The following is a 57,671-nucleotide window of genomic DNA, read 5'->3' on the forward strand; positions in this document are numbered from 1 at the left end:
GCAGTACCAGGGCCACCATCAGGCCGGGGCCGGTTCCCGCCAGATGACCGGAGTAATGCATCACCGCCGAGCCCGCAAAGGCCAGGCCGGACAACGCCAGCAGGAAAATCGACAAACGACGCGGCATAATCAGGTTCGGTTTATAAGGGTGTCCGGAAGCGGTTTCAAGGCCGCTGAACGGGGTTAGGAATTACGCGTTAAGAAGTTCGACGGGGGCCGCCGGATACTCATGACAGAGGAAATACTTTCGGGGTTCGTCCTCTTCAATTTCCGGAAACCGAATGCCGTAATCAACCAGAAAGACGTTGTCGTTCAGGTCATCGCAAACACTGGAAATTTCCGCGCTGAGCGTGTACCCCACTCCGTCGACTCGCCAGCCGGTGCCCTCTTCGCCCCAGAACTGGTGAATCGTGCGCGGGTGAATGGTGAGGCTTTCGCCCGGTCGTAAACGGACAATTTCGCCCGGGCCCAACCGCCGGGTGCAGCCATCCACCTGCGTCAGAAACGTTTCGTTGGACGGGTTGCCTTCCGGGTCAGCCTTGGTCAACTGGACCAGCACGTTGCCGCCCGCCCGGCAGATAATGTCTTCGCGTTTCGACCGGTGAAAGTGGGCCGGAGCACGTTGGTTTTCGGGATCAATCAGCCATTTTTCGGCGTACTGCTTGGGATAATTCGGATGGTTGGTCCGCCCGTTGCGAACCGTAAACAGCGTTCGACCAATGGTATAGAAGTCCTTGCTGCCGAAATCGGTAACATCCCAGCCCAGCATACAATCGCGGATTTCGTTGAATTCCGGACCGGCGGCCCGCCATTGGTCAACCGTCCAGTGGGCAAAAGGAGGGAGGAACATACCGAAATGCGAGATAACTTCCTGGGCCGTGGCAATGCTGGCGTTCACGATGGAGCGTTTGAGGTTCATGCGATTAGTTAGGGGTAAATTTTTGAAAAAAGAAGGCCATTCCTCCCGGTTTGGGAGTTGATGAATGGCTTAAAAAATGACGAATAAGGGGTGTTTACGGCATTTTCTTCCGGGCGTTGAAGTTTCCGACGGCTTCCGACACGCTCAGAGCCCGGTTGTAGATCGCCAATTCGCTGACCCGCCCGGTGATCGGTGCGCCAATGCGGATTTGCGAGGCCCCCGTCACCGATTTCAGGTACGGATTGAACCGGCCCCAGCCAAACTGCCGGGTATCCCCGCCGTCGTTCAGAACGCCATCGACCACAAAGGCGATGATGTGCGGTCCGCCGTCGACAATCAGGCTGACGTGGTGGTTCTGGTTGGGTTTCAGCACCCCTTCATCACACGCCCAGGCCGACTGCGTCCGGCCGTCGTTCATCGTGAGTTCAATCGTTTTCCGGTCTGTCGTACGAACCATCCAGCCTTTTCCGGTCGAGTCGCGGCCGTCGAGCAGGATCTGGTTTTCGGCCAGACTGGCGAGCGTAAAATCGAAATCGACCGTGAAGCCGTTGGGAACGTTCATGCCCGGCTGTTCCAGCTTCTTGGTGTCGCGTTTGTAGAATTCGGGCAGGGCCGGGGCCGGCACCGTTTGCGGAAAGTTGCCCGACCGGTACGACCAGCTTGTCACCAGCCCGTCGTCCGTTTTCTTCCGGTTGTCAAACTGGTTCCACAGATGGGTCAGCAGCTTTTCGTCGATTTTATGGACGCGGGCGATGTCTTTCTGGGTTTCCGTAATGAAATAGGCGCCTTTGTCTTCCACCAGGTCGGGGTAGCTCATCCGGATCAGCGGGTCTTCGTCGTAAAGCAGAATTTCGGGCTGCGTCCACTGGATGATTTTTCCTTTGGGCGAATCCACTTCCAGCCCGCCCAGTACCCAGGCCGGATTACGGTCTTCGTAGGCGATGTTCCGGCGCCGGGGATGCTCCCGGATAAACCGCCCGCCGTGGTTGTGAAACCAGTAGAGGTACTTTCCGTTTTCGCACTTCCAGACGAAATTGGCCGCCCGCGGGTGCTTGACCAACTGCCCGTTGGCGTAGCGCATGTACTGGGGCGGCTCCCAGGTACGCCCGGCATCCCGGCTGTAGGTGTAGGCGGGGTAGCCGTCGATGGTCCGGTAAACACAGTAAAAAGAACCGTCACTGAGCACGACCAGATTCTGTTCTTCGGCGATGGGGCCGCCGTTGCTGGCGGGCGTTCGCAGACCGATTTCGCCATCGGGCAGCGTATTCCATTTGGCGTTGGCCGGATCGGTTGCAGTCAGCAAATCCGGACTCTGGAGCAAAGCGCCCTCGCTGGAAGTGAAAAAACCGTCGCCGAAACCGCCGACCTTATGAACGGGCACGTAAGCGGATCCCTTGTGGGCAAACGCCCGGCCCACGTTCCAGAAGTACTGAATTTTACCCTGATACGGGTTTTTCTTATCGATCTGGAAGTTCCGCATCGGAATGGTGACGCGGTTGGCCGACCAGGTTTTACCGTGGTCGTCGGAGTATTTGAACACAAAATAGCCCTGGCTATCCACCCGTTTGACCAACCCATCTTTGTACGGCGGATCGTCGCCTTTGACTGCCCGGGTGTTATCGGTGTTGTGGTTATAGAAAACAAAAATCCGGCCCGACGGCGCTTTCAGCAGCACGGCATACGACGCTTCCGGGCCGTCGCCGGGTTCCACGTCGCGCTTGTCGATCCAGGTTTTGCCCTGATCAAGACTGCGTTGGGTAATGATGTGCTGCCCCGACGCGCCCTCGTGGCCGGTGCCAGTGGTTAGAACGCACAACCAGGCTCCGTCGTTGGTTTTGACGATGTAAGGCTGATCGCTGTACGTTTCGTCGGGGATCACCGTTCCGTTTCGGATGTCCCGCCCGTCTGACTGCGCCAACAGCGAACCGGTGACAAGCAGAAGTCCACTCACAAACAGGACCGTCTTTTTGATAGCTAAACGCATAAGGTTAACGGTTTAAAGTAAAAGCCAGCCACTCCGCCGGACTACCGATTTACGGCGGGTGCGGGTGGTCAATAGCCCGGATTCTGGGGCAACAGGTTCGGGTTCAGCATGATTTCGGTAACCGGCACCGGCAGCAGGGCTTTTTTGTCCATACCCAGCACGGCTTTGGCCCGTCCGGTCCGGAGGAGGTCATACCAGCGGTGGCCTTCAAAACACAGTTCCACAAAACGTTCCTGTTCGATGGCCAGCAGCAGGGCTTCCGGGGTGGCTGCGGAGGTGTTGGCGAGTCCGGCCCGGTTACGAATTTGGTTGACCAGCGCAGCGGCTTCGGCAGTTTTGCCCAAATGTGTCAGGGCTTCAGCCTGCATCAGAATCACGTCGGCCAGGCGCAGAAAGAGGTAGTTACTGTCGCCAAAACGCGCATTACCAACCACCGTTCCCTGGTATTTGGCCACCGTGGGCAGGTTCGGAAACTGATCGGTTTGCGGGTTGCTCAGGTAAAAGCTGGCGGCTTTGCGCAAATCACCGGGTTCAAAGGCATTAACGAGCTTCGGCGACGGAATCAGGGTCTGGTTTCCGCCGGTCTGTACCTTGCTGCTGCGGGGCAGGAAGTAAGCCGAAAGACCGTTGGTTTCCTGGTTGGCGTTGCTGTACTGAAGTTCAAAGATGGATTCGGTGGTGTTTTTGGCGGTAAAGAGGGTGCCGTAGTTCGCGCCGGACACCAGGCCGTAGGTTGGATTGGCCACAACTTTCGCGGCATAATCGGCGGCCAGTTGCCATTCGTTGGTCTGGTTGTATGAACTCCGCCAGAGGTACACTTTGCTGAGCAGGGCCTGGGCGGCTCCCTGCGTTGCGCGGCCCCGGGTTTCGATGGCCGATGCGTAGGTGACCGGCAGTAGCTTTTCGGCTTCCTTCAGGTCGGCCAGAATCTGCTCCTGGATTTTATCGGCGGGCGTTCGGGGCAATTGAAAATCCTTGTCCAGGGAGTTGGTCGGTTCCAGAACGAGCGGAACGGCGCCCCAAAGCCGAACCAGAAAGAAATAGTTGAAGGCCCGCAGGAAGTAGGCTTCCCCCAGAATCCGGTCGCGAACGCTGGCAATGGTGGGACTTTTGATGGCGGGAACCTGAGCCAGGACGTTATTGACCCGGTTGATGCCCGAATAAAAGCTCGCCCAGGTGGCAAAACCGCTGCTGTTGCTGATGTTATCATTCTGAAAATCGAGCACACCGGGGTCCGTCACCCCAATGGTTTCGACGGGCACGATGAGGTTATCGGCGCGGGCGTCGCCCCAGACCACCCGTCGGGTGTCGTCGCCCTGCAGGGCATCATACCCGGCAAGAATGGCCGCTTCGGCATCCGCGGCACTCTGGAAAAATGACCCCTGCGTCAGGGCGCTGGGCGGCACCTGATCCAGTACGTCGGTGCACCCGCTGCCTAGGTACAGCAGCGCGGTGATTGAGAAATAAACAATTCTTTTCATGGTTGAGAATCGGTTAGAAGCCCAGATTGATACCAAAAGTGAAGGTGCGGACCTGCGGATAAGTGCCCAGGTCGATGCCCTGCAGCAAAGGCAGGCTGCTCCGGAAGTTGACTTCGGGGTCCAGGCCGAGGTACTTCGTGAAGGTGAACAGATTCTGGCCGGAGACGTAAACCCGTAGGCTTTCGGCTTTGATGCGTTTCAGAACCGTTGCCGGAAACGTGTAACCCAGCGTTGCGGTTTTGATGCGCAGGTACGAACCGTCTTCAATCCAGCGGCTGGACGGAACCCCGTTGCGGGCAATGGTGCTGGGCGTTCCGCGCGGAACGTCGGTGATGTCGCCCGGTTTGCGCCAGCTCCGCAGTACCTCCGTCGTAGCTGCGTTGTAGACGAAACTCCGGTTTGATGCCTGCCGCGTCTGGTTGTAAATGTCGTTGCCATACGACCACTGCATGAACACCGACAGGTCAAAGCCCCTGAAGGAGAAGTTGTTGGTCAATCCACCGGTGAAGGTTGGGTTTGAGTTACCGATGATGGTGCGGTCGTCGGCATTGATGACGCCATCGCCGTTCAGGTCCACGTAAATCATGTCACCGGCTTCGTAAAGCGGACCGGTTTTGCTGCCGTCCCGCAGGTTGGCCGCCTTGGCTTCTTCCGCCGTGGCAAACACCCGCCCGGTATAAAGCAGACCGTAGAAAATTCCAATGGGCTGGCCCACGCGACCAATACCGACGGGCCGTTCGCTGAAATAAACCGCATCCGCACTGGCCTGGATGATGTCGGCGTTGTCGTTGGAAAGTTTGATGATTCGGTTGCGGTTGAACGAAAGATTGAAATTGGTGCTCCATTTGAAACCACCCGTTGCGCCTGAACCCGTAATGTTCTGGCTGTAAATACTGAATTCCAATCCTTTGTTCTGCGTGTTTCCCACGTTTTGCAGCGCAGAACTGAACCCCGAGGTGGTGGGCAGGTTCACGGACAGGAGCAGGTCATTCGTCTTTTTCAGGTACGCGTCGGCGGTAAAGGCAATCCGGTCGTTCAGGAACGAGATGTCGACGCCCACATCCGACTGCGTGGTGGACTCCCAGCTCAGCGACGGATTCGGAACCGCCGACAGGGCAATCCCGGATTTGCCGATGTAGTTGCGGCCGGTGCTGTATAACCCCTGCGCGCCGTAGTCGCTGATGGACTGGTTGCCGACAACCCCGATGCTGGCCCGCAGTTTCAGGTCGTTAATAAAGGGAAGCCCCTGCATGAACGGTTCCTGCGAAAGCCGCCAGCCCACGGAAGCCGCAGGAAACCAGCCCCACTGGTTGTCGGCGCCGAAGCGCGAGGAACCGTCCCGGCGCAGGGTGGCCGACAGCAGGTACTTATCGTTGTAGCTGTAATTAAGCCGGGCATAATACGAAACCAGTCCCCAGGCCGATTTGCTGCTGGACGCGCCCGTGGCGGTGGCGGCTGCGTTCAGCGTCGGAATGTTGTCGGTAGCCCCCTGGTTGGCGGCCGCCGACAGATTGAACAAACGCGTTTCCTGCACGCTATAGCCCAGCAGGCCCGACAGGTTGTGCGCCCCAAACACCCGGTCGTAATTCAGGGTGTTTTCGCTGATCCAGCTGGAAACGTCGGCGTAGGAAGCCGTTGCAGGACGGGCCGCTCCGCCCTGGATCGAGCTGGGAATGAAGTTTTCGTCCCGGGTGCCGGAGTAATCCAGGTTCAGGGTGGAGCGAAGGCTGAGGTTTTTCAGGATTTGGTACTCGCCGTACACGTTGCCGAGCAGCCGGTTGATGACCGCAAACGAAACGCTCTGCGTCGCCAGGGCCACTGGATTCGGGCGCTGGATCTGATCGACGAAGGTGTAGGAGCCGTCCGGGTTGTAGACCGGTGAAAACGGCAGCATCCGGAGCGCGTTGGTCAGCACGGCATTGTTGTCGTCACCCTCGGGAACGCGGTCGCGTTTGGCCGTGGAGAGCAGAATATTAGCGCCGGTTTTAAAGCGGGAGGAAGCCTGATGATCGATGCTGAACCGCCCGCGGTAAGTCCGGTAACCGGAGCTGATCACAACGCCTTTCTGGTCAAAAAGCCCCAGGCTGGCCGCGTAGGAGGTTTTGTCATTACCGCCCCGCAGGGACAGCTCGTAATTGGAAACCGGGGCAGTGCGGAACAGTTCGTTTTGCCAGTTGGTGTCGTACACCGGGGTGTCGCCGTTGAACAGGGTGTCGAGGCCGAGCCGAACTTCCGCCACCCCCGCGTTTTGCACGGCATTCAGGATGTAATCCCGTTCCTGCACGGCATCGAGCATCGGAATCTGCTTGCGAACTTCCGCAAAACCGGTGTAGGCGCTGAAATTAACCGAGGTTTTCCCCGCCCTGCCGCGTTTGGTGGTGATGATGATCACGCCGTTGGCACCCCGGGCGCCGTAGATGGCCGATGCCGAAGCATCCTTCAGCACTTCCATCGACTGAATATCGTTGGGATTGACAACGTTGATGTTGCCCGTAATCGGAACGCCATCAACAATGTAGAGGGGACTGTTGCCCGCGTTGAGCGAGGTGATGCCCCGCACCTTGACGGTCGGGCTGCCCCCCGGTGAGCCGCTGTTCTGAACAATATCGACCCCGGCCACCCGACCCTGCAGGGCCTCTACGGGTCCGGGAACGGGCAGGTTTTCGAGTTCTTTGCCTTTTACGGACGCCACGGAGCCGGTCACGTCCCGGCGCTGCTGGGTGCCGTACCCAATTACCACCACTTCGCCCAGCGCTTTGGTGTCGGCTTTCAGCGTTACGTTGATGGTGGTGCGGTTGCCAACCGGCATTTCCTGTTTTTCGTAGCCGACCGAGCTAAAGACCAGAACGGAGCTGCCGTCGGGAACGCTGATGCTATACTGGCCGGATTCGCTGGTGGTGCTGCCGACCGTCGTGCCTTTCACGGCGATGGTGACGCCCGGCAGCGTTTCGCCCGTTTCAGCGGTTACAGTTCCGCGGATGGACAGGGCGATGGGTTTCTCCGAAAGTTTGCTGAAGGATAGAGTCGGATGACGAGCCAGCAGTGGACGGCTAATCGGGCTGACGACCAACAGCAGGAGCGGTAGCCATCTTGCCTTGCTTACAGGTATTTTCATATTGGTAAAGGGTTGGAATAGTTCAATTAATGGATCATGCAGTAAGCCTGCGTCTGAACAGAAGATTTAACCAGAGCGGCCCTGCTAGTACGGCTTTTGTTGAATTATTTCTGAATTTATATGAATAAATCCGAGAGATGGAAGAAGCAAAAAGGCTTTGATCCAAAAAAACGTTTCCGGAAACGTTTCCGGAACGAAAATAACCGCCCAACTTTCGATGCTCGGTCAGGAATGGCCAAAAGTCGGTTTTAGGTAGCCAGGCTGAGAAAAATTATAAACCGCTGGCGACACCGGGCCAAGGCATACGTAGGGCGGTTAAAGAATTAACGGGAGGCAGGCATAAAAACCGGCCAAACCGGCGTGAGTAACTTGTGGGAGGTTTATCTTTAAAGTAAAGAGAAGAAGCCCGAAACCTATGCGAAGTAAACAACCAACCATCTGGGACATCGCCATCAAACTGAACGTTTCCATTTCGACCGTCTCCCGGGCGCTGCGAAACGCGCCGGACATCAACCCGGACACGAAAAAAGCCGTGCTGGATTTGGCCCACGAATTGGATTATCAGCCCAATACCATTGCCGCCAGTTTGCGGAAAAATAAAACCGACATCATCGGGGTGCTGGTGCCGGAGTTTGTGCATGCGTACTTTCCGAGCGTGATTCTGGGGGTGCAGGAAGTGGCTAATGCCGCCGGTTACAAGGTCATGATTGGGCAGTCGAACGAGTCGCTGGAAATTGAGAAACACAATTTGCAGGCCATGCTATCAAGCCGGGTAGACGGTGTGATCATGGCCATTACGCGGGAGACGAATGAATACGACCACATTCTGGCGGCTCAGCGGAAAGGCTTGCCGGTGGTGTTTTTCAACCGGATTGTCGATGAACTGCCCGGCTCCAAAGTGCTGGTCGACGATTATCGGGGGGCATTCCGGGCGGTCGAACACCTGATTCAGACGGGATGCCGGCGGATTGCCCACCTGGCGGGCCCCGAAAACCTGACGATGAGCCGCAACCGGCTGAATGGCTACATGGATGCGCTGAAAGCCCACCAGTTTCCGGTCGATGAAACGATTATTATGCCCTGCGATTTTGTGGAGGGCAAAGCGCGGGCCTGTACGCAGCAGTTGCTGGACGGGCCGAACCGTCCCGATGCATTATTTGCCGTCAACGACCCGACGGCCATCGAAGCCCTGGTTTGCATCCAGGAAAACGGGCTGGCCATTCCGGCTGACATTTCGCTGGCCGGGTTTTCCAACGCGCCCCACAGTGCTTTCGTGACGCCCCCGATGACGGCCGTGGTGCAGCCGACCCATGAAATTGGCCGGGTGGCCGCCCGGCTGCTGCTCCGGCAGATCGAGGAAGGAGCCACCTTTGTGCCCGAAACCCAGACGTTGGATACCACGCTGGTCATTCGCAAATCAACGCATCCGGTTCTGAATACCGTCTGACCGGAAACGGTTTTGCCGGGAAGCCAGAAGCCATTCCGGATTTGTCGCAGTCGCCCCCCATCAAAGGCATACCGGCAACCCATTCCCGAAGACCGTATCTACTACTTTTGTCAAAACCAAAGCACCGATGAGAAAGCTAAAACTTCAGGTACAGATAACCGTTGATGGATTTATAGCCGGTCCTAATGGCGAAATGGATTGGCTGGTTTACAACTGGGATGACGAACTGAAAGCGTACGTAACGGAACTAACCGAACCGGTTGACTGCATTGTTTTGGGCCGAAAACTGGCACAGGGGTTTATCCCTCACTGGGCCGCCCACCCGGAGCTGGAAGGGGCCGATAAATTCAATGGTTCAAAAAAAGTTGTTTTCACCAAAACCCTCGACCAGTCGGAATGGGAAAACACCGTGCTGGCCCAGGGCGATCTGGTGGAAGAAATTACGAAGCTGAAAGAACAGGAGGGGCAGGACATCATCGTGTACGGCGGGGCGACGTTTGTATCAGCCCTCATCACCCACAACCTCATTGACGAATACCATTTATTCGTCAACCCAGCCGCAATCGGAAATGGGATGCCCATTTTTCGGGAGCTTGACGGCCAGAAACCGCTAACACTGGTGAAATCAAAAGCCTTCGATTGCGGAATTGTCGTTCTGCATTATGAGCCGAAAAATCCTGATGAAGCGACTCCCGCATCATAATTAAACAGCCTGATCATACCTCAGGCTGTTTGGTCGGTCAAATGGGTAGCTTTACTGGCGAAGCACCTTGAGCGTTAGCTGGTTGAGGCCGCTGGTGGTGCGAAGAAACAGCAGGCCGGGGGCGGCCTTGCCCACCGGCAGCGTCTGCTGCTCGACCCGCCCCGCCCGTTCAATCTGGCGCTGACTGACCAACCGGCCCTGACTATCCGTCAGTTGCAACTGGATCGGCTGACCTTCCGCACCCCGAATCTCCACCTGCACCTGATCGTTGACCGGATTGCCCAGAAGCCGTACCTGAAGCCCGGCGGGTTGATCCGCCGACCGGCGTTCGTATGAACAGGATAGGTCGGCAAAATGCGGAGACCTTTTGAGGAGGTAGTTGCTGCCCAGCACCCGCACCCGTAGCTCATCCGTTGGCAGGCCATTGATCGGCAAAGAAAAGGCGTGAGCACCGTTTCCTTTGCCGGCTTCCTCCAAATCGTGCCGGTAGGCATTGGCAACGGTACTGCGCCATTCTAGCAGCGCACCCGAACTTTTTTCCGTGAGGAGTTCTACCGTCAGGGGCGTGTTTGGCTGATCGCGGTTCCAGACCCAACCCCGCAGCATAGAGCATTCCACGCGATCCAGGTAGCCTTCAAAGTTGCCGGTTACTGACGTGGTGGACTCCGGATACACCGTTAGCGCAAAGCTGACGCTGTTGTTGGCGCCATTGGGGTCGGTTGCGGAGTAAGTTAACAGAAACGTACCCACCTGATAGGCCGAACCCGTGATGGTTCGATTTGGCGCATTAAACTCGAGCGTTTGGGGCAAGCCGTGGAGCGCGTAGGTGAGCGATTCGCCTTCCGGATCGGTAAATGCTGGCAGGATCGCCGAAAACCGTTGCGATACCCGAGCCGTCATTGGGGCAAGCGTTGGTGCAGTAGGGGGCTGATTGGTGCCAGACGTAGGATTCGGCTGACAGATCACGGCTCTGGGAGAACCTTTCAGGATAAAACTGCTGCCGGCAACCCGGGCCGAAAGAATATGCCGAAAACCGTCCTTCAGCCCGTCGGGAAGGGTGTAACGAAAAGCGTGATAACCGTTTCCTTTTCCGTTGTCGAGTAAATCCTGCCGAAAATCACCCGCAGACAGGGTGGCAATGACGTTCGGGCCATCCAGGATTTCAACGGAAAGGGCCGTGTTGACCCGGTTGTAATCCCAGGCCCAGCCCCGGAAACTTTCGCAATCGCCCCCGTAGATGTACCCGTCCAGGGCCGCCTTAGCCACGGGCGGGGCAACGTGGACCATAGCCGTGCTGGTTGCGGTACCACAACTGCCCTGGGTGCAGGTGGCCGAGTAAACCAGCGTACCGATTGCGGAAGTGGGCACGGCTATGTCTCTGGTAGTTCCGGTGGAACCGTCGGAACCCGTCCAGTTGATCGTTCCTCCCGTACATCCGCTGACCGTCACGCTGACGAAAGGCGTATTCTGCGTTACTGTTGTGCTGCCGGGGGCGCTGCTGGCCGGGTTCAATGCCAGCGTCAGGGAGAGCTGGGCACTTACGCGAAAAACCACGTAGGATGTTGCGCTGCGTTGGCCATCGGTACCCGTAGCAATCAAGGTAAACAAAGTCGGATCGTTTATCGAGGGGGCGACGAAAGTGGGCGTAGCTCCGGTCGCCGTCCAGGTGCCCGGCTGACTAACTTTGGTAGTTTCATTATACGTCTCGCTGCGCCAAGTGTAGGAAGTGGGAACGAAGCCCCAGGCTGTCGTTGCCGTTAAACTGATGGGCTGGTCCGGACATACTGGGTTAACGATCGCTGAGGGCGATACCGCAACGGGCGTCATTCGGCGGATGCGGTAATTGTAGCTATCGGCAATAAAGATGTTACCGCGGTTATCCAGGGCTATTCCCAGAGGATCCCGAAAAGCAGATATGTCAATAGACGCACCGTCGCCACTGAAGCCGTAGTAATCATTGCCCCCCAGCAGGATTACATTGCCCGCCGGATCAACTTTATAGATATAACCGCGCGTGGAGATAACAATAAAGTTACCCAGTCTATCCGCGGCAATGCCATAGGGCGAATTCAGGTAGTTCAGCTCCGGTACTGTATACGATGTAATAGTCCCGGTCGTATCTATTTTTCGAATGCGATTTTCATTAATAAAAAATAGATTCTCCTTATCGTCCAGCACCATACCGGTTAATCCGCTGATTGCTGCCTGCGTGGCCGGGCCGTTATCGCCACTAAGACCCGCGGTGCCGTTGCCCGCAACCGTGGTGATAAGGCCGTCGGGAGTCACCTTGCGGATGCGGGAATTGGCATTGTCGGCAATGTAAAGATTATCCCGGCGATCTACTGCCAGCGCAATGGGGGTGTTTAGCGTAGCCTGACTGGCGGCACCGTTATCGCCACTGAAGCCCGCTGTGCCCGTGCCGGCTGCCGTCGTGATGGTGCCCGCGGGCGTCACTTTACGAACGCAATGGTTGCGTGAATCAGCCACAAAGAGATTCCCCTGGCGATCCACCGCGACACTCACGGGCTTGCCCACCGCGGCCTGTGTGGCTGGTCCTCCATCACCGCTGTACCCGTCTGTACCGTTGCCCGCTACCGTGGTGATGATACCGGCAGCATTGACCTTACGGACGCGGTGATTTTCGGTATCGGCAATGTAGAGATTTCCCAGCGTATCCACCGCCACGGCGTGCGGAATATTTAACCCGGCCTCAGTCGCTAAAATGTTATCACCATTGTAGCCACGGTAATCGGTACCGGCCACCGTACTGAGCATTTGCGCCCGACCCGTCAGGGAAAAGAAGAGCAAAATCAGCAACGCACCCGCTCGGGTTGTCAATTGCTCTTTTCTATTTTTGAAAAAATACCGGCTCTCTTGCCAGCAAGCCCGAAAGCAACTGAGTAGCGATTCCATGTCAAATAATCAAGAAGTAAGGGTGTAGGATTAGTATACGCTAAGGTAACCAATCCGGTGTTGCGAATAGAAATATTTTTAGGCCGTATAGTAGTTTAGGATGTACCGGTAGTAAGAAAACCTATCGGGCTGCTTTAAGATGACGTACACTCCTAAACCATGCATAAGACTGCTCCGCTTCTCCTACTGGCTGGCCTGTGGCTGCTGGTGATTAATTCGTTTGCCCAGACGATTTACGTGGCTCCGTCGGGTAACGACCAAAACCCCGGAACAATCCGGAAACCGCTGGCGACGCTGGCCGGTGCCCGTAACCGCGCCCGGTTGCTGCGTCGGCAGAAGCCGCCCGTCGGCCCCATCGAAATTGTGGTTCGAAAGGGGGAGTACGTGCTGGACGAACCGCTCTTGCTGACGGCCGAGGACGCGGGGACGGAAAAAGCCCCGCTGGTGTTCAGGGGCGAACCAGGCGACATGCCGGTGCTCTACGGCGGCATCCGGCTGAAAGGCTTCGAGAAAGTGTCGGATAGCCTCTGGAAAACCGAGGTGCCGGACGTAGGGCGGTACGGCTGGCGATTTGAACAGCTTTACGTCAACGGCCAGCGGGCCACCCGCGCCAAAACGCCCAACGATGGCTTTTACCAACCGAAAGCGGTCACCGAAACGGTATTGAACAAAGGAACAGGGGAGGCCGCCAAGTTGGCCGCCCAGAAAATTACCGTTCCGCTGGAAAGCCTGTCCTGGCTGACCGGCCTGCCCGACGCCGAGTTAAACCGCGCCGTGGTGACGTTTTACCATCACTGGGACAATACCCGCAAACCGATCCTGTCCGTCAGTCGGGCCGACACTGCGATTTACATGACCGGCGGTGGCATGAAACCCTGGAATCCGATTACCCGCCATTCGCTGTTTGTTCTGGAAAATCTGAAAGCCGCGCTGGATGCACCGGGGGAGTGGTTTCTCGAACCGACCGGTACGCTCTATTACCGCCCCCGGCCCGGCGAAACCATCGGTAAAACAACCTGTTTTGCGCCGGTTCACGAAAAGTTTATAATCGTCAAAGGCGACGAAAAAAGTGGCCAGCGCGCCCGAAACATCCGTTTTGAAAACCTGTCGTTTCAGGTGGCGGGGTATCAGATGCCGGTTTTGGGAGTGGAACCGGAGCAGGCAGCCGCATCGACCGAAGCCACGGTGCAACTGGATTTTGCCGATCAGATTAGCTTCATCAACTGCGAAATCGCCCACACCGGTGGCAGTGCCATCTGGTTCCGGCGGGCCTGCGCCAACGGGCGGGTCGAACGGTGTTATCTATACGATCTGGGAGCCAGTGGCGTCAAGATCGGCGAAACCGTCATCCGGCCCGATTCGTCGGAAGTGACTCACCACATTGTTGTCGATAATAATATCCTGCACTCGGGCGGCCATGTGTTTCCCTGCGCCGTGGCGCTGGTGATTTTTCACGGCCGGGACAACGTGCTGTCGCACAACGAGGTGGCCGATTTTCGGTATTCCGGCGTGTCGGTCGGCTGGGTTTGGGGGTACGCGTTTAGTCCGTCCAAACGGAACCGGGTCGAGTACAACCACATTCATCACCTGGGCTGGGGCGTTTTGAGCGACATGGGCGGGGTGTATACGCTCGGAGCATCGGAGGGAACGGTGGTGGCCAATAATGTCATTCACCACATTTACGCGTTCGATTACGGCGGCTGGGGGCTCTATACCGATGAAGGCTCGACGGGAATTGTGATGGAAAACAACTTGGTGTATGCCTGCAAGAGTTCGGGATTTCACCAGCATTATGGCCGGGATAACATCATCCGCAACAACATTTTTGCCGACAACATCAAGGCGCAGCTTCAGGGCACGCGTGTTGAACCGCACCGGTCGTTTTTGTTTACCAACAACATTATCTACTTCGACAAAGGCACCCTGTTAAGCAGCCGCTGGGGGGAATTTAACTTCCTGTCGGACCAGAATTGTTACTGGGATGCCCGGACCAAAGAGCCGACGTTTGGCAAACTGACCGTGCAGGAGTGGCAGCAGACCGGTAAGGACCAGCATTCGATTGTGGCCGATCCGGGTTTTGCCAATCCGGCGGCCCATGATTTCCGGCTGACCCGCACGGACGTGATCCAGAAGATTGGCTTCAAACCGTTTGACTACAGCCAGGCGGGGGTTTACGGCTCCATTGCCTGGAAAAACAAGGCCGTGATGGATTCGGGGGTCGCCCAGGAATTTGACGAAATGGTGGCCCGTCGCGAAAAATAACTTGTCCCTATGAAACGGATTGCGGTCTTTTTCCTGCTTGTCTGTGTTTCCATCGGAAGTGTTCGGGCCCAAACCGACACGCTGTCGGAAAGCCGGGAATTTCTGGTGCGGGCCGGGTTGCCCAATTTTTTCCAGAAGCTCCGGAAAAGCGCGCCCGTTTCCATCGCCTATTTCGGGGGCAGCATTACCGAGGCCAAAAACGGTTGGCGCGAGCAATCGCTGAAGTGGTTTCAGGAACACTACCCGAAAGCGAATCTGACGCACATCAACGCGGCCATTGGCGGAACCGGCTCCGATCTGGGCGTTTTCCGGCTTCAGCAGCACGTACTGGAGCATAAGCCGGATCTGGTATTTGTGGAGTTTGCGGTGAACGACAGCAGCCAGCAGCCGGACAAAATTCACAAGGCGATGGAAGGGATTGTGCGGCAAATCTGGCGTCAGAACCGGAACACCGATATCTGTTTTGTGTACACCCTCAATGCGGCTATGGCCCCGACGTTGCTGGCGCACCGGATGCCCAATTCCGTGCGGGCGATGGAGCAGATTGCCAATCATTACAGGATTCCGTCCGTACACATGGGGCTGGAGGTCATTCGGTTAGACCGGCAGGGTAAGCTGGTCTGGAGCGGCAAAAAAGAAGAGTTTCCGGATAAGGTAGTTTTTTCGCCCGACAAAACACATCCCTATTCCGACACGGGCCACCGGCTGTACACTCAAGCACTAACCAACGCCATCCAGTCGCTGGCTACCGTCGGGCGGCCCGGTGCGCATCCCGTTCCCGAACCGTTTGTGGCCGACAATTGGGAACACGCGCAGATGATTTCGGTCCAGTCGCTGACCAAACAGGGCAACTGGCAGGAGTTGAAACCGGACAACGACACCGTCGCCCGGAAGCTGCGAAACCGCTTCCCGTATCTGGTCAAGTCAAACCAGCCGGGCGCGTCGATTCGGGTAAAATTCAAGGGGACGGTTGCGGGGCTATACGATGTCATCGGGCCCGGCTGCGGACAATACGCGGTTACCGTCGATGATGCCCCGGCTGCGCTTTTCCCCCGCTTCGACAGCTACGCGACGTATTATCGGTCGAACTACTTTTTCCTGCCGACCCTAGCCGATCAGACGCATACCGTCACCCTGACGGTTTCGCCCGAACCGCTGGACAAAGCCGCCATCCTCCAGAAACGCAACCAGACTATCACCGATCCGCGTCGGTACGCCGAAAACGCCGTCTACGCCAGCCAACTCCTCATCATCGGTCAACTGGAAAACTAACGAACCGCTCAATCCCCACCAACCCCGTCAGGGGTTGACGCTGGATAACCCCGGGTGTAGCCCGGGGCGGCCCGGAAGAGAGGACGCCTAGTGCGCCCGTCCGCATCGCAAACTCTAACCCTAGTCACCTGGATGCCCTGGATTGCAATCCAGGGATAGTTAAGGTCAAGCCTTGCAGGTTTGTTGGATGGTTTCGGTAAAACAGGAGGTGTTTGGCTGCTGAGGCATTTTCAGGACTTTTGGAAAGGCGATAGTGTAGATTGGCAGATAAATGTCTGTTTTTTGCGGAAAACGCAGTTCAAATCCAAAGGCTTTCCTAACTTTCGGTTTTACTAAATCCATCAACACAATGAGACGAAGGGATTTTATCCAGCTCTCCGGCCTGGGCCTGGGGGCGCTCGTGGGGGCCTCCGTTCCCGTGCTGGGCAATGCCGTTCCGGTGGAGCGGCTGCTGGAACCCCGCGCCGATGCGGCCCAGAAAAAGAAGCTGGCCGATGTTGCCCTGAATGCCGCCAGGAGCCAGGGGGCCACCTACGCCGATGTGCGAATCGGGCGGTATTTGCAGCAATTCCTGTTTACGCGGGAAATGAAGTTGCAGAACATCACCAACGCGGAATCTTACGGGGTGGGAATCCGGGTGATTGCCGACGGGACCTGGGGATTTGCTGCCACGAGCGACGTTCGGCCCGAAGCCATCGCCAAATGCGCCGAAACAGCCGTGGCCATTGCCCGGGCCAACGCCAAAATTCAGAAAGAACCCGTTGAGCTGGCCCCGCAGAAAGGTGTCGGGGAAGTGAGCTGGCAAACGCCTTTGAAAAAGAATGCCTTCGAAGTGCCGGTGCAGGAAAAAATCGATCTGCTGATGAAGGTAAACGATGCCGCACTGAAAAACGGCGCCGGGTTTGTTACGTCCAACCTGTTCTTTATCAACGAGCAAAAATACTTCGCTTCAACTGACGGCTCCTACATCGACCAGGACGTTCACCGCATCTGGCCCACCTTTACCGTTACGGCGGTGGACCGGCAGGCCGGAAAATTCAAAACCCGCGACGCGCTCAGCTCGCCAATGGGCATGGGCTTCGAATACCTGGATAGCTTGGCGACCGACAAAATTGCCGGGCCGAACGGTCTGATCGGTTACCGCAACTCCTACGATATGGTGGAGGATGCCACGGCCGCGGCCCGGCAAGCCAAGGAAAAGCTCACCGCCAAGTCCGTAACACCGGGCAAATACGACCTCGTGCTGGACCCCAACCACCTGGGGCTGACCATCCACGAATCGATCGGTCACGCTACCGAGCTGGACCGGGTGCTGGGCTACGAAGCCAATTACGCCGGAACCAGTTTTGCGACGCTCGACAAATGGAAGTCGAAAAACTTTCGATATGGTAGCAAACTGGTCAACATCGTCGCCGACAAAACACAACCGTATACGCTCGGCACCGTGGGCTACGACGATGAAGGCGTACCGAGTAAGGAGTGGGATTTGATCAAAGACGGTATTCTGGTCAACTACCAGGCCATTCGCGATCAGGTCAAAATTCTGGGCGGCACCGAGTCGAACGGGTGTTGCTACGCCGACAACTGGGATTCGATTCAATTCCAGCGGATGCCGAATGTGTCGCTCAAACCCGCCACCGAAAAACGCTCCGTGTCCGACATGATCAAGGGCGTAGAAAAAGGGATTTATATTCTCGGCCGGGGTTCGTATTCCATTGATCAACAACGGTATAATTTTCAGTTTGGGGGACAACTATTCTACGAAATCAAAAACGGACAGATCGCCGGAATGCTCGACGACGTCGCCTACCAGTCCAACACGCAGGAATTCTGGAACTCGTGCGCGCAGCTCTGCGACAAAGACGACTACCGCACGTTCGGTTCGTTTTTCGACGGCAAAGGCCAGCCTTCGCAGATCAGCGCCGTGTCGCACGGTTGCCCCACGACGCGCTTCAACGGCGTAAACGTCATCAACACCGGACGGAAGATTTAAACCCGTAAAGCAACAAACTGATCATGGCGATTCTGACGAAAGAAGAAGCAAAAAAGATACTGGACAAAGTGCTGGGGTACGCTAAAGCCGACGAAACGAGCGTGAGTCTGAGCGGCAACCGCACCGGTAACATCCGTTACGCCCGCAACACCGTGTCCACCAGTGGCGAAACCGAAAACCTGGCGCTGGCCGTTACGGCGGTGTTCGGCAAGAAAGTCGGTTCGGCCACCATCAACGAATTCGATGACGACTCGCTGGAAAAAACCGTCCGGCGGGCGGAGGAAATTGCGCGGCTGGCTCCCGAAAACCCGGAATACGTGCCGATGCTGGGGCCGCAGAAATACATCGAAACCACCGCATACGCCGAAAGTACGGCCAAAATAGACCCGGCCTTCCGGGCGCAGGCGGCTTTCGACAGCATTGACCCGTGCAGCAAAAGGAACCTGACAGCGGCCGGTTACATGGAAGATACGACCGGTTTTTCGGCCATTGCCAACAACAAGGGCTTATTCGGCTATAATCCGTATACATCCGTCGATTTCTCGGTAACGACCCGGACGGTCGATGGTACGGGTTCGGGGTACGCTACCCGCGATTACAACGACGTGTCGAAATTAAGCACGAAGGAAACCACCCAGATTGCCATGCAGAAAGCCCTGGCATCGACCAAGGCGCGGGCGCTGGAACCGGGAAAATACACCGTCATTCTGGAGCCAACGGCCGCCGGTGACCTTATTGGCTTGATGATGAACAACCTGGATGCCCGAAACGCCGAAGAAGGCCGGAGCTTTTTGAGCCGCAAGGGCGGAGGTACCCGGCTGGGCGAGAAGTTTTTTGACGAACGAATTACGATTTATTCCGATCCGGCCAATGTCGAGATTCCGGGTTCGCCGTTTGTCGGCGGGGTGGATGGCCGTCCGCAGGAAAAAACGCTCTGGGTGGAAAACGGCATTGTCAAAAACATGAGCTATTCGCGGTACTGGGCGCAGAAAGCGGGCGTGAAAGCCACGCCACCCCCGAGCGGATTCATCATGCAGGGCGGCAGTCAGTCGCTGGCGGAGTTAATTAAAAGCACCCGGAAAGGAATTCTGGTAACCCGATTCTGGTATATCCGCGCCGTCGATCCGCAAACGCTGCTGTACACCGGCCTGACCCGCGACGGCACATTTTACGTGGAAAACGGCCAGATCAAATACCCGGTGAAAAACTTCCGGTTCAACGAGAGCCCGGTCATCATGCTCAACAACGTTGAAGCCCTGGGCAAACCGGTTCGGGCAGGGGGCGCGCTGATTCCGCCCATGAAAATCCGGGATTTTACGTTCAGCAGCCTGTCAGACGCCGTGTAATACAGATGCCTTTATGATTGATAGTCAGAACGAACGCCGGTTGTGGGAGGCCTTTCAGGAGGGCGATGAAGAAGCTTACACGCGACTTTACCGCCTGCACGTGAAGGCCATGTATCGCTACGGCATGAGCCTGGTGCCCGTCTCCGAAGCGTTCGTTTTTGACTGCATTCACGATGTTTTTACCGAAATCTGGGCCAGGAAAACCCGGTTGTCGGTTCCGGAAAACGTTCGGTATTATCTGCTGAAGTCGTTGAAAGTCCGCATTCTGCACCTGCTCAAACGCGGTGACCGGCCGCATCAGTCGCTCACGGCGGACGAGTTTGACGACCTCTGGGCCGAACCGTCGGCGGAAGAGGTAATGGCACGCACGGAAGACGCCGTTAATCAGCAGGAACTGGTCAAAAAGCTCATCAGTCAACTGCCGCACCGGCAGCAGGAGGCCATTCGGTTGCGGTTTGTGGAAAATATGGACTACGGCGAAATTGCCGAGATGATGCTGGTGAACCGGCAGTCGGCGCAGAACCTGGTGTTTCGGGCCGTTGAAAAACTGCGCGGCTGGCTGCTTTTTTAAAATTTCCCCGAAATTTTTCGACCCGCTGAGTATGAAGGGACGGCTTGTGTTATCTACTGCAAATGACCGGCTATTTCCGTGCAGAACCCTTACGAGCATTACGGCATTACCGATTTTGTAACCGACGACGCCTTTCTGCGGCATCAGTTGCATCCGACTGCCCAATCAACCCAATTCTGGAACGACTGGCTGGCTGCTAACCCCCGGCAGCAGGAAGATTGGACGCAGGCCCTGCGGTTGTTCGAAGCCGTTCAACGAGGACTTTCCGATTATACCCGCACCTTTTTATCCGAAGAAGCTGAATCCCGTTTGTTGGTCCGTATTCGGGAAACCAATGCCGGGTATACCGATCCTGCGTCCGTTACTCCGCTTTGGCGAAAAAGCTGGATACCCTACGCGGCTGCGGCCAGTTTTCTGCTGCTGTCCGGCGCTTTTTTATGGACCCAGTCCCGAAAGCATTCGACAGTAACGCAGTATGAACAGCAACTGGCCGCAGTGCAGGCGCCGGTGCTGGAAAAAGTCAATTCCGGTACCGGCGTCCAAACCGTCCGTCTGCCCGACCAGACCACCGTTCTGTTGTATCCGAACAGCCGGTTGAGCTACGCCGAAGATTTTGGTAAAGCCGACCGAACGGTGTATTTGTCGGGAAAGGCCGTGTTCGATGTGGTCCGCCAACCGCAGAAACCTTTTCTGGTGTACGCCCACGACGTTGTCACCCGCGTGTTGGGTACGCGCTTCGAAGTCAACGCTTTCGCCCAAAACAAAGCGGTGACGGTTCGGGTGCAAAACGGGCGGGTAACGGTGTATCGCTACAAGGCCCACGAAAAGCCGTCGGGCGATCAACGGGCGGGGGTGCTGCTCCTGCCCAACCAGCAGGTGGTTTTCACCCGGCAAACCGAGCAGTTCAAGAAAGACCTTGTGGAAAACCCGGCTATCATTCTACCCTCGCAGGAGCCGCAACCCAGCTTTGTGTACGACGAAACACCCGTGGTGGAGGTTTTTCAGCAACTTGAAAAAGCGTACGGAGTGGAGATTGTGGTTGATAAAGAAGCCATTGAAGGCTGCCAGCTCACGGCATCGCTGACGGACGAAACGTTGTCGGAGAAGCTGAATGTCATCTGCCAGTCCATTGGAGCCGCGTACGAAATCGTTGAAGCTCAGATTATTATTACTTCGCCGGGTTGTAAGGCAGAATAGCCCCGACGCCCCCGAGAGTCAGACCAAGATTGTTCATTCAATACGTGTTCAACTAAACTTTCTGCCTCTATGATCCGAAACATCCACTCCTGATTTCTTTCGAAAAGGCCAGCGATGGTGCGAGCATCGCTGGCTGGAATTCCCCACTGACACAGCCTTCCCGGACTGCGCAGGGATTCTTTTTGCCCGAATTTTCACGATTTCGAACAAACCCGACAAAAGTATGAAGCGTGCGAAACATTTACTAACCCGATTTATGAAGCTATCGCTGGCACAAATCTTTCTGGCCTGTCTCTTTTTCGGAGCATCTTGGGCCAATGATCTGTCCGCACAGGAGTTGCTCAACCGCCGGTTGAGTGTTCAGGCATCCCAGAAGAAAATAAAAGCGGTTCTGGGCGACATCGAAAAAGCCACGGATGTCCGGTTTTCGTACAGCCCGCAATTGATCCGGTCGAACCGGACGGTCACGCTGAATGTGCAGAACGCGACGCTGGGCGAGGTGCTGGACCAACTGCTGAAGCCGTTGCAGATCAGCTACAACGTAGCGGGTCGGCAGATTATTCTGATCAACCTGCCCACGAAACCGACGCCCGACCACTCGCCCGACGGGGCGCGGGCTCCGGCTCCCCCGGTTGACAGGGACGTTTCCGGCCAGGTTACCGACGAAAAAGGCACCACGCTGCCGGGTGTCAGTGTGGTGCTGAAAGGCACCACGCGCGGAACCACGACCGACGGCGAAGGCAACTTCCGGCTGACGGTCCCGAACGAGGGAGCCACGCTGGTGTTTAGCTTTGTCGGATACGTGAAGCAGGAACTCGTCGTTGGTAACCAGACGGCGCTGACCATTTCGCTCGCGCCCGATGCGCAGTCGTTGAGCGAGATCGTGGTGGTGGGCTACGGTACCCAAAGCAAAGCGAGCCTGACCGGGGCCGTAGGGTCGGTGAAGGGCGATGCCATCGCGTCGATTCCCACGGCGGCCTTGTCCAATACGCTGGCGGGGCGCGTGCCGGGCGTCAACGTGGTCGGCAATTCGGGCTTTGTAGGCGCCCCCTCGTCGATTCAGATCCGGGGGATTGGCTCCTTCAATAACACGGCGCCGTTGTACGTCATCGACGGTATTGTGCAGTCGAAAGCGTTGTTTGACGCGCTGGCCCCTAACGAAGTCGAAAGCATCAGCATTCTGAAAGATGCGGCCACGGCGTCCATTTACGGGGCGCGGGGGGCCAACGGGGTGGTGCTGGTCAAAACCAAATCCGGGAAGGTGCAGAAACCGGTGTTCAGTTATTCGACGGTTTTTTCGGCCCAGCGGACCACCCGTCCGTTGCAGAGTTATTCCGCCACCCAGGAGCTGGAATACATCAATGACCAGGCCGAAACCTTCGGCAATCCGAAACCCATCACCCCCGAGATCTTCGATTATTTCAAGGACAAAAGCTACAGCATTCTGGACCTGATCTGGCAGAATCCGACCTCGCAGCAGCACGATTTCAGCGTCAACGGCGGCAGCGAAAACATTTCGTACTACATGCTGGCCGGGTTTAATAAATCGATTGGCTCGTTTAAGAACACGGATTACGGCCGCTATAATTTTCGCTCCAATGTAACGGCCAAGATTAACGATTACATGAGTGTAAACCTGAACGTCAGCGGCACGCAGCGGGAGTCGGACCGGTTTTACTGGCCGTATGATGATCCCGAATCGTACACGATCGCCGATTTTTACCGGGCGACGTTCAACTGGACGCGGCTGTATCCGTTTTACGTCGATGCGCAGGGCAACCCCACCAGCGACTACGTCAACGGCTTACCCGTCAGCAACGGCGGCTGGAACCCCGTTGAACTGGTGCAGAACGGCGGCTACCGGCGAATTACCGACCGGACCCTGAACGCCATTGGCCGGTTCGATCTGAAAATACCATTCATCAATGGCCTGAGCACCAGTTTTCAGTACAACTACACCGCCAGCGACCGGAATGCCAAAAGCTTTGTGCTCTTCAACCGGAGCTACAAGTTTCTGCCGGGTTCGACCACGAACCGGTACCAGCCGGGGCCGGTTGATCCCGGTCAGATGAACGTCCACAACCTGTCGAGTTCCTTCGATCAGGTGGTGCAGAGCGCGACGTTTGATAAGGCGTATCAGCTAAACTGGTTTCTAAATTACGACCGGGCTTTTGGCGCCCACCGCGTTACCGGTTTGCTGACCTACGAACAGCAGAAAGCCGTGGGCAACACGCTGACCGGCAGCGCGCAGGATCTGCTAAGCCGTCAGGTTGATCAGATTTTCAATGCGTCCACGGACCGCACCAAGCGCACCTTCAACGGTGGTGAATACCACAACGCCCGGGCGTCGTGGGTGGGGCGGGCGCACTACGAATACGGCAACAAGTACATCGCCGAATTTTCGTTCCGGTACGACGGCTCCTACATTTTTCCGGCAAATTCGCGGTGGGGTTTCTTCCCCTCCGGCTCGGCGGCCTGGGTGCTGTCGGAGGAGAAATTCTTTAAAGTCCCGGCTATTTCGTTCCTGAAAGTTCGGGGGTCGGTCGGTCTGCTGGGCGACGATGGCGCGGGTTTGATTGCGCCGTATCAGGCCCAGACCAATTTTACTTCCGGCTCGCCGTATGTGTTTGGCAACTCGGTCTACAACGGTATTCAAGCCGGGACCCCGCCCAACCTGAACATTACCTGGGAGAAAGCGCTGACCTACAACGCGGGCATTGACTTCGGTCTGCTGAACGGGAAACTGACCGGCGAAATGGATTATTTTTACCGCCATACTTACGACATTCTAGGGCAACGGATTCGGGTGATACCGGGTACGTACGGAGCCGCCCTGAGTTCCGAGAATTACGCCCAGATGGATGTTCGGGGCTTTGAAGCCGGACTGAATTTTAACAACCGGGTCGGCCAGTTCCGGTATTCCGTCGGGGCTAACATGGGGTACGCCCGCGATAAGGTAGTGGCCCTCGACGAGGCCGCCGGGCTGGCTCCCTGGCGCTCGGCCATCGGTCATCCCCGCAACCGGGTCATGGGCTATGTTTCCGACGGCATCATTCGCGATCAGGCCACGCTGGATGCATTGCCGGAAGGCTTTACGCAATTTGGCCGGCAGCCGATGCTGGGCACCATCCTGTACAAAGACATTCGGGGAACCGACTGGAACAGCAACACGCCCGACGGCAAAATCACCGAATACGATCAGGTCTATCTTTCCGACAACGGCATTCCCCGGCTCAATTACGGGATTACGCTGTTTGGGGAATGGAAAGGGTTGTCGCTCGACGTGCTTTTTCAGGGCGTAGGAGCCTACGACCGGATGATCCGCACGCTCAACGGCGGGGGTGTTTTTCAAACCGGCGACCGCCCGTATTTCGCCCTGTGGACTGACCACTGGACGCCCAGCAACCCCGACGCGCTGTACCCCCGGGCGGGGCAGTGGTCAGAGGAATTTGGTCCGGCACCGTCGACGTTCTGGCTGAAAAACGGGGCTTACATGCGGCTGCGCAACATCACGCTGTCCTATAACCTGCCGCAGAAGTGGATCAGTACCCTCAAAATGCAGTCCTGCCGGGTGTACTTGAACGGCGGGAATCTATTCGTGATTTCGCCGATCAAAGTCATGGACCCTGAACAGGAAACCCTGGATTCGTACCCGCTGATGAAATCCTTTTCGGCCGGCCTGACCGTCAACTTCTAACCCCGAACCGTATGAAAAAGATACTATCCATCGTCTTCTGCCTACTAACCGGAACGGCTTTCATTCAAAGTTGTAAAAACGACGACCTGCTCAACCTGCAAAATCCGCAGGCTTACAACCCCAGCGAAGTCTGGCGGGACCAGAACCTGGCGAATGCCTATCTGGTCGATATCTACGCATCGCTGCCCGGCTGGCCGGTCAACCAGGGGGATTACGCCGACGAAAGCACCAACATCCTCGGTCCCGACTACGTAACTACCTCCAACGCGGCTTTTAAGTACTGGCCCTATGCGACCATCCGGAAAATCAACATCCTGCTGACAGAAATCGACGGTGGCACCCTCCCCGAAGCGTTCAAAAACAGCCTCAAAGGGCAGGCTCATTTCCTGCGGGCCTTCCATTATTTCAAAGCCGTCGTCTACCACGGTGGTGTTCCCATTCTTGCCAAACCACAGCAGTTGACCGATTCGCTGAGCGTCGCCCGCAACTCGACGGCCGAGTGTTTTGCCTTCATTTTGCAGGACCTGGACAACGCCATCAAGATGCTGCCCGACAAGTTTACCGGCGCGGATTTTGGCCGGATGGACAAGGCGGTGGCGACGGCTTTTAAAGGTCGGGTGCAACTCTACAAAGCCAGTCCGCAGTTTAATCCATCCAATCCGTACAGCAACAGTTTCTGGGCCGATGCCTACACGGCGACCAAAGCCGCCAAGACGTTTCTGGAAGGGCTGGGATACGGCCTGTACCCGGATTACGCGGGCATCTGGATGAACGAGCGCAACCAGGAGGGCGTCATGACGGTGATTTACCAGAATCCGGGCCGGGTAAACGGTCGGCAGGAACACTGCATTCGCCCGCTGGCGCAGTCTAAAAACTGCACCGGAGCCGACAATCCGGTCTGGGAGCTGGTGGCGCAGTATCCGATGAAAGATGGCAAACAGCCGGGCACTTCCGCCAAGTACCCGTACAACGTGCAAACCTTCTGGCAAAACCGCGACCCGCGCTTCGACGCCACCATCGCCTACAACGGCTCGGTATTTCCGCTCGGTGTCCGGGCCGATTACCGGCTGTACACCGACCTGCAACTGGGCGGATTGATCGACGGCTTTGGCCCCGGTCAGCAGTACAACCGTTCGGGTTTTTACACCCGCAAAGGCGTTGATAATTCGCTGCCCCAGGCGCAGGTTGACCTGAACGCCGTTGATTGGGTTGAGATCCGATTCGCGGAGGTTCTGCTGAACTACGCCGAAGCCGCCAACGAAACCGATCATCCGGACGAAGCCCTGGCGGTGTTGAAGCAAATCCGGCAGCGGGCCGGGATTGAAGCCGGAACGGACGGAATGTATGGCTTGAAAAGCGGCATGACCCGGACCGAACTGCGGGAGGCTATTTATCAGGAACGCTTTATCGAGTTTGCGTTTGAAGGAAAACGGTTCTGGGATTTGCGCCGGGCCCGGCGGCTGGCCGACCTGAACGGCAAAGTTAAGTCCGGTTTGCAGGCCCAGTTGAAGCCCGGTCTGGACCCCAACGACCGCTCGAAAGTGTTTCTGCCGACGGACTTTACCTACACCGTTCGGGAGCTGATTATCAACGGACCCCGGCAGATGGTTTTGCCCGAGTCGTACTATTTTTTCCCAATCGCGCAGGACGAAATCGAAAAAAACCCGAACCTGCAGCAGAACAAGGATTGGGGCGGTACCTTCGACCCGACCCTGCGCTAACACCTGATTTCACGCCGGGCCGCGGCACGCTGCGGTCCGGCCAACTTTTCTCACCATTCCCGTTGCTCAATGACCCATCTTATTGCTTATACTACCCGCTTGTCGCTGATCGTTGCCCTGCTGGCTTCTCTTTTGGGGCTGCGTGCTCCTTCGCCCACCGTTTTCACCACCGACTACCTACGGTTTAGCTTTGATCGCTCGGGCAACCTGTACAGCCTGACCGACAAGGCCACTTCCCGAGAGTATTTTCCCCAAGGCGAAACCGCGCCGTTGCTTTCGCTGATGAAGGATTCGGTAGCCATCAAACCGGTGTCGATGGAGTACAACGCGGGTAAGAAGAGAATCCTGCTGCGGTATCCGGGTGGGTACACGGCCACCGTGGCCGCCGAGAACAAAGGCCCTTACCTGCGCTTCGAACTGCTTTCACTGGCCCCCCGGAACGACGTCAGGCTGGTGCTCTGGGGGCCGTATCCAACCACCATCAACCAGCAGATTGGCGAAACTGTGGGCGTGGTGCACGACGGCTCGTTCGGCATCGGTATTCAGGCGCTGAACATCAAAACGCTGGGCGGTTATCCCACCTACGAAAACGACATCGATCCGGCGTACGATATTTTCCAGAGCGGTAGTCTGGTGGATGTCGCCAGTGATCAGAAAGTGCTCTACCGGGGGCAGACCGCCAAACCCACACCGTTCGGCAGTGTGATTCAGGCGTATTGCCGCAACCGGTTCAGCGACCGGGTGATTGCCAATTGGGACCACCCCAGCTACGTGGCTCCGGCTTTCAAAGACGGGGGCGTGATTGGTTCCAAAATCGCCCTCTGGGGCGCACCCGAAGCGCAGCTTTTGCCGGTGATTGAAAAGATTGAGCTGACCGAAGGATTGCCACACCCCGTCATCGATGGGGTGTGGGGCAAGCGAAATCCGGCGGCTTCGGCCTCGTACCTCATCATGGATTTTGGCGAACACAACGTCGCGGAAGCCATTGCCCTGACGCAGAAAGCCGGACTACGGTATTTTTACCACGGCGGTCCGTTTGAAAACTGGGGTCATTTTCAACTGAAAAAGGAAGAGTTTCCGAACAATTGGGCCAGCCTGCGGGCCTGCGTCGAAAAGGCGGAAGCCGCCGGGCTGCGGGTAGGGCTGCACACGCTGTCTAACTTTATCACCACGAATGACGCGTACGTGACGCCGGTGCCGGACAAGCGGCTGGCCAGCGTGGGCGCGAGTGTCCTGACGGCTCCGGTGGACGAAAAAGCGACCCAACTCGTGATTCAGTCGCCGGAATTTTTCAACCAGATGAAAAACAACACCCTGAAAGCCGTGCTGGTAGGCAATGAGATTATTCGTTACCGGGCGGTGTCGGAAAGCGCCCCCTGGACGTTGCTGGACTGCACGCGGGGAGCGTTCAAAACCAGTCCGCAAAGCCACCGGGCGGGCGACTCCATCCGCAAACTGATGGATCACGGCTACCAGGTTTTTCTGGCGGACTACGCCCTGCAAACCGAGATGGCGGGCACGCTGGCGAAACTTTACAACGAAACCGGCCTGCGCCAGATCTCTTTCGACGGTCTGGAAGGCTGCTGGGCAACCGGCCTGGGCCAATACGGTCTGCAACTGTTTGTCAAGTCCTGGTATGACCAGCTAAAACCGGAGCTGAAAGGGGCGGTCATCAACGACGCCAGCACCCCGGGGCATTACTTCTGGCACACGTTCACGCGCATGAATTGGGGGGAACCCTGGTACGCCGGTTTTCGCGAAAGTCAGACGCAGTATCGGCTGAAAAATCAGGATTATTTTCGGCGGAATCTGATGCCGGGTATGCTGGGCTGGTTCAGCGTTAAGCCCGAAACCAGTCTGGAAGATCTGGAATGGATGCTGGCCCGGGCCACCGGTTTCGACGCCGGTTTCGGGCTGGCGACGTCGATGGATGCACTCCGCAAACACGGGTTTAGCGAAACGCTCTTAAACACCCTCAAAACCTGGGAAACGGCCCGCTTATCGGGTGCTTTCTCGGCGGAACAGAAGAATGAGTTACGGGATATTAACCGGGAATTTCACCTGGAGAATGCGGGCGAGGGCACCTGGCGGCTGGTTCCGGTTCATCAGGCGTACCTCATACACGAGCAGAAAGTGCGGCAGCCCGGCGAACCCGTCGCTTCTACCTTTGACTTCAAGAATCCGTATCCAGAGCAACCCCTGCGGTTTACCCTCCACCTGACCGGCGGGGAAAAAGGGACGAGCTCGTCGCTGGAAAATCCGGTGATTGAAATCAACAGCCACCACCGCATCGAATTGCCGTTTGCGCTGGAAGAAGGCCAGATTGTGCAGTGTGATGGAAAAGCCGTCAACCTGCTGAGCAGCCAGTGGCAGCTGCTCAAAACCGTGCCGCTTTCGGCGGGAATTCCCAAAATCATCCGGGGGCAGAATACCATCCGGGTTGATGGTCAGTTCCGGGGTTCAAAAACGGCCTCGGCCAAAATGGAGGTGCGGTCGGTGGGGGAAGCCGTGGCCGTTAAAAAGGCGGCTGGTCAGTAAATTGGCTGTCGAGTTTCAGAACGAGCCGTCTGCCCGCAAGCAGACGGCTCGTTTTTTTAATATCACCCAAATTGCGGGAGGCTTTGCGGTTGGTTATCTTGCATCTTAGTCTAAAAACGAAAGTGGAAGCAAATTGGACGGAGTTTCGGATAAATCCCAGAATGTTTTTTACTAATCGGTGATTTTCCGAATCCATACGGTGAAGGGCCGCTATTTCGTTTAATTTGAACCGTATAACTCTTTATTAACAAACAAACTTGAACCGTCGAGATTTTCTTCAATGGAGCGGCCTGGGTGCGGGCGCAATCCTGTTGCCCGGCAGCACGGTTTTCGGTCGCTCGGTGGCGCCGGAAGCGCTGCTGGAACCCGGTGTGGATGTGGCTGTTAAAAAACGCCTGGCCGACGCGGCCCTGAATGCCGCCAAATCCAAAGGGGCGAGCTATACCGATGTTCGCATTGGCCGGTATCTGCGGCAATTTGTGACAACGCGTGAGGATAAAGTACAAAACATTGTCAACACCGAATCCTACGGGGTGGGCGTGCGCGTCATTGTGGATGGCTGCTGGGGATTTGCGGCCGTGGTGGATGCCAAAAATGAAGCCCAAACGGCCAAAGCCGCCGAAGAAGCCGTGGCCATTGCCAGAGCCAACGCCCGGCTAATGAAACAACCCGTGCAACTCGCTCCGCAAAAAGGTTTTGGCGAAGTAAGCTGGAAAGCGCCGATCAAAAAAAACGCCTTTGAAGTCCCCATCAAGGAAAAGGTCGATTTGCTGCTGTCGGTCAACGACGCTGCCCTAAAAAACGGGGCCAATTACGTTAACTCGGTCTTGTTCATGGTCAACGAGCAGAAGTATTTTGCTTCGTCGGACGGTTCCTACATCGATCAGGACATTCACCGCATCTGGCCCACCTTTACCGTCACGTCCATCGATCCAAAATCCGGCAAGTTTGAGACGCGGGGTGAACTGAGCGCGCCAATGGGCATGGGGTACGATTACCTGCAAGTGAATCCGGGCGATAAAATTACCGGTATTACGACCCGCTACAACAAAGGGTACGACATGCTGGAAGACGTGACGGCCGCGGCCCGGCAAGCTAAGGAAAAGCTCACCGCCAAGTCGGTTGAAGCCGGAAAATACGACCTGATTCTGGACCCGTCGCACCTCTGGCTGACCATTCACGAATCCGTTGGGCACCCGCTGGAGCTGGACCGCGTGCTGGGCTACGAAGCCAACTTTGCCGGAACGTCTTTTGCCACGCTGGACAAGTGGAAAACTAAAAACTTTAATTACGGCAGCAAGCCGGTCAACCTCTTTGCCGATAAAACGCAGGAAGGCTCGCTGGGCGCGGTCGGCTGGGACGACGAGGGCGTCAAAACCAAGCAGTGGGATCTGGTCAAGGACGGTACGCTGGTCAACTACCAGGCCATTCGCGATCAGGTGCACATCATTGGCGAAAACGAGTCGCAAGGCTGCTGTTACGCCGATAGCTGGGGGTCGGTGCAGTTTCAACGAATGGCCAACGTCTCGCTGGCTCCGGGCAAAACCCCGCTGTCGGTGGACGACATGATCAAGGATGTCAAAAAAGGCATTTACATCATCGGCGACGGTTCGTTCTCGATTGACCAGCAGCGTTACAACTTCCAGTTTGGCGGGCAGTTGTTCTATGAAATTAAGGACGGCAAAATCGCGGGGATGTTAAAAGACGTTGCCTACCAGTCGAATACGCAGGAGTTCTGGAATTCGTGTACCCAGATTTGCGACGAGAAAGATTACCGGCTCGGCGGCTCGTTCTTCGACGGCAAGGGCCAGCCGATGCAGGTGAGCGCCGTATCGCACGGCAGTTCGACCGCCCGTTTTAACGGAGTTAACGTCATCAATACCGCACGGAAGATTTAAAAGAGAACCACAATGGCAGTTATATTATCCGAAGCAGAAGCTAAAGCGTTGCTTCAGAAGGTACTAAGTTATTCGAAAGCCGACGAGTGCGAAGTAAACCTATCGGGCGAGGAGCGGGGAAACATCCGTTATGCCCGGAATGAGGTTTCGACGAGTGGCGCGATGATTAACCAGAATTTACAGGTTCAGTCATCGTTCGGAAAGAAATCGGGGGTAGCCACCATCGACGAATTTGACGATGCTTCGCTGGAGAAAGTGGTGCGTCGGGCCGAGGAACTGGCCCAGCTAGCTCCCGAAAATCCGGAGCACGTGGGCGTGCTGGGGCCGCAGCAATACCAGAAAACCAACGGCTATTTCGAGTCGACGGCCAAAATCACCCCCGCCACCCGGGCCGAGGCCGTGGCCAAAAGTCTGGAAGCATCGGGGAATCAGAAGCTGGCAGCCGCCGGTTTTCTGGACGATTACCGGGGCTATTCGGCCATGATGAACTCGAAGGGCTTGTTTGCCTACTACCCGAGCACAAACGTGAATTTTTCGCTGACAGTCCGCACCGACGACGGGACGGGGTCGGGCTACGTGACGCGCGGCTACAGCGATTTTTCAAAGCTCGACACCGCAGCGGCCAGCAAGATTGCCGTTCAGAAATGCCTTGGTTCGGTGGGCGCGAAGGCGCTCGAACCGGGTAAATACACCGTTATTCTGGAACCAACGGCGGCCGCGGTGCTGCTCGAAAACATCTTTTTCAGCATGGACGCCCGCAGCGCCGACGAAGGCCGTTCGTTTCTGAGCAAACCCGGCGGCAAGACCAAGCTGGGCGAGAAAATTGTGGACGAACGCGTCACGATTTATTCGGACCCAACGCACCCGGACCTGCCCGCTTCACCGTGGTCGGGCGATGGTCGGGCGCAGGAGAAAACCAACTGGATTGAGAAAGGCGTGGTGAAAAACATGGCCTACTCGCGGTATTGGGCGCAGAAGAAGGGCGTCAAGGCCGTGCCGTATCCCAACAACGTCATCATGGCGGGCGGAACAGCCTCGCTGGCCGATATGATCAAGAGCACGCAACGCGGCATTCTGGTGACCAAACTCTGGTACATCCGCTCGGTGGATCCGCAAACGCTCTTACTGACGGGCCTGACCCGCGACGGGACGTTCTACATCGAAAACGGCAAAATTAAGCACCCGGTCAAGAACTTCCGGTTCAACGAAAGTCCGGTCATCATGCTCAACAACCTCGAAGCGCTGGGCAAGCCGGAGCGCGTGGTCAGCACCGAATCGGATGCCAATTACCTGATTCCGCCGATGAAAATCCGGGAGTTTACGTTTAGTAGTCTTTCGGACGCAGTTTAGATTTTAAAGTTGTTTCGCAGAGTTTAGCGGAGCCTCTGCTCACCTCTGATGTTCTCCGCTTAACTCTGCGAAACAACTCTTTTAATACTCAACTTCATCAACCTGATTTTGAAACCATTCTTTTTCACGCGCATCCAGTATACCTCCGGCGATTGGGATACGGACCAGCGAATGCCCTCCAACCTGCTGCATTCCCTGGTTCAGTACACCACCATTCCGGTGGATGAGAAAGAACGGATTGTTCAACTGACCAGTAACCAGATTTTTAAAAGTCCGTTCTGCTACCTGAGCGGACACAAGCTGGTGGAATTTTCGGCGCAGGAGCGGGAGCACTTCAAACGTTACGTGCAGAACGGCGGGTTTGTGTTCGTCGACGACTGCAACCACGATATCGACGGCCTGTTTGCCAAATCGTTTGAGCAGGAAATGGCCCGCACGTTTGGCCCGAAAGCCCTGCAGAAAATCCCCAACACCCACCCGCTTTACCAGAGTTTTTTTCAATTCAACGAAGGGCCGCCCACCACCACGTTCGAGCTGAACGGCTGGGGCGACGACCTGGTGCACGATTACCTCAAAGCCATCTCGATCAACGGACGCATCGGCGTTCTCTACAGCAACAAGGATTACGGTTGTGAATGGGATTACGACTTTCGCAACAAACGTTTTCTGGCCGAAGACAACACCAAATTTGGGGTCAATATTGTTACCTACGCATTAACCGCTTAGCTATTGGAAACCAAGGAACTGACGCATTATAAAACACTCGTTGCCAAGCTTCCGCACCTGAAAAGAGAAATCGGGAAAGTGATTGTTGGGCAGGAGGAAGCCATTGACCAAATCCTGATTGCCCTGCTGGCGGGTGGCCACTGCCTGCTGGAAGGGGTGCCCGGACTGGCCAAGACGCTGATGGTGAAAACGATGGCCGATGCGCTGGACATGGACTTTAAGCGCATCCAGTTTACGCCCGATCTGATGCCGGGTGATATTGTCGGTACGGAAGTGCTGGAAGAAGATCACGAAACCGGCCGGAAATTCTTTAAATTCAACCGGGGGCCGATTTTTGCCAACGTGGTGCTGGCCGACGAAATTAACCGGACTCCGCCCAAAACCCAGGCGGCTCTGCTGGAGGCCATGCAGGAATACAAGGTGACCTACGGCGGTACCGACTACGAACTGCCCCGGCCATTCCTGATCATTGCCACCCAGAACCCCATCGAACAGGCTGGCACCTACCCGCTGCCGGAAGCCCAGCTCGACCGGTTTTTGCTCTACATCAAACTCAGCTACCCGTCGGAACAGGAGGAACTAAACGTTCTGAAAAGCACCACCGGAACCGCGCGACCGGTGTTGCAAACCGTCCTGACCGGGCAGGAAATTGCGGATTTGCAAACCCTGACGCGGCAGGTGCACATCAGCGACGAGTTGATCGGCTTTATCAACAAGCTCGTGCGGGCGACGCGCCCCGAAAGCAGCTCGTCGGCGTTTGTCAAACAGTGGTGCGACTGGGGGGCCGGCCCCCGGGCGGGGCAGGCCCTGGTGCTGTGTTCCAAAGCCCGGGCGGTGCTGCACGAACGGTTTTCGGTGGTTCCGGAGGATATCCAGACGCTGGCTTACCCGATTCTGCGCCACCGCATCGCCCTGAACTTCCGCGCCGAAGCAGAAAGCGTGACGACGGATCAGGTCATTAGGGAATTAATAAAGTGAGGTTATTTCACAGAGTTTAGCGGAGTGAATAGGAGTTGAGCGGAGTCTCTGCTTACCTCTGAATCGCTCCGTTAAACTCTGCGAAACAACAAGTACGATCATGCAATTAACCACGGACCTTATCAAGCTCAATAACCTGCAACTCGCTGGCAAAGTGGTCAGTGATGAATTGCTGTTGGGCCTTCACGCCAGCAGGCGCTCCGGTTCGGGTACGGAGTTTGAACAATACCGGCATTACCAGCCCGGCGACGATCCGAAACGCATTGACTGGAAATTATTCGCCCGTACCGACAAGCACCTGGTCCGGGAATCGGCCACGGAAAGCAACCTGCAAGTCCGGTTTCTGCTGGATTTATCCGGCTCTATGAACTACCGGGAAGACGGGGTGAGCCGCCTGAATTACGCCCGGATTCTGCTGGCTTCGCTGGCTTACCTGGGGTACCGTCAGAACGACCAGCTGAGTTTGTACGCCCTGCAAAACGGTGCGTTACAGACGTTGGTTCCGGCGGGCAAGCAGGCTTTTCAGCGCATTTTGTTTGCCCTGCAAAAAGCCGAAGCCGCCGGGCAATGGCCGCCGGGTCAAGCCCGTTTTCCGGAGTTCCAGCAGAAACAGAGAGAACTGCTCATCCTGGTTTCCGATCTGCTCCAGGTAAATAACGAGTGGCTGGAGTTGATTAAAACCGTAGCGAGTCCGCGCCGGGAGATTGTGATTTTTCAAGTGCTGGGGGAGCAGGAAACGGATTTTAAGTTAAGCGGTTTTTACCGGGTTAAAGACCTGGAAACCGGTCGGGAAATGGAGGTGCAGGCAGAATCGGTCCGGGAGGGGTTCCGTCAAGCGATTTCGGAGTATTTTAAAACGCTGGAGGACGACCTTCGGCTACCGCACGTTCAGTTGATTCGCGTGAAACTCAGTGACCCCATTGCCGGAGTGCTGAAAGATTTTCTGTCAAGAAGGAGAGCGTAATGGAGTTATTACAACCGTTGATGCTGTGGGGAGCCGGGGCCGTTGTTGTTCCGGTAATCATCCATTTCTGGCATCAGAAAAAGGGGAAAACCCTGGCGTGGGCGGCTACGCGCTGGCTCCGGGAAAAAGATCAGCAGCAGCAACGCGGGATCCGGCTTGACAACCTGCTGCTCCTGCTGCTGCGGGGGCTGATGGTTGTTTTGCTGGCTTTCCTGTTGAGCCAGCCCGTCCTCAACGGGTTGACCAAGTCGCCCGCGGTTCAGAAAATTCATCTGGTGCAGCCCGATCCTCTACTGGCCGATAACTTTCGGTTCGAACTGGAAAGCGCCCTGAAAAAGGGCGAAAAGATTTACTGGATAACGGCCTCAACCGAGCCCGTAAAAAACCTAAGCGAACGGCCTGATGAGGGGGTATTTACGACAACCGCGTTGCAGTCGGCGATCAATGAATTGAGCAGGAATTTCACGGAATTAAACCTCTATCTGGTGAACGATGAACGGTTGGCCCGTGCGCCCTTTATTCGGGTTCCGACGGCTTACCGCCTGCACTTGCTGGCCGATTCCGGAAGTCGGCTTAAGTCGAATTACCTGGAGTTGACGGCCGGTAAGAACGTGTATGTGAACAGGTTGAATCAACTGACAACCCGCCCGGATTTGGACAAAACCGTTCGTTTCCAAGCGGCTCCCGCGCACCAGGGACCTATCCACGTTCTCCTCGATTACCGGCAGGCCGACGAACAGCAAACGGTATGGGCCGCGCTGAACGCGCTGTCGGAAGTATACGGGCTTGATTTGCAAATTCAGAAGAAGCGGACCGCAAACGATCAATACGACTGGATACTGACCGACCGGGAAGTGGCTAAACCAGCGGCCCGGACGCTTTATGTCGTTTCGGGTAAACAGAAACTGCCTACGGTTTCGAACGTAGTCTATACTGGCGAACCGCTCACGCCCCAAACCGCCGAACTAGTAAAAGCTGGTCGGCTGCCCGAATGGTTGGGCGAACTTTTCATGCGCCACTTCCGACTGAACCCGAACCCATATCCGTTGAGTCGAAAAGAGGTTGATCGGCTGTTTGTCGCGACAGCAAAACCGGCGGCCGACCAGCCGGAAAAAATTCGCAACGGTCTCTTTTTGGTTTTTGTTTTACTGGTGGGGGGGGAACGCTGGATTGCTTTGAGAAAAAACGCATGAACGAACTGAAACGCACGTTATCGGTCATTACCTACCAGTTGATTGCCAACGCTTTCATCAACAGTCTGTTGCTCGGTTTCGCGGTGAACGTACTGGCGCGGATTGTGGAGGCTTCTCCGGCAACGGCGGGGCTTTTGGGCGGAGCTGGCTTCCTGATCGGGGCCTGGTTAACCAAGCTTTTTCAGAACAAAAAAACGCAGGCCGTTGCCATCCTGCATCGGACCGTTGGCGACGCGGAATACAGCCTGCCCCTGCTGGATAAACCGGAATTAAACATAGCCGAGCAGCTTCAGCTGGCCCGGCTGAACGAGCGCATCCAGGGAGTTCATATGCCGGCGAAACAGGCGGTTGCGGTTATCTTTTCAAAAACCGGTTTATACGGGTTACTGGTGGCGGTAGTGCTGGCGGTTTATTACGAGTTCCCTTTAATGCAAGCCAGTCAAACGGTCCAGAAGAAAGGGGCAGGCCCTGTTGCGGTTCGGGCTGAAGAAAACCGGCTGGCGGTGCCCTTGTTTCAGTCGGCTTCGCTGCAAATTTCACCGCCCGGTTATACGGCTTTGCCGGTTCGAAACTCGGCGGATTTAAACGCCGTGGCCGTCAGCGGCTCGCGGCTGACGTGGCAGGTAAAATTCAGCCAGGCAGACCGCCTTTCTGTTCGGCTGGTCAACAGCCGGGGGGAAGAGCGGCCGTTTCAAAAAGCGAATGCTGCCTTCGAATACCGTGATCAGCTGGTTAGCTCCGGGGTGTATGCCCTGAAAGCGCACTGGAAAACGCCCGCCGGGAAGGATTCGCTGGTGTATCAGTCTGATTTCTACCGACTCGAAGCGCAGCCGGATCTGGCTCCGAAAATTCAGCCGGACTCTAAAGAGTTATACCGTTTTCATTTCCTGAAAGACGACAAAAACCTGCGCGTCTCGGCCCGTATTTCGGATGATTATAACGTGCGGCAAGCCTTCATTGTCGCAACGTTAGCGCGTGGTGCGGGCGAGAACGTTAAGTTTCGGGAGGTAAAGTTTCCGCTGTCGCAGGCCAATTTTAAAGACGCTCAATTGAGCAAGGTGATCGACCTGAAAGCGCTCGGTTTTGCGCCCGGCGATGAGCTGTATTACTACTGGGCCGCCGTGGACAACAAGCAGCCCGACGCCAATTTTGCCAAGTCGGATACGTATTTTGTGGTGTATAAAGATACCGCCAGGGTGGAAGAAGCCGAACTGGCGACGATGGCGGTGAACGTTATGCCGGAGTATTTTCGCAGCCAGCGCCAGATTATAATTGATACCGAAAAGCTTATTGCCCGGCGAAAAAAGCTGGCGGCCAAGGAGTTTAAAAGTTCTTCCAATGAAATCGGTTTTGATCAGAAAGTTCTGCGTTTGCGGTACGGGCAATACCTGGGGGAAGAATTTGAAAATTCCATCGGCGGACACGATCTATTACCCGAAGGAAATGTGCTGGAAGGGTTCATTCATAAACACGATACGGAAGGCGAAAAAGACGCCCCTAAATCCTTCGCTTTCAAAATGATTGAAAAGGCGGAAGAAGCGCAGAAGAAGGATTTGCCGGCCCCGGATCAACACCAGCACGAGCACGACGCCAAACCGGCCGGGGGTGAAAATAACGACCCTTTGTCGGCATTGATGGAACAGTATATCCATTCGCACGATGACGGTGAAGCGAATACTTTTTACGAACAATCCACGCGCAGTTTGCTGAAAATGGCGCTGGAACAAATGTGGCAATCGGAGCTGCACCTGCGGTTATACGAACCCGAAAAAGCCCTGCCGTTTGAAAATAAAGCGCTCGTTTATCTGAAAGAAGCTCAACAAAAGGCCCGCACCTTTGTCAAGAAAAGCGGGTACGATCCCCCGCCCATCAAGGAGAAAGAAATCCGGCTAACCGGTGACTTAACGAAAGTCAACTCCGACCTTCGTCAGGAACGCACTTATGACCCGCTGCGGGTGGAACGGCTGGTGGGTGAGGTGCTGGGTTTTCTGGAAGTAAAGACGTTAAATCAGCAGCAGAGGGCCGCCGTCCAGCGCCTGAGCACGGCTTTAACAACCGATATTATCAACAGCCAGCTGTCGAACTGGGCGATTATTACGGCTTTGCAGAAACTGGGGGCTGGCAAAACGCTGACGCAGCCGGAAAAACAGACGTTGAAGACAAAACTTTATGCGCTGGCCGGAGGAGGTGCCGGGAAAGGGCCACGCTCCCGGGCGGGTTCGTATGCCAGCGAACGTAAACTGGAACAGTCGTTCTGGCGGCATTTGAAATGATAGAACTCAATCGTTTGAGCACCCAATTTGACCCCGCAGATCCCCTCGACTGGATCATCGTGGGTGCGTTGGTATTGGTGCTGTTTAACTCAATCAGGCTAATTGCCGGCAACCAGGCGCTTACATTGCGGAGAAAATGGATTCGGGCCGCTTTGCACCTCCTGCTGCTGGGGGTGTCGCTAGCTTATTTTCTCCAGCCCAAATGGCGCGTTCCGGTGGATGCCAAACCGGTGGTGATCGCGGATTCCAAGGTGTCGGCCGATTACGTGAATCACCTGAGGGATAGCCTTCATCTCCCGGAAGTGATTCGGGCCAGCGCTTTCGATCAGTCGATTCGAAACCGGCTTTTGGCAGGTAAGATTGATTCGGTTATTCTGGTGGGGTCGGATTTTTCGCCGGATGTGTTGGGGCAGCTTAGCCGCCAAAGCCTTCACTGGATTCCGGACGATCGGCCCGATCAGGTACGGCTGATTCGCTGGAAAGCGGTGCCGCGGAAAGGCGAGCTACAAACCGTAAGCGGCACGATGCAATCCTCCCAGGAACAGGTGCTTAAGCTGCGGTTTGGGAGCCAGACGCTCGATAGTTTACGTTTAAAGCCCGGCTTCACGGCGTTCAGCCTTCAGTTCCCGGTTTTTTCGCAGGGGCGCACCGCCGTTGAATTGGTTCTGAACCAACAAACGCTCGATACACTCCGCTTTTTTGCCCGCAAACCCGCTTCGGTGTCGTATCAGTTTATACTGGAAAGTCCGGATTTTGAAACCAGGACCCTGGCGGATTGGCTGGGCAAGAAGGGCTATTCCGTGCAGCTGACATCAACGCTTTCCAAGGACATCACCACCCGCGTGTCGATCAACCGCCCGGTCACCCCGGATGTAATCATCACCGATCCGGCCAACGCAACCAACCCGCTAGTTAGAAAAGCCGTGGCGCAGGGCAAGCCCGTCCTGTTCATGAACGGAGCCGACCCGGAAGCCGATTGCAAAGCCATCAACCGGGCGCTGGGGACCACCTGGCAGGTAAAGAAAATTTCAAACGAGGCAACGGTTTCGCTCAGCAGCGGTGTTCAGGCGCTGCCGTATCAGTTCCGTGAAGCCCGTCACCAGCTTCCGGTGACGGGTTATCCGGTGGCGGTGCAGAAAACAAACGCCAGCATCGGTTTCAGTCTGCTGAATGAAACGTTTCCGCTGAAATTGAGCGGTGACAGTCTGACGTATGACCGGATCTGGACAGCGATTCTGAACGAACTGCAACCGGCTTCCCGAAACAACATCCAGCTCGAAGCCCCGGTTTTCAGCGGTCTTCAGTCCGTCATTCATTTTAACAACTGGCCCGGCAAACCGGCGGGTGTTCATATCGGGGGCGATACCGTCCGGCTGGCTTATTCGGCCCTCAACGGTCTGTCGGCGGAGGTTGCCTACCGGTTTGGCGGGGCGGGTTGGCAACCGGTTCAGGACTCTCTGGAAGTGTACGTGAATCCGCCGAATAATAAAATTGGCTTCGGCACCCATCTGATAAGCGCGTATGTCAAGGCCCGTTCGGCGGAAGAAAATGGGTCCAGACCCGCCGGGGAGCGTTGGCTGGCCGTTGAAATTCCGAACTGGATCTGGCTTCTGCTGTTCCTGGGTTGTCTGACGGCGCTTTGGATCGAACCCAAATTTAGCATTTGACCTCTCATAAAATTCCAGTAGCTTTGCGGCTGGTTTTAGCTTTAAATCTTACGTACAATGCCCTATCTATTCACCTCAGAGTCAGTTTCTGAAGGACATCCGGATAAAGTTGCGGATCAGATTTCTGATGCATTGATCGACCACTTTCTGGCTTACGATCCCTCGAGTAAGGTTGCCTGCGAGACCCTCGTAACAACCGGTCAGGTGGTTTTGGCCGGAGAGGTTAAAACGTCTACGTACCTCGATGTGCAGAAAATTGCGCGGGAAGTAATCAAGCGGATCGGGTATACCAAGAGTGAATACATGTTCGAAGCCGATTCATGCGGCATATTATCCGCCATTCACGACCAGTCGGCCGACATCAACCAGGGTGTCGAGCGTTCGAATCCGGAAGACCAGGGCGCGGGTGACCAGGGGATGATGTTTGGCTACGCGACCAACGAAACGGATAATTACATGCCGTTGCCGCTCGATCTGGCCCACAAGATTTTGCAGGAACTGTCGTACATCCGCAACCACGAAACGGATATTTTGACCTACCTGCGGCCGGATGCCAAGTCGCAGGTGACAATTGAATACAGCGACGATGACAAACCCGTTCGCATTGATACGATTGTGGTTTCGACCCAGCACGACGATTTCGGGACGGATGCCGTGATGCTGGAGCGTATTCGCGAAGACATTATCAACGTGGTCATTCCGCGGGTGAAAGCCCAGTTGAAGCCGGAATTGCAGACCCTGTTTACCGACAACATTACGTATTATATCAACCCGACGGGCAAGTTTGTGATCGGCGGGCCGCACGGGGATACCGGTCTGACGGGCCGTAAAATCATCGTCGATACCTACGGTGGCAAGGGAGCCCACGGCGGAGGAGCTTTCTCCGGTAAAGATCCCTCCAAAGTAGATCGCTCGGCGGCTTATGCCACGCGGCACATCGCCAAAAACCTCGTGGCGGCTGGTCTGTGCGACCAGGTACTCGTTCAGGTTTCCTACGCCATCGGGGTCGCTAAACCGTGCGGTTTGTACGTCAATACATACAATTCGGCCAAGGTGGACATGACCGACGGCGAGATTGCAACCAAAATCGAAGAAATTTTCGACATGCGCCCCTACGCCATCGAGCAGCGTCTGAAACTGCGCAACCCGATCTATTCGGAGACGGCGGCTTACGGACACATGGGTCGTCAGAACCAGGTGGTGAAGAAAGTGTTTGGTACCAACGGTAACGCAAAAGAAGTAGAAGTGGAGTTGTTTACCTGGGAAAAACTCGACTACGTTGATAAAATCAAAGAAGCCTTTGGTTTGTAAGAGCGTTTTGGGCCACGGTACAAAACAAAAAAGCCGTCTCGAAGAGACGGCTTTTTTGTTGGCGTGCAGCTCCGTTAAAAATCGATGTCGTCGTTAACAACACCCATTTCTACCAATTCTTTTGAATCTTTGATCTGCTGCACCGAGATGTTCCGTTGCTTATCTTTATGACGTTTTAGCTTGTTTTTCAGAGTATCCAAAACCATGTCCGTTGCTTCTTCGAACGTAGTTCCCTGTTGCTGAACGAAAATGGAATCTCCTGGTATCAGGAGTTTAACCTCGACAATTTTGTGTTTAATCCGACTGCTTTCACTTCCTTCCAACCTCAAATAAACTTCACCGTTTACAATCCGGTCGTTGAAGGTATCTAACTTGTTCAGTTTTCTTTGAACGAAATCCAGCAAGCTTTGATCTGCTGTAAAATGGACGCAATGAATTTGAATTCTCATACGTGTCGCATGGTTTAAAGTAAAACAAAGGATCCACGAACTACCTAAGTTTAGAAATCCGGCTGACAGTGTCAAGAGGCTGCCCGAAATATCCAACTTAGGATATTATACAAATCAATACGAATTATATCTCACGCTTCAGCACGCTTTGTTTATCGGCTTAGAAGCCAGCCGTGGTGCAGCAAAAATTCTTCTTATTGTCTAATTCTCCAATCTGATAAATCAGTCAGGAAGGTGATTTTTTGCAGTGTTTTGCACGGATTTTACGTGTTAACGACCTCTCCGCCGTTGACATGCATCACCTGACCGGTCATGTAAGAGGCATCCTCGGAGGCTAGAAAAACAAAGGCCGGGGCCACTTCGGCCGGTTGTCCGACGCGTTCCAGGGGCGTATCTTTACCAAATTTGGCGATTTCTTCTTCCGTTTTGGTCGAGACAATCAGCGGGGTCCAGATCGGGCCGGGTGCCACGGCATTAACCCGGATGCTGCGTTCCACCAAATGCTGCGATAACGAACGCGTAAAGGCCGTTACGGCCCCTTTTGTCGATGCATAGTCGATCAGCGCTTTGCTGCCCCGGTACGAAACAACCGAGGTGGTATTGATGATGCAGTCGTAGGCACCCATGTGGGGCAGCGCCTGCTTGACCAGCCGAAACATCGCCAGAATGTTGAGTTCAAACGTTTCGATCAATTGCTGATCGCTGATGTCCGTAAACTCCTTCTGTTCGACATGGTTGGCGGCATTGTTGACCAGGATGTTGATGTGGTGGTATTGGTCGACAACCTGGCTGACTACTTGTCTGATAAATGACGGGTTTCGCAGGTCGCCGGCAAGCAGCAGACACCGTCTGCCTTCGGCTTCCACCAGGCTTTGGGTTTTCTGGGCATCCTCTATTTCGCGGGGGTGGTGAACGATGGCCAGATCGGCCCCTTCGCGCGCAAAATGCACCGATACCGCCCGGCCAATACCGCTGTCACCACCCGTGATCAGGGCGATTTTATTCTGTAATTTTCCGCTGCCTTTGTAGTCGTCCCGGATGTAAATCGGCTGCGGATGCATCTCGCTTTCTAAACCCGGCTGGGCATTCTGACGCTGGGGCGGAGTTTCGAGTTCTAGGTTCATGCTGGTTGTCTGGTTAAATCAGGCGTTGATGATCGTACCGCCGTTGGGGTGAAGCGTCTGGCCGGTAACATAACTGGCATCGGCTGATGCCAGATAAACATAGGCCGGAGCTACCTCGCTGGGCTGGCCGGGGCGCTTCATCGGCACATCCTGACCGAATTGGGCCACCTGCTTCGCGTCCACCGAAGCCGGATTGAGCGGGGTCCAGATCGGACCGGGAGCAACGCCGTTTACCCGAATTTTCTTTTCCGCCAGATTCGACGACAGGGCTCGCGTGAAGCTCATGATGGCGCCCTTGGTGGCCGAATATTCTGGCAGGTCGGCGCGGCCCTGGTAAGCTGTTACCGACGTTGTGTTGATGATGCTGTCGCCTTCGCTGAGGTATTTGAGCGACGCCCGCGTAACCCGAAAAAACGAATAAATGTTGATTTCGAAGGTATTGACCAGGTCCTCGTCGGTCATGTCCTCAAACCGCTGATGGGCGAGCTGTAACCCGGCGTTGTTGACCACAATGTTGAGTTTGCCAAACCGCCGGACGGTATCCTCCGGAAGCCGCTCGCAGTACGACGGATCGCGCAGATCGCCGGGCAGCAAGAGGCATTGTTGCCCCTCCCGTTCCACCAGTTCACGAGTCCGCTGCGCGTCTCCTTCCTCGCGTGCGGTGTAAGCAATGGCGACATCGGCACCTTCGCGGGCGAAATGAACCGCCACGGCCCGGCCAATACCGCTGTCGCCACCCGTAATCAATGCCACTTTCCCTTTTAATTTCCCGGAACCGACGTAGGTGTATCCAATCACCTTCGGTTGCGGATCCAATTCGCTCTCCAAACCAGGTTGAATGTCCTGATGCTGGGGCGGAATCTTCGTTTCCATAACGTTTTTGCAGTAGTTGAGTAAATCAGAAAGCTGATTAGACAGGCGGGGAAAACCGAGGAGGAAAAGACAAAATGAGGATTTCCGCAGGGGGATTCTTCACGTCTCTCGTCTCACTTCTCACCCGTTTTGTCTACCTCTAACAACCCGAATCCGGCCGTATTGATTGAATTCTATTATCAAACGGGACAAGAAAAAAGCCGAATGTTTATGAACATTCGGCTTTCGGTCAACCTGCGGTCGATTGGTCAGACAATTTTCTGCGGTATTTCGGCCGTCAGTGCTTCCCAGATTTTGTCGTAGACCTCAACGGCCGGGATCGGGGTTGTACTCGACTGCCCTTTGCGGGAGGAAACAAAAACCGGGTGGTTGGCGGTTGGCGTTCCGACGCGGCCGTGGGAGCCTTTGATCAGCGTGGCATCCAGCGGAATCACGTTCATCAGGTAGCGGAATCCCAGCTTTTTGCGGATCAGTTTGTAACCGGCTTTCAGCTTGATCAGTGGGTTGGCCGGGTCCATAAACATCTCGACCGGATCGTAGCCGGGCTTGCGGTGAATATCAACCAGCCGGGCGTAATCCGGGGCTTTCGCGTCGTCGTTCCAGTAATAATACGTAAACCAGCTATCCGCGTCGGCCATGAGCACCAGGTCCCCCGAACGCTCGTGGTCCATGTGGTATTTCTGTTTACCGGCTTCGTCCAGAATCAATTCGATGCCGGGCGTTTTCTCCAGGATCGAACGAACCTGAGCGGCACAGGACGGGTCGTTGATGTAAACGTGGGCCACCTGGTGGTCGGATACGGCAAACGCCCGCGACGCGCCCGCATCAAGCAATTCCAGACCCTGTTCAACCCGGACGTTGATCAATCCGGCTTCCCGCAGCAACCGGTTCGGGTGAATCGGGCGGCTCACGTTCATAATACCGTATTCTGACAAAATGATGATTTCCGCGCTTTGCCGCTCGTAATGTTGAATCAGATCCTTGAGAACGTCGTCGATTTCGTGCAGTTCTTTAGCGCTTTTGGCCGGGTCCTGCCCAAACTTTTGCAGGCAGTAATCCAGGTGCGGCAGGTAGATCAGCGTCAGCGTCGGGTTATGCCAGCGATCCACGAGCAGCGACGCATCGGCAATCCAGCGGGTGGATTTGATGTTGGCGTTGGGCCCCCAGAAGTTAAAGAGCGGAAACGTGCCGAGTGCATCCTGAAGACGATCGCGCAGGTCGGAAGGGTGGGTGTAACAGTCGGGAGCTTTGACGCCGTCGGCGTGGTATTGCGGGCGCGGTGTTACCGAGAAGTCGGCGGACGAATACATATTGTACCACCAGAACATCTTTGAAACCGTAAACGAGGGGTCGAGTTGCCGGGCGCGTTCCCAGATTTTTTCGCCACCGACGAGCTTGTTCGACTGCTTCCAGAATTTGATTTCGGAATCGGTCCGGTCGTACCAGCCGTTGCCGACAATGCCGGTTTCGGTGGGCCATTTTCCCGTTACGTAGGTCGACTGAACGGCGGTGGTAACGGCGGGAAGCATGGGTTCGATGGACGAAAGCTGCTTATCGGCCACCCAGTTTTTCAGAAAAGGCGTATGTTCGCCGATCAGCGAAGCCGACAAACCCACCACGTCGATGACTACGGTTTTTTTCATGATATCTGCTTTAGTACCCACTCCAGTTCCCGGCCAATCGAATCGTTCAGCCGCATTTTGAGATCTTCGGGCAGCACTTCCCACGTGTAGGTTTCCACTTCCAGCTGCTCCGTAAACGGTTTTTCCCGCTGTAGCCGCAGCACGTCCGTAATGTCATCCTGCGTGGATTGGAGTAGCCCGTAATCATCCACAAAAAGCGGGACGTGAAAGTGCGACCGCCATTCAACGTGCGTTTTATCAAAAGCCAACAGGGCTTCCGGTAAATCCGGATACCGGAGTAAGTCACCCGTGTCGTTCAGAACTACAACCTGGTGCAGATACGTTGGTTCGTTGAATTGCCGGAATTGATCCAGAACGGCTTCGCGGCTGTTTCTTTCGACCGGAAACGTAGCTTTCAGGGCCGCGCTGATCTGGATTTTGCCGACTTTCAGGTCGTTATCCTGCATCTTTTTCAGCACGTCTTCCGGGCGTTCGTAGCCCACGGCAAAGTGGCAGACGTCGTAGCACAACTGCACGTGTTCGCGCAGGGCCGCTTCGCATTCGCCCGCCGACCAGCCGAATTCGTCGTTCAGCCGCTCAATACCGATGGGCAGCAGGTACAGGTTAAACCATTCGATAAACTCGTCGGCCGTTTCCAGCAGGCCGTCGGGTTCGGGTTCAATGTCGAGGTGGAGACTGATGCCTTCCTGCTGCTTGATCCGGACAAGTTCTTCCACCACCGTCAGCATCCGTTGCGTGGTGGCTTCAAAAGCCAGATCGCGCTGGTCCCGATTGCTCCACTGAAACCAGTAACGGTAAGAGAGCGGTGAGGTTGAAATGCCTGCTTTGGTAAGCGGAACCGAGGAATTGGCCCTGACCAAAGCCGCCAGCAGGTGAAAAAGCCGGATGGTGTATTCAACCCGTTCGGACGTACGCCAGTCGGGCGCGTGCACCTGATCTTTAACCCGGGTGTTGTGAAACCCGCCGTACGGAAAGCCGTTCATCGTGTAGACGTAGCAGTCGTTGTCGGCCAGCCATTGCTTGAATTCCTGCAACCGGTCGGGATGGGTCAGGTCCTCGCAGGCGATGTTCGACAGCCGCAAGCCGATGCCAAACGGAGCGTCGGGTGAAAGCTTTTGTTTGAGGGCCGGAATGGCCTGTTGCAGCGCCAGAAAGTGGTCGGTCCAGTGTTCCCCGGCGTGGATGTTGGTGCAGTAACCTAAGTGACCAAGCGGAGTTTTCATGCGGGCTGAATTTCGTCTTCTTTCAGAATGCCAATCACTTCGCGAATCAGGCTCAGGTCCATTTCGTGCACTTCCCGACCGGTACCGATGGCCGTCAGCAGCATGATGGTCAACTGACCGCCCAAGTGCTCCCGAAATTCGTTCAAACCGTTCAGAACACCGTCGCCGTCGAGGGCGGGGTGGAACAACGAGAAACCGAGGGCGCGTTCCAGGTTCAGAATGCGGGTCGTGTCGGCTTCGCTGAGCCAGCCCAGCCGCTGCGAATAGAGGCTGTCGAGGGCAATACCGATGGCTACGGCTTCCCCGTGACGAATCTCAAAATGGGTCAGTTGCTCGAGTTTGTGGGCGCTCCAATGGCCGAAATCCAACGGCCGGGAAGAGCCCATTTCAAACGGGTCTCCGCTGGCGATGTGGTTCAGGTGCAACTCGGCGCAGCGGTGAACCAGGTACTGCATCGCGTCCAGGTCGCGGCCGGCCAGCTTCTCGGCGTTCGTTTCCATCCACTCAAAAAAAGCCTGGTCTTTGATCAGGGCCACTTTAATGGCTTCGGAAATACCCGCCCGCCAGTCGCGGTCGTCGAGGGTGGTCAGAAACTGGGAGTCATTAAAAACCGCGATGGGTGGGGCAAACGAGCCCAGAAAATTTTTCTTTCCGCGGTAATTGACACCGTTCTTGACGCCAATGCCCGAATCGTTCTGCGACAATACCGTGGTCGGAATCCGGATGTGCCGGATGCCCCGGTGCGAGATGGCGGCTACGTAGCCCACCAGGTCCAGAACGGATCCGCCCCCAACGGCTACTACGTACGAATGCCGGTCGATACCGTGCCGATCTATTGCATCAACGAGCTGTTCAACCAGTGCCGGATCGTTTTTCGAAGCTTCTCCGCCAGGAATGACGATCAGATCGGGGATAAGATCAACGATCGAGAGATTCGCAAAATAGGCTTTGATCTGATTCAGTAACTCGGGATGGCTGGCGGTAACTCCCTCATCCAGAATAAATAACAGTTTCTTGCGGAAACCTTCTGAATGATTTTTTTTCAGGAAATTAAGGAAGGACAGGTTACTCGTTTCGAATAGACGGTCGGAAAAGTAAACATCGTATGTAAACCGAACGCTAAAGGTTTGGTGAAGGGTATTCATTCCTCGCAATAGTGATTTATAAAAATGTAAAGTTACTAAAAAACAAAAAGAGGTTTGCCTTTTAGAACACACAATTGCAGGGATACGTTCGGTTAGGTTACCGCAAATACCTTGGCCAGCAGCCGCGACAACGGCAAAAGACAAACGACTAGCATGGCCAGCGGGAACGAGGCAAAAGCCGCCACCCAGGCCGCATTCATCACAATCAGAGAAAGAACCCCTGCTTTGACGGCCATGCCAATGTTGGGTCCGGCGGGTTCACGAACGGCGCGCCAGAGGGGCGGAAAAATAAAGTAGCCGAACAGAAGAAGAAACGGAAACGCCGTACCAAACTGGTCCTTCCGCTGGGCAATGGCCCCGATGCACCCGATAACCAGGCCGTACAACAAGCCCGCCATGCGCAGCGTAACGGTATTTCCACCGTGCACTTCACCCCGGCTGATCATGGTAATGGCGGCAATGTAAATGATCGGGATCAGACCCAGCGCACCCCAGACAAAAACCTGATCGGGCAGAATACTGATGCCCAGCGCCAGATTCAGACCCCGGCACAAACCCATGTTCAGCGGCCCCAGGATGGCGTTGTGTTTCCCGAATTTGTCATAAACCAGCGACGCGACGGCAATGGCAACGGCCAGCCAGCCCGCCGTTGGGTTGACCATCCAGGCGGCCGCAATACCAATTGCTAACAAAATGACGGCCAGCGACGTGGCAGCCCCCAAACTGACCTGCCCGCTCGGAATGGGGCGCTCCGGTCGTTCAACCGCGTCCAGTTCGGCGTCGAAAACGTCGTTGAAGACCACGCCCCCTCCGTATAGTCCCACCGTTGACAAACAGAGCCAGACCACCGGCGCCGGGTCAGCGTCCAGAATGAGGAAGTAACCGGCAATGGCCATGCCCGCCATCACATCGGCAATGGCTGTAATCAGGTTCGCAGGACGGGTTAGTCGGAGAAGCGCAAGAAGCATGAGTTTGAATGATGAATGATGAACGATGAATGAGTGTTCGCTTTCGCGCAATTCATCGTTCATCACTCCTCATTATTTAATGATTGTCGAGGATTTGTCCACTCTCGGCGCCTGACCCCCGCGGAGGACGGAGCTTCCGTTGTAGCGCTGGCTCTGGTCGATGTCAATGGGTTGCTCCAGCTCTTCGGCGTTAAGCTGACCGCTCTGGGCGAAAGCCGTCACCGCGTTCTGGAACGTAACGAGCCGGATGGTGTCGTCGGCAATGCCGCGTTCTTTCATCAGGGCCGCCGTTTTGGGCAGTGCCAGCGGATCGCTGATGCCCCAGTCGGCCGCGGAATTGATCATGATCCGCTCCGGACCGTACTGTCTGACGACCTCCACCATGCGCTCGTTGCCCATTTTGGTGAACGGGTAAATAGTGAAACCCGCCCAAAAGCCCCGATCCAGCACTTCCTTGACGGTTTCTTCGTTGTTGTGGTCGACAATCACCATGCTGGGGTCCAGGCCGTGTTCGATGGCAATGTCCATGCTGCGGCTGGTGCCCTGTTTTTTGTCGCGGTGGGGCGTGTGAATCTGGACCGGTAAACCGGCTTCTTTGGCCAGTTCCAACTGGGCGCGGTAGTATTTTTCTTCGGCGGGTGTCTGGTCGTCAAAACCGATTTCGCCCACGCCGACAACTCCTTCCTTATAGATAAACAACGGCAGGATTTCCATAACCTGCTCGGCCAGAGCCTCGTTGTTGGACTCCTTGGAATTTAGGCCGATGGTGCAGTAATGCCGGATACCGAATTGCGACGCCCGAAACCGTTCCCAGCCCACCAGACTGGCAAAATAATCGCGGAACGAGTCGACTCCGGTGCGCGGCTGGCCGAGCCAGAAGGCGGGTTCGATGAGGGCCACGATGCCGGCGTCGGCCATGGCCTGGTAATCGTCAGTGGTGCGGGAGGTCATGTGAACGTGCATGTCGAAAAACTTCATGCCCCGCACAGTATCTAGAAAACTCATGGTTTTGTTGACTTATCGAAAAAGCAAAGGTAGTGGACCGGTCTACGAGTTGCAAGCAGATTTATTTTGGAGAATTATTAGAAAGTGATTAAGAGCCGTTGCCTTTTTATCAAAACCGAAGGCAAAAACGTTTAGTTAATAAGAGACGACAATCCAGTTGTTGTCTACTAAAAGTTACGTTGCACCCTTTTGTTAGTTAACTAACCATGAAGATTACATTTCAGATTCTGCTGTGGGTGAGTATATGCGTAGGGATAGGGAGTGGAATCAGTTCCTGCCGTCCGGACTCACTCAAAGACCTGTCGCCCGAAGAGAGCCAGGTGTTTATTACCAACCGCGACCGCTCGGTCAATTTTGCCAATTACAAAACGTTCAGTTTGCCGGATTCGGTGATTGCGGTTTCCAACGATCAGTCGCAGGTTTCCAACACCGGCTTGGAGCCGACTTTCCTGAACCGACTGGCGCAGGAGCTGACCAGCCGGGGTTACCAGCGCGTAAACCGGCGGGCTAACGCCGATCTGGGTGTTGCGGTCATGCTGATCAACAACAGTTACGTGGGCGTTTCGTCGATGCCTTTTTCGCCGTATTACCTTGATTACTGGGGATACGGTGGCCTGGGGGGCTGGGGTGGCTTCGGCCCGTATTACCCGAACTACTATTCTTTTTACCAGGTTAGCGACACCTACTGGATGATTCAGCTGCTTGATCTGAAAAGCCCAAACACGGCTGATCAGGAGTTGAACGTAATCTGGCAGGCGCAGATTCGCGGTAGCGGTATTTTTGATGCCAACTCCGTCAATACCATCCTTAGCCGGGTTTTTGAACAATCATCTTACCTGCGGGCCAACCAATAACGGCTGGAGAAGAAGTTGCTAAGCATAATCAGGGATTTGAGCGGTACGCGCTGGCGGCATCTCTCATCTCTCTAATTCATCAAAGTCATGAACAAAAAGATCATATTGAGCATACTGGGCTTATTCTGGGCACTGGGAGCCGTTGCGCAGATAGGAGAAGACCCGGAAGATACGCAAAGAAGTTACGACAAGTCGCTGTACGACCGGTTTGTGTCGGGTCGGGTGACGGTTTTTTACGGGGCAGCATTGCCCATGGGTAGCCAGCAGAACTACATCGACAAAGTAGGAAATCGTAATTTTTCCGTTGCGGTTGAAGCCATGTTTCCGGGTCGTTTTTCGGTGGGTGGGCGCATCGGCCAGAACTACTTCCAGCAGCGGTTGCCCCGTCAGGTCTATTCGATGGACGACGGTTCCGAAATCTCCGCCGTTCAAACCCGTACCTTGACGGTTGTGCCCCTGCTGGCCATCGGTTCGGTGTACCTGAACGACATCAATTCAACCGTCCGGCCTTACCTGCAAATCGGGGCAGGGGGTGCCTATGTTGATTACACGAAGTATTACGGTACGTTAAGCGATCAGAAAACGAGTATCGCGGCTGCACTAGCGCCGGCCGTGGGGGCCAAGTTTCAGTTTGGCAAGGGAAACAGCTTCGGCGGTGAGGTGCAGGCGCAGTACCAGAACGTGTTTTTCAAATACAACGAATTGAGCAACAGCAGCAACCTGATGCTTTCGGTCGGCTTGTCGTACCGCTGGCTATGAAGTAATCGTATGCACGGACTAAGCGGAGACACCCGCTGGTCCGTGCGTACCAAATAATTCTTCCAGTTCAGCCCGGTTGCCTTCCGTGACAAACGGTTTCACCAGCGTCCACAGTTCGGGGTGAACGGTTCGTCCGGCGGCCCGGCGTTCCCGCGCATAGTCAGTGGCGATGCGGGCTAGTCGTTCGTTCGTCCGCTCTTCAAAACCAGCGATTTGCTCAACCGCCTTGTCGCTGAAGAACGCCTTCATGATGAGTTGATTCCAGGCCGGTTCGTCGAGTTGCTCGGCCGGATACGGATTGTGCAGCATGAGCGCTTCCTGAACGGGACCGATGTTGCTCCGTACGGCTTCGGTCGCCAGAAAACGCCAGTGTTCGGGAAAGCGCAGCACCGGCAGGGCCGAATACAAGGCAACGAGTTCGTTCATTTCAGCCGCCTTGAACAGATTCTCAATCGTGCTGGTGTACGCAGCCTGATCTTCAGCAGGCAATTGCAGCAGCCACCAGACCCGTGCCAGCCGGTCGAGCGACCATCCTTCAACCACAAAACCGTTTCGCAGGTCCTGAATTTCGCTGATCGTAGCGGGCGGAACCGTCAGGGTTTGTTTCCCGACAAAACGCGGAAGCGCAGTAAAGACCCGGTAAAAAAGGGCTTGCGTGGGCGTTTTACGGTAGGCGTCGGCTTGTTCGGTCAGGTACGTGACGGCTTTTTCAGCGTTGGGTTGCCGTTGAATCAAGTCGAGCAGGGCGTCGGAAAGTGCAGATGCATTCATGCCGCAAAGGTAACAAGCAGATCAACGACTGACAACTCATCCCGCTTTCGGATGCGCCTGGTTGTAGGCCTTCTTCAATTTGTCGATGGTTGTGTGCGTATAAATCTGCGTCGCGGCCAGGCTGCTGTGCCCCAGCAAGTCCTTGATAGCGTTCAGGTCGGCACCCCGATTGAGCAGGTGGGTAGCGTAAGTATGGCGCAACACGTGCGGGCTTTTCTTTTCCAGTGTTGTAACCAGTTCCAGATACCGTTTCACAATTCGCTGAATCAGAACCGGGTAGGCCCGAACCCCCTGATCGCTCAGGATCAGGTAAACGGGATCTGCCAGGGTGCCAAACTGCGTGTCTCTGGCCTGCTGGTATTGCTGAATCAGGGCAAACAGCGGGTTGGGGACGGGAATGATCCGGTGCTTATTGCGCTTGCCCAGAACCATGATGGTTTTTTCGTACAGATTGACATCGGCCATTTTCAGGCCAACCAGCTCCGCCAGCCGGATGCCCGTGCCGTAGAGCAGTTCGAGGACCAGTTTATCGCGTAATCCCTTGAAATCGTCCGGGAAATCCACGTTGTCGAGCAGCGTTTCCATCGGCTTCTCTTCCACAAATACCGGAACTTTCTTGCTGGCTTTCAGGGCCGCGATTTTCAGCATCGGGTCGATTGTGATGGTCTTCCGGCGAAGCAGAAAGCCATAAAAAGCCCGCAGCGTGGCAATTTTCCGATTCACCGACGTTTTGTCCAGGCCCGTATCAACCAGACCGGCAATCCAGGAGCGGATCTGCTGAAAGCTTGCAGCCTCGGCCTGCTCCAGTTCGTACTGGCTCTTCAGGTAAACCTGAAATTGCTCGATATCAGTTCGGTAGGCCATGAGCGTGTGATGGCTCAGGCGTTTTTCGTAACGGATGTGTTCAAGAAATAGCGAAACCATAGGGGCAAACCGGCAGATGTAAGCACCAAGATAAAATAAAAAAGCAGTAAGCCCATGCCTACTGCCAAACCCATGCTGTTGCTAATCAGCCTTACAGACTATGCTTCGCTGTTATTGCCGTACATTCTTTCGCGGTAAACGGCTTTCAGAATTTCCTGACGACGCTTGATCGACGGTTTCTGGAAAGCAGTCCGGGAACGCAGAGAGCGCAATACGCCGGTTTTTTCAAATTTCTTCTTAAAGCGCTTGAGGGCTTTGTCAATCGACTCGTTTTCTTTTACGTTTATGATAAGCATATCCTGCTATTCGTTAATTTTCTGATACCAAACGGATTGCAAAGATAGACTTCTGAAAGGAAAAAACCAATAGTTTTGTGCGAAATCATTGCCGGTTGGCAGCGTAAAATGGTTCTGTGGGAAAAAGAAGTAAGGAGTTGGAGGATAGGGTTATTAGCCATCCAGTCTGCCCGCCCTTTTTCAACCATTTGGACGCTTCAACCGTTTAACCCTTTCATCACCCACGTTTTGAATGAAACAGGCCGTTATTGACCTTGGAACGAATACCTTTCATTTAATGATTACGGACGCCGGGCAAACCCTCTTCCGGGAAAGCCGACCGGCCAAGATCGGGAAATCCGGCATCAATCAGGGCGTTATCACCGAAGAAGCAACTGAACGCGCGCTGGTCGTGCTGCGGTATTTTCGGGCAGTGCTCGATCAGCATCAGGTTCCGGCGGAGCAGGCCGTGGCCATCGGCACCAGCGCCATCCGGAATGCCGGGAATCAGGCCGAATTCATCGAACGCGTCCGCCAGGAAACCGGGATTGTGATCCGTTCCATTTCGGGCGACGAGGAAGCGGGCTACATTTACGCCGGTGTGCGGGCGGCCGGTGCGCTCGGTGAGCCGATGGCGCTCGTGGTCGATATTGGGGGCGGCAGTGTTGAATTTATTCTCTGTACGCAGCAACGGATTTTCTGGAAACAAAGCTTTGAAATCGGTGGGCAACGGTTGCTGGAACGGTTTATGGAAACCGACCCGATCAGTCCGGCGGCCGTTAACCGGATGGACCGGTATTTTCAGGAGCAGTTACTGCCGCTGACGAACGCCATTCACCAATACGACCCCGTGGTGCTGGTGGGTTCGTCGGGGTCCTTCGATACGCTGATCGATATGCTGTTCGTGCAGGAAAAAGGACACTGGCCCGACGAAAACCAGACGGCTTCTGAATTGCCCCTGGACGCATTTTACCGGTTTTACGAATTGCTGGTAACGCGCAACCACGACGAACGGATGCAACTGCCCGGCATGATCGAGCTGCGCGTCGACATGATCGTTGTCGGGGTGTGCCTGATCAACTACCTGCTGCGCACCTACGGGCTTCGGCAGATTCGGGTTTCAACCTATTCGCTGAAAGAAGGGGTGCTGGCGGAACAGCTTCACGCTCAAAACGGATCGGTCTGATGCAGGATGCGGATGAAACCTGTTCTCCGGACCACGGTTTTTGCATCGCTGAGCGGTTGAGGATGCTTTCGCGGGTAATTACTTCGGTCTACAACGAAGCCTTTGCGGCTGAAGGTATTACCTTTGTCCAGGCCCGTCTGCTCATGCAGATTGCGGCCCAGCCCGGAATCCGGCAGGTTACCCTATCGAAACGGCTTCAGATCGAAAAGTCGGCCCTGAGCCGGGATGTGCAGTTGCTGCAACGCAAAAGCTGGCTGGCCGACTCCATTCGGACGGGTCTCGTTCTGACCGATTCCGGGGCCCGGGTGGCCGGGCGCTGTCAAGTCATCTGGCGGGCGCTCCACGAGCGGGTTGAGCAGCAGCTGGGGGCCGAAACCGTGCAATCGCTGGACCAGATTTCGCGGCAGATTTTTAACTTAAAATCGACTCATTCATTTTAATATTTTAATCAGTAATGGCCATAGAACGAGAACGGTCCTATACCTGGGAAGATCCGATGGAAGGCGCACAGGCCGCCAAGCAAATGTCTGGACTGGAGTATCTACAAAGCATTCTGGACGGCGTCAATCCGTTGCCGCCCATCTGCCAGACGCTGGATTTTGATCCGGTGGCGGTGGAAGACGGCAAAGCGGTTTTTACCGTTATTCCCTCCGAAATTCACTACAACACGATTGGCGTGGTGCACGGCGGTTTGTTAAGTACGCTCTGCGATTCGTCAATGGGGTGTGCCATTCATACCAAGCTGGCGGCCGGCATGAGCTACACCACGCTGGAACTGAAGGTAAATCTGGTGCGGCCAGTGACGGCCAAAACCGGCAAATTAATCTGCACCGGCACGGTTATCCACGTCGGTCGCAGCGTGGCCACCGCCGAAGCCCGGGTCGAGGACGAGCAGGGCAAGCTTTACGCTCACGCCACCTCAACCTGCATGATTTTCCAGTAAGGGCAACGGTTTGATGGCGTTTGAAGGGTGCTGTCACAGTACCCTTCAAACGCCAATCAGGTCTACTTGCGGTAAATCGTGGTGGCGGCTGCCTGCGCGGCTGCCAGAATGGTCAAGTCGGCGATGGTGACGTGGGGGGGAGCCGTAACGGCATAGACAACGGCATCGGCAATGTCGCTGGCGCTCAGGGGTGTAAACCCTTCGTACACCTTGCCCGCCCGTGCTTCGTCGCCTTTAAACCGGACCAGTGAAAATTCCGTTTCAACGGCGCCGGGCGCAACGTTCGTAACTTTAATGCCGTACTGGGTCAAATCCAGCCGCATTCCTTCGCTCAGGGCTTCCACGGCGGCCTTCGAGGCACAATACACGCCACCGTTGGCGTAGGTCTGTTTTCCGGCAATGGAACTGATGTTGACAATGTGGCCGCGTCCGCGCGCTACCATGCCCGGCGATACGGCCTTGGTGACGTAGAGCAGTCCTTTCACATTCCCGTCCATCATCGCGTCCCAGTCGTCCACGTTTCCTTCGTGAATCGGCCCCAGGCCGTGTGCGTTTCCGGCGTTGTTGATCAGAATATCCACGGTTTTCCAGTCATCGGGCAGCGACGAAATGGCGGCTTCCACGGCGGCCCGGTCGCGGACATCGAAGTTGAGCGTATAACACTCGGAGTGCTGACTCAGCGCTTGCTTTACTTCGTCGAGCCGCTCCTGGCGTCGGCCGCAGAGAACAAGCCGGTACTTCAGTTTGGAAAAAGCCGTGGCAATGGCAAGACCGATGCCGGAGGTAGCGCCGGTGATCAGGGCTGTAGGGGTCATAGACGTTGGAATTAGTGAAAACAGTCAATTACGAAATAGCAGTTGGACAAATCAAAGCCTGAAGGGCTCCGGAGACGGTTTAAGCGGCTAGTATAGCAATATTTCAGCGATTCTTTTCTAACTTGGGAGCTAGACCGATTGTTAATGAACGCACTTTTTTCCTTCTTTTTAGTCTCCGCACTTTTCTTTTTGCCTTCCGATCGACTTGGCCGGAAAGCCCATAAAATTCACCAGCGCATTCTGACCCTCGATACGCACGCCGACGCTCCCATTATGATGGTCCAGAAAGGGTTCGACGTGGGTGAACAGCACGACCGGGTGCGCGACAAATCACAGATTGATTTCCCGCGCATGAAGGAAGGCGGCATGGACGCCATGTTTTTTGCGGTTTACATGGCCCAGGGACCGCGCACCCCGGAGGGCCACGCCAACGCCAAAACCAAGGCGCTCGAAATTTTTCAAAGCATCCACGACGCCCTGAAAAAACACCCTGACCAGGCCGAACTCGCCACGACCCCCGCCGATGCTTACCGCATTGAAAAAGCCGGAAAGCGGGCCGTTTTCATTGGCATGGAAAACGGCTATCCCGTCGGGGAAGATTTGACACTGCTGAAAACGTATTACGACCTGGGTTGCCGGTACATCACGCTTTCGCACTTTGCCAATAACGCCATCTGCGACTCAGCCACCGATCCCGACGGGCCGGTCCATAACGGTTTAAGTCCGTTTGGACGGCAGGTTGTACAGGAAATGAACCGGTTGGGCATTCTGATTGACGTCTCGCACGTTTCCGATAAATCATTTTACGACGCGCTGGCCCTGTCGAAAGCGCCCCTGATTGCGTCCCATTCCAACGTGCGGGCGCTCTGCGATTTTCCCCGCAACATGACCGATGATATGATCAAAGCACTGGCGGCCAAAGGAGGGGTAATTCAGGTCAATTTTGTGAGCGATTACCTGCGCAAACCGTCGGACGAACACCGGCAGGCGCTGAATGCCGTCCGGATGTCGGGGGTAGGACGGGCGGTAACTCCCCAATTTCAGGCCCAGCTTGATGCCAAGGCCGACTCCATTCAGAAACGGTATGCTTACGAGCGGGCCAGCGTCGCCGATATCGTCAAACACATTGATTACATTGTCCGGCTGGTGGGGATCGATCACGTCGGTATTGGCAGCGATTTCGATGGGGGCGGGG

Annotated in this window: 44 protein-coding genes (2 of these 44 running past the window's edge); 26 read left to right on the top strand and 18 right to left on the bottom strand. The window is 55.5% G+C overall.

Annotated features, from left to right (window positions below):
• The 5 genes from OQ371_RS15200 to OQ371_RS15220 all read right to left on the bottom strand — a co-directional run.
• Positions 1-127, bottom strand: partial view of a bile acid:sodium symporter family protein gene (locus OQ371_RS15200; RefSeq protein ID WP_265988936.1) — the 5' portion only. Its footprint begins 1,208 nt before the window's first position; only the first 127 of its 1,335 coding nucleotides appear in the window; the start codon lies at positions 125-127; its stop codon lies off the left edge, out of view.
• 63 nt (positions 128-190) lie between these two features.
• Complete coding sequence (locus OQ371_RS15205; protein WP_265988937.1) at positions 191-919, bottom strand: D-lyxose/D-mannose family sugar isomerase; 729 nt, start codon at positions 917-919, stop codon at positions 191-193.
• Positions 920-1,013: 94 nt separating this feature from the next.
• On the bottom strand, positions 1,014-2,903 hold the full coding sequence (locus OQ371_RS15210; RefSeq protein WP_265988938.1) for an exo-alpha-sialidase: 1,890 nt from the start codon (positions 2,901-2,903) through the stop codon (positions 1,014-1,016).
• Between the two features lie 68 nt (positions 2,904-2,971).
• A complete protein-coding gene (locus OQ371_RS15215) occupies positions 2,972-4,384 on the bottom strand; it encodes a RagB/SusD family nutrient uptake outer membrane protein (RefSeq protein ID WP_265988939.1) in 1,413 nt (470 codons plus the stop codon).
• A 13-nt stretch (positions 4,385-4,397) separates the two neighbouring features.
• A complete protein-coding gene (locus OQ371_RS15220) occupies positions 4,398-7,499 on the bottom strand; it encodes a SusC/RagA family TonB-linked outer membrane protein (protein WP_265988940.1) in 3,102 nt (1,033 codons plus the stop codon).
• 415 nt (positions 7,500-7,914) lie between these two features.
• Between OQ371_RS15220 and OQ371_RS15225 the strand changes: the two genes are divergently transcribed.
• Positions 7,915-8,946, top strand: a complete 1,032-nt coding sequence (locus OQ371_RS15225) for a LacI family DNA-binding transcriptional regulator (protein WP_265988942.1) — start codon at positions 7,915-7,917, stop codon at positions 8,944-8,946.
• A 127-nt stretch (positions 8,947-9,073) separates the two neighbouring features.
• Complete coding sequence (locus tag OQ371_RS15230; RefSeq protein WP_265988943.1) at positions 9,074-9,649, top strand: dihydrofolate reductase family protein; 576 nt, start codon at positions 9,074-9,076, stop codon at positions 9,647-9,649.
• A 51-nt stretch (positions 9,650-9,700) separates the two neighbouring features.
• On the opposite strand, the gene OQ371_RS15235 is transcribed toward OQ371_RS15230, so the two are convergent.
• Positions 9,701-12,487 (bottom strand): T9SS type A sorting domain-containing protein, encoded by a 2,787-nt coding sequence (locus OQ371_RS15235; RefSeq protein ID WP_265988944.1) that lies wholly within the window; start codon positions 12,485-12,487, stop codon positions 9,701-9,703.
• Positions 12,488-12,721: 234 nt separating this feature from the next.
• On the opposite strand from OQ371_RS15235, the gene OQ371_RS15240 reads away from it, so the two are divergent.
• From OQ371_RS15240 to metK, 18 genes are all read left to right on the top strand, one after another.
• The gene (locus tag OQ371_RS15240) at positions 12,722-14,824 is read left to right on the top strand and encodes a right-handed parallel beta-helix repeat-containing protein (RefSeq protein ID WP_265988945.1); all 2,103 of its coding nucleotides are present in this window, start codon (positions 12,722-12,724) and stop codon (positions 14,822-14,824) included.
• A gap of 9 nt (positions 14,825-14,833) precedes the next feature.
• A complete protein-coding gene (locus tag OQ371_RS15245) occupies positions 14,834-16,096 on the top strand; it encodes an SGNH/GDSL hydrolase family protein (protein WP_265988946.1) in 1,263 nt (420 codons plus the stop codon).
• A gap of 349 nt (positions 16,097-16,445) precedes the next feature.
• A complete protein-coding gene (locus OQ371_RS15250) occupies positions 16,446-18,089 on the top strand; it encodes a TldD/PmbA family protein (protein ID WP_265988947.1) in 1,644 nt (547 codons plus the stop codon).
• 23 nt (positions 18,090-18,112) lie between these two features.
• On the top strand, positions 18,113-19,435 hold the full coding sequence (locus OQ371_RS15255; protein WP_265988948.1) for a TldD/PmbA family protein: 1,323 nt from the start codon (positions 18,113-18,115) through the stop codon (positions 19,433-19,435).
• 13 nt (positions 19,436-19,448) lie between these two features.
• Entirely contained in the window at positions 19,449-20,006 is a 558-nt protein-coding gene (locus tag OQ371_RS15260) for an RNA polymerase sigma factor (protein WP_265988949.1), read from the top strand.
• Positions 20,007-20,084: 78 nt separating this feature from the next.
• A complete protein-coding gene (locus OQ371_RS15265) occupies positions 20,085-21,203 on the top strand; it encodes a FecR family protein (protein ID WP_265988950.1) in 1,119 nt (372 codons plus the stop codon).
• A 223-nt stretch (positions 21,204-21,426) separates the two neighbouring features.
• Complete coding sequence (locus OQ371_RS15270; protein ID WP_265988951.1) at positions 21,427-24,900, top strand: TonB-dependent receptor; 3,474 nt, start codon at positions 21,427-21,429, stop codon at positions 24,898-24,900.
• Positions 24,901-24,911: 11 nt separating this feature from the next.
• Complete coding sequence (locus tag OQ371_RS15275; RefSeq protein ID WP_265988952.1) at positions 24,912-26,621, top strand: RagB/SusD family nutrient uptake outer membrane protein; 1,710 nt, start codon at positions 24,912-24,914, stop codon at positions 26,619-26,621.
• 69 nt (positions 26,622-26,690) lie between these two features.
• On the top strand, positions 26,691-29,159 hold the full coding sequence (locus OQ371_RS15280; protein ID WP_265988953.1) for a hypothetical protein: 2,469 nt from the start codon (positions 26,691-26,693) through the stop codon (positions 29,157-29,159).
• A 257-nt stretch (positions 29,160-29,416) separates the two neighbouring features.
• Positions 29,417-31,057, top strand: a complete 1,641-nt coding sequence (locus tag OQ371_RS15285; protein ID WP_265988954.1) for a metallopeptidase TldD-related protein — start codon at positions 29,417-29,419, stop codon at positions 31,055-31,057.
• A gap of 12 nt (positions 31,058-31,069) precedes the next feature.
• A complete protein-coding gene (locus OQ371_RS15290) occupies positions 31,070-32,407 on the top strand; it encodes a TldD/PmbA family protein (RefSeq protein ID WP_265988955.1) in 1,338 nt (445 codons plus the stop codon).
• A gap of 108 nt (positions 32,408-32,515) precedes the next feature.
• Positions 32,516-33,133, top strand: a complete 618-nt coding sequence (locus OQ371_RS15295) for a DUF4159 domain-containing protein (protein WP_265988956.1) — start codon at positions 32,516-32,518, stop codon at positions 33,131-33,133.
• A gap of 3 nt (positions 33,134-33,136) precedes the next feature.
• Positions 33,137-34,111: an AAA family ATPase gene (locus OQ371_RS15300; RefSeq protein ID WP_265988957.1), complete on the top strand. Its 975-nt coding sequence runs from the start codon at positions 33,137-33,139 to the stop codon at positions 34,109-34,111.
• A gap of 100 nt (positions 34,112-34,211) precedes the next feature.
• Positions 34,212-35,075 carry a DUF58 domain-containing protein gene (locus tag OQ371_RS15305; protein ID WP_265988958.1) on the top strand — a complete coding sequence of 288 codons (864 nt, stop codon included), beginning with the start codon at positions 34,212-34,214 and terminating at the stop codon, positions 35,073-35,075.
• On the top strand, positions 35,075-36,268 hold the full coding sequence (locus OQ371_RS15310) for a BatA domain-containing protein (RefSeq protein ID WP_265988959.1): 1,194 nt from the start codon (positions 35,075-35,077) through the stop codon (positions 36,266-36,268). Before OQ371_RS15305 ends, OQ371_RS15310 begins: the two co-directional genes overlap by 1 nt.
• Complete coding sequence (locus OQ371_RS15315) at positions 36,265-38,541, top strand: hypothetical protein (protein WP_265988960.1); 2,277 nt, start codon at positions 36,265-36,267, stop codon at positions 38,539-38,541. The genes OQ371_RS15310 and OQ371_RS15315 overlap by 4 nt, the downstream gene beginning before the upstream one ends.
• Before the next feature lie 14 nt (positions 38,542-38,555).
• Complete coding sequence (locus tag OQ371_RS15320; RefSeq protein WP_265988961.1) at positions 38,556-40,208, top strand: hypothetical protein; 1,653 nt, start codon at positions 38,556-38,558, stop codon at positions 40,206-40,208.
• Between the two features lie 57 nt (positions 40,209-40,265).
• A complete protein-coding gene (gene metK, locus OQ371_RS15325; RefSeq protein ID WP_265988962.1) occupies positions 40,266-41,519 on the top strand; it encodes a methionine adenosyltransferase in 1,254 nt (417 codons plus the stop codon).
• Positions 41,520-41,593: 74 nt separating this feature from the next.
• Here metK and hpf read toward each other — a convergent pair whose 3' ends face one another.
• From hpf to OQ371_RS15365, 8 genes are all read right to left on the bottom strand, one after another.
• Positions 41,594-41,968, bottom strand: a complete 375-nt coding sequence (hpf, locus tag OQ371_RS15330; RefSeq protein ID WP_265988963.1) for a ribosome hibernation-promoting factor, HPF/YfiA family — start codon at positions 41,966-41,968, stop codon at positions 41,594-41,596.
• Between the two features lie 263 nt (positions 41,969-42,231).
• Positions 42,232-43,092 (bottom strand): SDR family oxidoreductase, encoded by an 861-nt coding sequence (locus tag OQ371_RS15335; protein ID WP_265988964.1) that lies wholly within the window; start codon positions 43,090-43,092, stop codon positions 42,232-42,234.
• An 18-nt stretch (positions 43,093-43,110) separates the two neighbouring features.
• Positions 43,111-43,965: an SDR family oxidoreductase gene (locus tag OQ371_RS15340; protein WP_265988965.1), complete on the bottom strand. Its 855-nt coding sequence runs from the start codon at positions 43,963-43,965 to the stop codon at positions 43,111-43,113.
• 248 nt (positions 43,966-44,213) lie between these two features.
• Positions 44,214-45,608 (bottom strand): alkaline phosphatase family protein, encoded by a 1,395-nt coding sequence (locus OQ371_RS15345; RefSeq protein WP_265988966.1) that lies wholly within the window; start codon positions 45,606-45,608, stop codon positions 44,214-44,216.
• Positions 45,605-46,831, bottom strand: coding sequence for a metabolite traffic protein EboE (gene eboE, locus OQ371_RS15350; protein ID WP_265988967.1), 1,227 nt, complete (start codon positions 46,829-46,831; stop codon positions 45,605-45,607). The genes OQ371_RS15345 and eboE overlap by 4 nt, the downstream gene beginning before the upstream one ends.
• A complete protein-coding gene (locus tag OQ371_RS15355) occupies positions 46,828-47,976 on the bottom strand; it encodes a 3-dehydroquinate synthase (protein ID WP_265988968.1) in 1,149 nt (382 codons plus the stop codon). The genes eboE and OQ371_RS15355 overlap by 4 nt, the downstream gene beginning before the upstream one ends.
• 92 nt (positions 47,977-48,068) lie before the next feature.
• Positions 48,069-48,944 (bottom strand): UbiA-like protein EboC, encoded by an 876-nt coding sequence (gene eboC, locus OQ371_RS15360; protein ID WP_265988969.1) that lies wholly within the window; start codon positions 48,942-48,944, stop codon positions 48,069-48,071.
• A 72-nt stretch (positions 48,945-49,016) separates the two neighbouring features.
• Entirely contained in the window at positions 49,017-49,949 is a 933-nt protein-coding gene (locus tag OQ371_RS15365; protein WP_265988970.1) for a TatD family hydrolase, read from the bottom strand.
• Positions 49,950-50,155: 206 nt separating this feature from the next.
• On the opposite strand from OQ371_RS15365, the gene OQ371_RS15370 reads away from it, so the two are divergent.
• Together OQ371_RS15370 and OQ371_RS15375 are read left to right on the top strand one after the other, a co-directional pair.
• Positions 50,156-50,803, top strand: a complete 648-nt coding sequence (locus OQ371_RS15370; protein ID WP_265988971.1) for a DUF4136 domain-containing protein — start codon at positions 50,156-50,158, stop codon at positions 50,801-50,803.
• A gap of 87 nt (positions 50,804-50,890) precedes the next feature.
• On the top strand, positions 50,891-51,562 hold the full coding sequence (locus tag OQ371_RS15375; protein ID WP_265988972.1) for a hypothetical protein: 672 nt from the start codon (positions 50,891-50,893) through the stop codon (positions 51,560-51,562).
• Positions 51,563-51,580: 18 nt separating this feature from the next.
• Here the strand turns inward: OQ371_RS15375 and OQ371_RS15380 are convergent, their stop codons facing one another.
• From OQ371_RS15380 to rpsU, 3 genes are all read right to left on the bottom strand, one after another.
• Positions 51,581-52,333, bottom strand: a complete 753-nt coding sequence (locus OQ371_RS15380) for an EboA domain-containing protein (RefSeq protein WP_265988973.1) — start codon at positions 52,331-52,333, stop codon at positions 51,581-51,583.
• Between the two features lie 36 nt (positions 52,334-52,369).
• On the bottom strand, positions 52,370-53,257 hold the full coding sequence (locus OQ371_RS15385) for a tyrosine-type recombinase/integrase (protein ID WP_265988974.1): 888 nt from the start codon (positions 53,255-53,257) through the stop codon (positions 52,370-52,372).
• Between the two features lie 98 nt (positions 53,258-53,355).
• Positions 53,356-53,553, bottom strand: coding sequence for a 30S ribosomal protein S21 (gene rpsU / locus OQ371_RS15390; RefSeq protein ID WP_265988975.1), 198 nt, complete (start codon positions 53,551-53,553; stop codon positions 53,356-53,358).
• 232 nt (positions 53,554-53,785) lie between these two features.
• On the opposite strand from rpsU, the gene OQ371_RS15395 reads away from it, so the two are divergent.
• From OQ371_RS15395 to OQ371_RS15405, 3 genes are read left to right on the top strand one after another with little or no spacing between them, the layout of a single operon-like run.
• On the top strand, positions 53,786-54,718 hold the full coding sequence (locus OQ371_RS15395) for a Ppx/GppA phosphatase family protein (protein ID WP_265988976.1): 933 nt from the start codon (positions 53,786-53,788) through the stop codon (positions 54,716-54,718).
• Positions 54,718-55,158 (top strand): MarR family winged helix-turn-helix transcriptional regulator, encoded by a 441-nt coding sequence (locus tag OQ371_RS15400; RefSeq protein WP_265988977.1) that lies wholly within the window; start codon positions 54,718-54,720, stop codon positions 55,156-55,158. Before OQ371_RS15395 ends, OQ371_RS15400 begins: the two co-directional genes overlap by 1 nt.
• Positions 55,159-55,172: 14 nt before the next feature.
• Entirely contained in the window at positions 55,173-55,661 is a 489-nt protein-coding gene (locus OQ371_RS15405; RefSeq protein WP_265988978.1) for a PaaI family thioesterase, read from the top strand.
• Between the two features lie 62 nt (positions 55,662-55,723).
• Here OQ371_RS15405 and OQ371_RS15410 read toward each other — a convergent pair whose 3' ends face one another.
• A complete protein-coding gene (locus OQ371_RS15410) occupies positions 55,724-56,476 on the bottom strand; it encodes an SDR family NAD(P)-dependent oxidoreductase (RefSeq protein ID WP_265988979.1) in 753 nt (250 codons plus the stop codon).
• Between the two features lie 144 nt (positions 56,477-56,620).
• On the opposite strand from OQ371_RS15410, the gene OQ371_RS15415 reads away from it, so the two are divergent.
• Positions 56,621-57,671, top strand: partial view of a dipeptidase gene (locus tag OQ371_RS15415; RefSeq protein ID WP_265988980.1) — the 5' portion only. 143 nt of this gene lie beyond the right edge of the window; 1,051 of the gene's 1,194 nt are visible here — the first part of the coding sequence; the start codon lies at positions 56,621-56,623; its stop codon lies beyond the right edge, outside the window.

Source organism: Larkinella insperata (genome assembly GCF_026248825.1).
Lineage (GTDB): Bacteria > Bacteroidota > Bacteroidia > Cytophagales > Spirosomataceae > Larkinella > Larkinella insperata.

Excerpts from the sequence above, each read along its gene's own strand:
- OQ371_RS15405 (WP_265988978.1), top strand. The coding sequence starts at position 55,173 with ATGGCCATAGAACGAGAACGGTCCTATACCTGGGAAGATCCGATGGAA.
- OQ371_RS15400 (WP_265988977.1), top strand. The coding sequence starts at position 54,718 with ATGCAGGATGCGGATGAAACCTGTTCTCCGGACCACGGTTTTTGCATC.
- OQ371_RS15240 (WP_265988945.1), top strand. The coding sequence starts at position 12,722 with ATGCATAAGACTGCTCCGCTTCTCCTACTGGCTGGCCTGTGGCTGCTG.
- OQ371_RS15260 (WP_265988949.1), top strand. The coding sequence starts at position 19,449 with ATGATTGATAGTCAGAACGAACGCCGGTTGTGGGAGGCCTTTCAGGAG.
- OQ371_RS15335 (WP_265988964.1), bottom strand. The coding sequence starts at position 43,092 with ATGAACCTAGAACTCGAAACTCCGCCCCAGCGTCAGAATGCCCAGCCG.
- OQ371_RS15280 (WP_265988953.1), top strand. The coding sequence starts at position 26,691 with ATGACCCATCTTATTGCTTATACTACCCGCTTGTCGCTGATCGTTGCC.
- OQ371_RS15275 (WP_265988952.1), top strand. The coding sequence starts at position 24,912 with ATGAAAAAGATACTATCCATCGTCTTCTGCCTACTAACCGGAACGGCT.
- OQ371_RS15355 (WP_265988968.1), bottom strand. The coding sequence starts at position 47,976 with ATGAATACCCTTCACCAAACCTTTAGCGTTCGGTTTACATACGATGTT.
- OQ371_RS15210 (WP_265988938.1), bottom strand. The coding sequence starts at position 2,903 with ATGCGTTTAGCTATCAAAAAGACGGTCCTGTTTGTGAGTGGACTTCTG.
- OQ371_RS15410 (WP_265988979.1), bottom strand. The coding sequence starts at position 56,476 with ATGACCCCTACAGCCCTGATCACCGGCGCTACCTCCGGCATCGGTCTT.
- metK (WP_265988962.1), top strand. The coding sequence starts at position 40,266 with ATGCCCTATCTATTCACCTCAGAGTCAGTTTCTGAAGGACATCCGGAT.
- hpf (WP_265988963.1), bottom strand. The coding sequence starts at position 41,968 with ATGAGAATTCAAATTCATTGCGTCCATTTTACAGCAGATCAAAGCTTG.
- OQ371_RS15340 (WP_265988965.1), bottom strand. The coding sequence starts at position 43,965 with ATGGAAACGAAGATTCCGCCCCAGCATCAGGACATTCAACCTGGTTTG.
- OQ371_RS15380 (WP_265988973.1), bottom strand. The coding sequence starts at position 52,333 with ATGAATGCATCTGCACTTTCCGACGCCCTGCTCGACTTGATTCAACGG.
- OQ371_RS15370 (WP_265988971.1), top strand. The coding sequence starts at position 50,156 with ATGAAGATTACATTTCAGATTCTGCTGTGGGTGAGTATATGCGTAGGG.
- OQ371_RS15205 (WP_265988937.1), bottom strand. The coding sequence starts at position 919 with ATGAACCTCAAACGCTCCATCGTGAACGCCAGCATTGCCACGGCCCAG.
- OQ371_RS15255 (WP_265988948.1), top strand. The coding sequence starts at position 18,113 with ATGGCGATTCTGACGAAAGAAGAAGCAAAAAAGATACTGGACAAAGTG.
- OQ371_RS15365 (WP_265988970.1), bottom strand. The coding sequence starts at position 49,949 with ATGAGTTTTCTAGATACTGTGCGGGGCATGAAGTTTTTCGACATGCAC.
- OQ371_RS15375 (WP_265988972.1), top strand. The coding sequence starts at position 50,891 with ATGAACAAAAAGATCATATTGAGCATACTGGGCTTATTCTGGGCACTG.
- eboE (WP_265988967.1), bottom strand. The coding sequence starts at position 46,831 with ATGAAAACTCCGCTTGGTCACTTAGGTTACTGCACCAACATCCACGCC.
- OQ371_RS15345 (WP_265988966.1), bottom strand. The coding sequence starts at position 45,608 with ATGAAAAAAACCGTAGTCATCGACGTGGTGGGTTTGTCGGCTTCGCTG.
- OQ371_RS15230 (WP_265988943.1), top strand. The coding sequence starts at position 9,074 with ATGAGAAAGCTAAAACTTCAGGTACAGATAACCGTTGATGGATTTATA.
- OQ371_RS15310 (WP_265988959.1), top strand. The coding sequence starts at position 35,075 with ATGGAGTTATTACAACCGTTGATGCTGTGGGGAGCCGGGGCCGTTGTT.
- OQ371_RS15250 (WP_265988947.1), top strand. The coding sequence starts at position 16,446 with ATGAGACGAAGGGATTTTATCCAGCTCTCCGGCCTGGGCCTGGGGGCG.
- OQ371_RS15245 (WP_265988946.1), top strand. The coding sequence starts at position 14,834 with ATGAAACGGATTGCGGTCTTTTTCCTGCTTGTCTGTGTTTCCATCGGA.
- eboC (WP_265988969.1), bottom strand. The coding sequence starts at position 48,944 with ATGCTTCTTGCGCTTCTCCGACTAACCCGTCCTGCGAACCTGATTACA.
- OQ371_RS15225 (WP_265988942.1), top strand. The coding sequence starts at position 7,915 with ATGCGAAGTAAACAACCAACCATCTGGGACATCGCCATCAAACTGAAC.
- OQ371_RS15215 (WP_265988939.1), bottom strand. The coding sequence starts at position 4,384 with ATGAAAAGAATTGTTTATTTCTCAATCACCGCGCTGCTGTACCTAGGC.
- OQ371_RS15385 (WP_265988974.1), bottom strand. The coding sequence starts at position 53,257 with ATGGTTTCGCTATTTCTTGAACACATCCGTTACGAAAAACGCCTGAGC.
- OQ371_RS15395 (WP_265988976.1), top strand. The coding sequence starts at position 53,786 with ATGAAACAGGCCGTTATTGACCTTGGAACGAATACCTTTCATTTAATG.
- OQ371_RS15315 (WP_265988960.1), top strand. The coding sequence starts at position 36,265 with ATGAACGAACTGAAACGCACGTTATCGGTCATTACCTACCAGTTGATT.
- OQ371_RS15305 (WP_265988958.1), top strand. The coding sequence starts at position 34,212 with ATGCAATTAACCACGGACCTTATCAAGCTCAATAACCTGCAACTCGCT.
- OQ371_RS15220 (WP_265988940.1), bottom strand. The coding sequence starts at position 7,499 with ATGAAAATACCTGTAAGCAAGGCAAGATGGCTACCGCTCCTGCTGTTG.
- OQ371_RS15270 (WP_265988951.1), top strand. The coding sequence starts at position 21,427 with ATGAAGCGTGCGAAACATTTACTAACCCGATTTATGAAGCTATCGCTG.
- rpsU (WP_265988975.1), bottom strand. The coding sequence starts at position 53,553 with ATGCTTATCATAAACGTAAAAGAAAACGAGTCGATTGACAAAGCCCTC.
- OQ371_RS15290 (WP_265988955.1), top strand. The coding sequence starts at position 31,070 with ATGGCAGTTATATTATCCGAAGCAGAAGCTAAAGCGTTGCTTCAGAAG.